Consider the following 57,163-nt stretch of genomic DNA (forward strand, 5'->3'; position numbering starts at 1 on the left):
GCTTGCCGGCGATGGCGGCAGGCGGGGCACCACAAAACCCGACGGACTCACTCTCCACGTGAAGCCTGTCGCCCCCGACACAGGTATACTGCCGCCTTTCGCGGCTCGCTGACCGGGCCCGACTCTTTTGCATCACCCGGAGCTTTCATGACTTCCCCGACACAACCGCCGGTTGCCGACGCTTTGAGCGACGACCAGGCAGACCTGCCAGACAGCGTCGACTCCAGCGCAGACAGCGAAACCAAAGCCGCGATCCCGGCGTTCAAGTTCCCGTTCAAACCGGGTGAACTGGCCGCCGCGAAAACCGCCAGCCAGCCCTGGTACAAGAACGGCGCCAAGAACGGCCACACCAAGACCCCCGGCGCAGCGCCTCCTGGCACCCGTCGTTCGATGGGCAAACGCTGACTGCTCAGTGTTTTTTGTCCGGTAACCATTCTTGCTGAAACCGAGACAGTTCCTACGAGGATGAGCGACTCATCCTCTGGGAAAGTCAGTAGCCACTCGTGAAGTATTCATTTCCCTGAATGCTTGATGAAGGTTACCGAATGCCTCTGGTAAAAATCCTGTCTGTGTTGTCGCTGGCGGTCCTGGCCACCGGCTGTGTTTCGACGGCAGTCGAGCCGCAGATCCGTTTCGGCGTAGAAGCGCTGGTTCCGCCCTTCGAGAGCCGTAACGACAAGGGTGAGCTGGTCGGTTTGAACATCGAACTGGGCAATGCGCTGTGTGCCGAGCTCAAGGCTCGCTGTGTCTGGGTCGATCAGGATTACGCCACTAACATCCTTGCGCTGGAAGCCGGGAAGTTCGATGTCATCATGCCGATGACCGCTACCTCCGCGCGTCGTGAGCGGATCGACTTCACCGAAAACCTGTATCCCCTGAATAGCCGCCTGGTGGCTCGCACAGGCTCGAATCTGCAACCGGATGCGCAATCGCTCAAGGGTAAGCGTATCGGCGTCCTGGCCGGCACCAGCCGTGAGGCATTCGCGAAAGCGCGTTGGGCGCCCGAGGGCGTCACGGTGCGCAGTTTCAGTTTCAACAACCAGTTGATCGAAAGCCTGCTGGCGGGTGACATCGATGCCACGCTGCAAGACTCGATCGAAATCAACGAGGCCTTATTGAGCCAACCCCGAGGGCAGGCTTTCGCCTTTGCGGGAGACGCGCTCGACGATCCGATGCTGGGCACTGGCGTGGCCATGGCCCTGCGCAAGACCGACACAGCGTTGCGCGATAATCTGAATGCGGCCCTGGAGCGAATCAAGCAAAACGGTCTATACCAGCAGATCATTCAGCGCTACTTGCCGGCAGCAGCGCCCGATTCGCCACGCTACTTCCCCGCCGAGGGAGGCCTGCCGTTCTCTGAAGCGGTGCAAATCGACCAGACCCTCTACTTGTCCGGCGTGCTCGGGGCGGGGGCCGATGGCAAGCTGGTCAAGGGCGGAATCGTCCCGCAGATGACCCAGACCATGGAGAACCTGCGCAGCGCACTGCAACGTAGCGGATCGTCCTTGGCGCATGTCGCCAAATGCACGGTCATTCTTGCCGACATCAAGGATTTTGCAGCCATGAACGGGGTGTACCGCAGCTATTTCCCGCAGAACCGGATGCCCGCCCGTACCACCTTCGCCGCCCGTAAACTGGTGTTGGACGCGCGGGTGGAAGTCGAGTGCGTTGCGCGCGCCACTACCTGATATCACTCCGATATGGCCATCATCCCGGCTTGATCAGCCGTGGGTGATGGCTAAGTGCTCATATCCTGAGCCAGATCAACGTTTGTGGAATCAGTGCGCTTAGAGTCAGCAGCCCTGCCGACTCTTTCCATCCAACGAGCGCGCTTTCCATGAAGATCAACCTCCCGGTGACCGGCCGTAATGTCGACGTTGCGGCTGATGCGAATATCCTCTCGACCACTGATCTGACCAGCGCGATCACCTACGCCAACGACGACTTCATCAACATCTGCGGTTACAGCCGTGAGGAGTTGCTGGGCTCGACGCACAACTTGCTGCGCCACCCGGACATGCCGGCGGCGGCTTTCGCGCATATGTGGCAGACCCTTAAAAGCGGCCGCTCATGGATGGGGCTGGTGAAAAATCGCTGCAAGAATGGCGATCACTATTGGGTAAGCGCGTATGCCACGCCGGTGACGCAGAACGGTAAAGCCGTGGAGTATCAGTCGGTCCGGACCAAGCCCTCGGCGCGGCAGATCGAAGCCGCGGAAAAAGCCTACACACAGCTTCGCAGTGGTCGTACATCACTGTGGCAGCGGCTGCCCGTGCTCGGTCCGGGTCTCAAGGTGACGGCGCTGTTCAGCGCGACATTGGCCTGTGTGGTGGGCATCGAAGCGTGGCTGAACCCTTCGTCAGCCGTTTTCGGCGTACTGGCGTTTGTCGTGGGCAGTGGTTTGGCAGCGGTCGGAACCGGATTCATGTTGCGTCCGCTGAAAGTGTTGACCGAACGCGCCCGGCAGATTGCCGACAACCCGTTGAGCCAGGCTGTTTACACCGGTCGCCGCGATCAGTTCGGCCAGATCGAGTTTGCCTTCCAGATGCTCGAAGCGCAGATCGGCGCGGTGGTGGGGCGCATCGGCGATGCGTCGCAGCGCTTGGCCGGGCACGCGGCGGAACTGGTCGAACACCTGCAAGGCAGTCATAACAGCACGCTGGCCCAGCAGGCGGAAACCGATCAGGTGGCGGCGGCGATTCACCAGATGTCTGCCAGCGTGGCCGAGGTTGCCGGTCATGCGCAGCAAGCGTCCCAGGCGGCCGACCTGGCCGGCAACGAAACCCGTGAAGGTCATCAATTGGTGAGTGAAAGTCGCCATGCGGTGCTGCGTCTGGCCGAGGAGCTGGCGCGCGCCACCGAGGTGATTCATCAATTGGAGGGGCACAGCAGCGAGATTACCGGCGTGCTGGATGTGATCCGCAGCATCGCCGAGCAAACCAATCTGCTGGCCCTCAACGCGGCCATCGAAGCGGCGCGTGCCGGGGATGCCGGGCGCGGTTTCGCGGTGGTGGCCGATGAAGTTCGTGGCCTGGCCCAGCGTACCCAGCAATCGACCAACGAGATTCAGCGCATGATCAGCACCCTGCAAAACGGCACGCGGGACGCGGTGGTGGTGATGCAGCAAAGCAGCGAACAGGTGGACAACAGCGTCGAACAGGCCCGACGCGCCGCTGATTCGCTGGACGCGATCAGTCGGCGGGTCAATCAGATCACGCAAATGAGCCTGCAAATCGCTTCGGCGGTGGAAGAGCAGAGCAGCGTCAGCGAAGACATCAACCGCAACATCATCAGCATTCGCTCAGCCTGCGAGGTCACGGTCAGTGAGGGGCAGCAAAGCCAGGCGAATTCAACCGATGTGGCGGGGCTGGCGGGGGACTTGCGGTTGTTGGCGCAAGAGTTTTGGCGAGCCCGCCGTTAAGCCGCGCGCAACGAAATGAAGGCATAGTTGAGCGGCGTCTCGGTGGCCACGTGCGCACCCGCCGCCAGCACTTGCCCGGCGATGTCGTCACCCGATACGTGGAACTGCCACTCACTGTCCGATCCTGTCAGCGGCTGTTGCGCCACCTGATCGATGACCGTGGCGAACGCACTCATGTCCGGTAGATACGCGGTGAATCCATCGCCCTTCAGGGCCGTGGTCCGAATCCCCAGTGAGGCGCAAATCGCATCTTTGGTGCGGATATCGTCGCGATCCGCCTGACGGGAACGCTGGATGAGTTCTGCGAGCTCGTGATCGACCAATTCACCGCCAATGATCAGATCCGGGCCTTTTTCCCACGATTCGGGCGGGCATTCCTTGATCGCAGGGTTGAGGGGGATGTGCGGATTGATTTCCATCGGATAGATGCGGCACACCAGCGGCCGGCGTTCGTAGATGCGGCAGAGGTTGTCTTCGTCAAGATTCCGGCAGGGACCGACGTTGTACGCCGCAAACGTGATGGCCACGTAGGCTTCGCAGGCGCCGCTTTGAACCACCACCGAACGGCGCTCGGCATGTTCGCGTTGCTGCACCGGCAGGCCAAGGCCGTTACCGAGGAAGCCTTCCACCAGCACGATCACCTGACCGCCGTCGGCCGCCCACATCCGGGCTTCGGCCAGGGTCAGGGGGACGTGATGGTCATTGCAGCATTTGCCGCAACCTACGCAGGAAAACGTTGTATTCATCAAAGGATCAGTCGCTTGTCAGGGCCCGAACTGGCGACAGAATGCCACCGCAGAAGTCAGCGTCGAAGCAAGTTATGCGCCATTCACCGGGATTTGGCGGGTAGGCGGATGGAGTCCCATTCGGTCACGTAGGCGGTGTTGCTTTTTTTGTTGTAGAGGCACAGCTCGGTGCCTTGCTGGCCTTTCATGTGTTTTTGCGGGTAGCGGCCTTGCAGGAGTACGGCGGTGTAGTCGACACGGTCATCGAACTGTGCGGCTTTGCCGACGGGGAAGGTGTCCGTCAGGCCGCTGGCCTTGATGCAACTGGCGAGCATGGCTTTGTCGAAAGCGGCCCAGGCGTCTGGGCTGGAGGCGTGGGTTTGGGTGGCGAGGGCGGTGAGGCAGAGGAAGGTGAGGGTGGTGGCTTTCATGGGGCAGGCATCCTTGGTCGGTTGGTTGGCCTAGGTTTGGAGTATGCCTGATGGTTTTAGGTTGAATGTGTCGGCCCCATCGCGAGCAGGCTCACTCCTACATGGGATCACCGTACCTGTAGGAGCGAGGCTTGCCCGCGAAGGCGGTGTATCAGGCAGGAACCGGCTCCCGGCGGACCACAATCATCCCGGCACTTTCATACAGCCGCTGCGCCCGAAGGTTGTCTTCCAATACCTTCAAATCCACAAAACCTTCACGACGCTGCTGAAATACGTTGAATGCACTCAACAACAACGCCCGGCCCAAACCCTGACGCTGAGCTCGCGGGTGCACGACCAGATTCTTGATGTAGGCGCTGGTCCAGCACTGGCATACACCCACGATACCGTCGGCATCCTGCGCAATGAAGCACAGGGAGGGATCGTATTCAGGGTCCGTCTCAAACCGCTGTTGCCAGATATCCAATGCCGGCACGCGACCGCCACCGTCCAGATAACCCAGCTCCATCAAACGATGAACGGCTTCTGCCAGTTCTGGACGATATTCGTGCAGGACAATGCCCTGAGGCCAGGTGATTGCGGGCACAACCTCCGCCAGGTTGCGCCGCATCAGAAAACAAAAAGCCTCGGCCAACTCAGTGACCTTGTTCGGCGACCGCCTTGGCCGCTTCGATCAGGCACTTGGTCAGGTCCGGCGAAGAGAACTTGGTCAGCACCGCGTTGGCGCCGGCCAGACGCGCTTTCTCGCTGTTCATCGCGCTGTCCAGCGAGGTGTGCAGCAGCACATACAGGTGCGCAAAATCCGGGGTTTCGCGCAGGGTGCGGGTGAAGGCGTAGCCGTCCATCTCTGACATTTCGATGTCTGAAACAATCAGGTTGATCTGCTGGGCGGTGCCTTGCAGGTCCAGCAGGCAATCGATGGCTTCCTTGGCACTGCGCGCGGTATGGCATTGCAGGCCGAGGTTGCGCAGGGTGTGCACCGATTGCTGCAGGGCCACCTGGCTGTCATCGACCACCAGAATGCGCGCGTTGCCGAGCACTTCCGCGTCTTCCATGCTCAGTTCGGTCGGGGCCGTTTCGATCTGCGCCGGGGCGATGCCGTGGATGACCTTTTCGATGTCCAGCACCTGCACCAGCGTGCCGTCGACCGAGGTCACACCAGTGATGTACGAGCGCACACCGCCGGAGCCGAAGGGCGGCGGACGGATGTCGGTGGTCAGGCAGTGGACGATCTTGCTCACCGCCTGAACATGCAGGCCCTGCTTGGAGCGGCTGACGTCGGTGACAATCAGGCAGCCGCCGTTTGGGTCTTCCAGCGGCCGCTCGCCGATCGCACGGCTCAGGTCGATCACCGACAACGACGCGCCGCGCAGGGTGGCGATGCCTTTGACGTGAGGGTGCGACTCCGGCAGCTTGGTCAGCGGTGGGCAGGGGATGATTTCACTGACCTTGAGCAGGTTGATCGCCATCAACTTGCCGCTGCGCAAGGTAAACAGCAGAAGCGAAAGTGAATCTGCGCGGGCTTTGGTGGAGGACATAAAAACCTTCTGTGGAAAAAGGTGATGGGCGAATGGAAGTCGCCAAAAGCTATCGATGCCGGGTTATCGACTTGATGGGGGCAGGCTTTAGGCTAAATACCGATGCAATCGAAATGCTACCCCGAACCTGTAGGAGCCAGCTTGCTGGCGATAGCATTTCCGCGGTCAGTCAGACAAACCGCGGCGATACCATCGCCAGCAAGCTGGCTCCTACAAAAGCGTTCATCTCATGCCCAATCTTTTGGCCATCCGCCCAAGATTCGCCCGATCCAAGCCTAGTTCACGCGCCGCGCTCGCCCAGTTATTGTGGTGCCGATCCAGGCACGCGCTGATCAATTGCCGCTGATAGCTTTCAGTCGCCTCGCGCAAATCCCCTGACACCAACGTCACTGGAGTCGCGGTCGGCGACTCGGGCGTTACCTCAACGCTGCCGCTGGGCAAATCCAGATCCGCCGCACTCAAGCTGAGAATCTTCGGCCGTTCCCTGCAGTTACCCAGCGCTTTCAACGCGCTGCGCCCAATCAAGTGTTCCAGCTCTCGCACGTTACCTGGCCAGTCATACGCCAGCAACGACGCCTGGGCATCGCTGGTCAGTCGCAGGCTGTTGAGGCCCATGCGCGAACGGTTCTGCTCCAGGAAGAAACCGCTGAGCAGCAGCACATCCCGCCCGCGATCCCGCAGGGCCGGCACCAATAGCGGGTAAACGCTCAAACGGTGGTAGAAGTCGGCACGATAACGGCCGCTGCGCACTTCTTCGGCCAGGTCGCGATTGGTCGCGGCGATGAGCCGCACATCGACTTGATGTTCTTTGTCCGACCCCAGCCGCTGCAATTGACCGCTTTGCAGCACGCGCAGCAATTTGGCCTGCACCGTCAGCGACAGTTCGCCGACTTCATCGAGAAACAGCGTGCCGCCATTGGCCAGTTCGAATTTGCCGCGACGGTCGCTGGTTGCCCCGGTGAAGGCGCCGCGCACATGGCCGAACAATTCGCTTTCCACCAGCGTGTCCGGCAGTGCGGCGCAGTTGAGGCTGATGATCGGCTTGTCGGCCCGGGGCGAGGCGGCGTGAATCGCCTGTGCCACCAGTTCCTTGCCGACCCCGGTTTCGCCGGTGATCAACACGGTCAGGTCACTGCCGCCGACCAGGCTGATCTCTTCCACCAAGCGTTTGTGGGCCTTGCTCTGACCGATCATTTCGCGGTTCTGCTGGCCGCTGGCCTGTCGGTACACCTCGGCGCGCTGATGCTCGTCTTCGACACGATTGGCCAGCCGTTCGATGCGCTCGGCGGCATTGACCGTGGCGGCGGCAAGGCTGGCGAAGGCTTGCAGGGCGTCCAGTTCGATCGGTTCCAAGCGTTCCGGGTCGAGGGCGTCGAGGGTCAGCAAACCCCACGGACGTTCGTCGATAAACAGCGGGCAACCCATGCAGTCATGGACTTCAAGGTGATCGTCGAGGCCATCGACCAGTCCGTCATAAGGATCGGGCATGTCGCTGTCGGCGGCGAAGCGGGTCGGGCCGGGGCTGCTGAGCAGGGCTTCGAAGCGAGGGTGTTCGCTGACCTTGAAGCGTCGGCCGAGGGTGTCGGTGCTCAAACCGTCGACGGCCAGCGGCACCAGCCACTCGCCATCGAGGCGCAGCAGCGCGGCGGCGTCGCAGGGAAGCAAGGCGCGCATGGCTTCAAGCAGGCGCCGATAGCGCTCGCCCTCGGGGAGTTCGCGGGACAGGTCCGAGACCAGGGGAAGCAGTGTGGTGAGCAAGGATTTTGCAGTCATAGTGACTCCGTGTAGTCGGTATGACTATAAGTCAGGGGGTGTCGTTATGACTAGAATGTTTTTAACTTATTGATTTATAACGATTAAATAGATGGCACGGAAACTGATATGCATAGGGAAAGCAGTTAGAAAACCAAGTCGTCCAGGAGTCACCTTATGCTTAGCGTTCAAGACCGTGCAATCGTCAAATCCACTGTGCCATTGCTGGAAAGCGGTGGCGAAGCATTGATCACGCATTTCTATCGCATGATGCTCTCCGAATACCCGGAAGTCCGCCCGCTGTTCAACCAGGCGCACCAGGCCACCGGTGATCAACCCCGCGCCCTGGCCAACGGCGTGTTGATGTATGCGCGCCACATCGATCAGCTCGACCAATTGGGCGACCTGGTGGCCAAAATCATCAACAAGCACGTGGCGCTGCAAATCCTCCCGGAACACTACCCGATTGTCGGCACCTGCCTGTTGCGTGCGATTTCCGAAGTGTTGGGTGAAGAGATTGCCACGCCGGAAGTGATGAGCGCCTGGGGCGCGGCGTACGGTCAACTGGCCGAGATCCTGATCGGCGCTGAAACCAGCATCTACGACCAGAAAGAACAGGCCCCGGGCGGCTGGCGCGGTGCGCGGGAGTTCATCGTTGCGGCCAAGGTCGAGGAAAGCGCGGAAATCATTTCGTTCTACTTCGAACCGGCGGACAAAGGTCCGATCCTCGCGGCAGAACCCGGCCAGTACATCGGCATGAAACTGATCCTCGATGGCGAAGAGATTCGTCGTAACTATTCGCTGTCAGCCCTGGCGAACAAAGGCCAGTACCGCATCAGCGTCAAGCGTGAACACGGTGGCCGTGCCTCGAACCATTTGCATGATCAACTGCATGTAGGCGCCAGCATTCAGCTGTTCCCGCCATCGGGCGAATTCACCCTGACCGACAGCGATAAACCGTTGGTGCTGATCAGCGGCGGCGTCGGCATCACCCCGACCCTGGCCATGCTGGAAGCGGCGCTGGAAACCAAGCGGCCGGTGCACTTCATCCACTGCGCACGCAATGGCAGCGTTCATGCTTTCCGTGACTGGATTGATGGTTTGGCTGAGCGTCACCCACAACTCAAGCGTTTCTACTGCTACGACGAAGATGACGGCGTGAGCCCGGCGGCGCACAAGGTCGGGTTGTTGAGTCAGGAACAACTGGGCGAGTGGTTGCCGCAACAACGCGATCTGGATGCGTACTTCCTGGGGCCTAAAGGCTTCATGGCGGCGGTGAAACGTCACCTGAAAGCCTTGGGTGTACCGGAGAAGCAAAGCCGCTACGAGTTCTTCGGCCCGGCTTCGGCGTTGGAATAAACACCAAACCCGTAGGAGCAAGGCTTGCCGGCGAAGGCGTCTTCAAGATCGCCTTCGCCGGCAAGCCGTGCTCCTACAGATTTGGGGACGCATCAGAGTTGTGTGACTGGCGCAGAACCTTGTAGGAGCCGGCTTGCCTGCGATGGCGTCTTCAAGATCGCCATCGCCGGCAAGCCGTGCTCCTACAGATTTGGGGACGCATCAGAGTTGTGTGACTGGCGCAGAACCTTGTAGGAGCTGGCTTGCCGGCGATGGCGTCTTCAAAATCGCCATCGCCAGCAAGCTGGCTCCTACAGGTTTTGGGGGGGCTCAACATCGTGTGGTTTGCGCAGAACCTTGTAGGAGCCGGCTTGCTGCGGGCGGCTTGCCGGCGATGGCGTCTTTGAGATCGCCGTCGCCGGCAAGCCGTGCTCCTACAGGGCGTGTGTCGCTGGCAATCCGGGGTGTTTCAGCCTTTCAATTCCTTCAGGTGCTTGTACACCGTCGCCCGTCCCATGTTCAGCACGTTGGCCACATAGTTCGAGGCGCTTTTGCCTTTGAAGGCGCCTTCGGCGTGCAGGGCCAGCACCAGTTCGCGTTTGTGGTCGCGGGTCAGCAGGTTCAGGCTCAGTTGACGTTCGCGCAGCCAGCCGTGAAGGAAGGTATTGATGCGCTCCTGCCAATCATCGCGGAACAGTGAATCCGGTTGCGGGATCAGCTTGCTCGGCGACAGGAACAGGTCCAACGCGGCCTTGGCATTTTCGAACAGCGAAATATTCAGGTTGATGCACAGCACCGCCAGCGGATGACCGTCGCTGTCGCGCAGCACGCTGCTCAAGCTGCGAATTTTCTGACCATCCCAGTTCAACTTTTCGTACGGCCCGATGTTTCGTTCGCTGATGTCATCGCTGAGCATGTCTTCCAGCGCCGAGTCGTCACCCACTTCCCGTTTCGACAGGTTGTTGGCGATGTAGTCGACTTTCTGCGTGCGCAGATCGTGCAGCACCACCTCGGCGTGGGGGAAGAACAACGTAGCGATGGCATCGGCGATCGCGCGGAAGTTGTCCAGGGCCGGGTCTTTTACAGGTGCGTTCATACAATGGAGCTCCAGGCAGCGTCAGCGCCCTGCAAAAAGGGCGCTGGAAGTTTGCCGTAATCGTGTCGACACGTCACCTGAGGGCGCCGGTCAGCCCAGGCGAGCAGGGGACAGCATCCCGGCGTCCAGGCCAAAACGCTTGAGTTGCTCGGGCAGTGCTTCACCGCGTACCAGCGCGGCGCTGGCCTGGCCCATGGCGGGCGAGGTCTGGATGCCGTAACCGCCTTGCGCCGCAACCCAGAACAGCCCCGGCACCTGCAGATCGAAACCGGACAGCAAATCGCCGTCGGCCACGAAGCTGCGCAGACCGGCCCAGGTGCGGGTCGGGCGGCGGATGGTCAGGGTGGTGGCTTCTTCGATCTGGTAGATGCCCATGGCGATGTCCAGTTCTTCGGGCTGCACGTCGTGTGGTTCAACCGGGTCGGCGTTGGCCGGCGAGCCGAGGAACATGCCGGCGTCCGGCTTCATGTAGAACGACTCGTCGAGGCTGACCAGCATCGGCCAATGGTGGATGTCCGCGCCTTCCGGCCCGGCGAAGATGAATGCTGCACGGCGTTTCGGTTGCAGACCCAGCGGTTTCGCGCCGGCCAGTTCGCCGATCTTGTCGGCCCAGGCGCCGGCAGCGTTGATGATGACCGGGGCGCTGAAGGTCTGGCCGTTGGTTTGAACTTGCCACACACCTTCGCCGTCGCGGGTCAGTCTCAAGACTTCAGTGTCGGTATGCACTTCACTTTTATTGCGTCGGATGCCACGCAGGTAACCCTGGTGCAAGGCGTCGGTGTCGATGTCGCTGGCGGTCGGATCGTAGATCGCGCCGTGGACTTTTTCCCGGCGCAGGATCGGCAAACGCGCGCAGGCCTCGTCGGCGCTGAGCAGTTGCATCTCCGGCACCGTGGCTTTGGCGCTCAGGTATTGGTTGTTCAGTTCGGCCGGGTCGCCGGTGAAGTCCACGGTCATTTCGCCGCGCGGGGTCAGCAGCGGGTGTTCGCAGAAACCGGCAGGCGGGGCGTCGAAGAAATCGCGGCTGGCCTGGGTCAATGCCCGGACTTGCGGTGTGCCGTAAGCGGCGGTGAACAGCGCCGCCGAGCGTCCGGTGGAGTGGTAGGCCGGATGGGATTCGCGTTCGAGCACGATCACTCGGGCGTGCTGCGACAGCCAGAAACCGGTGGAAGCGCCGGCGATCCCGCCGCCGATGATAATGAAGTCTGCCTGGCTCATGAATGTCTCCTGTAAGCCGCAATATAGATCTCCTGTAGGAGCCGGCTTGCTGGCGATGCAGACGCCGCGGTTTGTCTGACAGACCGCGGCGCCTGCATCGCCAGCAAGCCGGCTCCTACAGGTATGTGTTAGTGCTGGAGGTGGTAGATGGCATTGGCCAGTGCGATGTCTTCCAGGCCCAGGCCGATCGAGCGGAAGAACACGTGACGGTCATAGCCGGGGCGCTGGACTTTTCCGCTGATCAAGTCCGGCAGGTCGCCGACGATGGCGCTTGCCTCCCAGCCGTGCTGTTCGCCGGCAATCAGCATTTCACCCGCCGAGCCCGGCGTGGTTGGGCGATAGTCGCAGAACACCTGCATGTCATTGAGGCTCTGTGGCGGCACTTCGTGGGCGCGTGGGGCATTGGTGCTGATGGAAGTGATCAATGCCGGTTTGGTCAGGCTGGAAGGGTCGATCACCGGGCCGGCGGACGACGTGCACAGCATGATCACGTCGGCGTCCTGAACGGCCGCTTCGCGTGTGTCGACAAGGGTCAGCCGTGGGTCGAGGCTTTTGATCTGCGCCACGGCTTCAGGGCTGAGGTCGCTCAGGTTCGGCGAGAAAAGGTGGATGCTTTCCCAGTCACGCAGGCCTTTGACGTAATGCAGGTGCGCCAGCGCGACCTTGCCACTGCCGATGATCGCCAGGCGTTGCGCATTCAACGGAGCCAGGGCGTCGACAGCGACGGCGGTTGTCGCGGCGGTGCGCGCGGTGGTCAGTTCGCCGGCGTCGCACAACAGCAGCGGCTCGCCAGTCTGCATCGACATCAGCAAGGTCCATGCGGTCACCAGCGGGCCTTGTTCGCGGACGATGTAAGGCGAGGTCTTGACCCCGTAAACCCCGTCTTCGGCGAGCACGCCCAGGTAGTTGATGAAATCGCCGGCGCCCTTGGGAAACTCCACCAGTTGTTGCGCCGGTTGTACCGCTTGCCCGGCCGCCAGGTCGCGGAACAGCTTGCGCAGGATCTGCGGAACGTCGACCTGTGCCAGCAGTTCGCGGGCCTGGGGTTGGGTGATCACGTAGGGCGTGCTGGACATGGTCGGCTCCGGGAATGGCAAGTAAACTAATTTGTCCATTATGGACTTTTAGTTGCATCTCGCAAGCGCCGTTTGTAGGAGCGAGCTTGCTCGCGAAGAATTCAAGAGCGCCGCGGGGTATCTGGTTTTACGCGTTATCGTTCGCGACCATCGCGAGCGAGCTCGCTCCTACAGTGTTTTTTTGAGCGAAAAAAAAAGCGCAGTCCGTTGCCGGCTGCGCTTCTTTCTATTGCGACCCGCTGTTACGGACGCTTGCGCTCAACCGCCCGCAATAGATGCGTCGGAGGGGTTTCGCAGCTGATTTTGCGACCCAGCAGCGCCTCGATGGACGGTAGCTGGTAGGAGTCGTCTTCACCGGCAAAACTGATCGACACGCCATCGGCGCCGGCACGGCCGGTACGACCGATACGGTGCACGTAGTCGTCCGGGACTTCCGGCAGGGTGAAGTTGATCACGTGGCTGATGCCGTCGATGTGAATGCCACGACCGGCCACGTCGGTGGCTACCAACACGCGGATCTTGCCTTCGCGGAAGCCTTCCAGGGTCTTGATGCGCTTGTGCTGCGGCACGTCGCCAGACAATTGCGCGGCGTTGACGCCGTCACGCACCAGGCGTTCTTCGATGCGCCGCACTTCATCCTTGCGGTTGGCGAAGACCATCACCCGCTCCCAGCCGTTGTCGTTGACCAGGTTGTAGAGCAGTTTGTATTTGTCGGCACCGGCCACCGCGTAGATGTGCTGCTCGACGTTTTCGCTGGCCACGTTCTGCGCCTCGATCTCGACGATCGACGGGTCGGTGGTCCATTGCTTGGCGAGGTTCATCACATCATCGGTGAAGGTCGCGGAGAACAGCAATGTCTGGCGCTCGTTCTTCGGCGGCGTCTGGCGAATGATCTGACGCACTTGCGGGATGAAGCCCATGTCGAGCATGCGGTCGGCTTCGTCCAGGACCATCACTTCGACCATGTCCAGATGCACGTCGCCGCGCTGGTTGAAGTCGAGCAGGCGGCCCGGGGTGGCGACGAGGATGTCGCAATGACGCGCTTCGAGGTGCTTGAGCTGCTTGTCGAAGTCCATGCCGCCGACAAACGTCATGACGTTGAGGCCGGTGTACTTGGTCAGGTCAGCGGCGTCCTTGGCGATCTGCACCACCAGTTCACGGGTCGGCGCGATGATCAGCGCCCGTGGCTCACCCATGTAGCGCTCTTTCGGCGGTGGGGTTTGCAGCAACTGGGTGATGATCGAAATCAGGAACGCCGCGGTTTTGCCGGTGCCGGTCTGGGCGCGGCCGATGGCGTCTTTGCCCGCGAGGGTGAAGCCCAGCACCTGAGCCTGAATCGGCGTGCAATACGGAAAGCCGAGGTCCTGGATGGCGTGCATCAGTTCCGGGGCAAGTTTGAAATCGTGGAATCGGGTTTTGCCTTCCTGGGGTTCGACGACGAAGTCTTCGAGTTTCCAGGGGATGACCGGCGCTTTTGGCTTGGGTTCACGACGCGGTTTGGCGGGCTTCGGCGCTTCGCTGCGTGGTTGCTCAGCAGCCGCCGCTTCAACAGGCTGGACGGCCGGTGTCGCCACAGGCTCTTGTTTCGGTGCCGCTACGGGGGCGGTCCGGCCAGGCTGATTACCGTCGGTGCGGTGGCTGGGGCTGTGAGACGGAGCGCTGGAGACTGGCGCGAGCTGCTCAGTCTCGCTTTTACCGAACATTTTCTTGAGTGCTTTGAGCACGGTCATCTCATCAATTGGTTAAGGAATATACGGCGGCCAGTGTAATGCAAGAATCGGGCGCGGCGTAGGGGGATGGATCAATGGGCTGTTTTTCAGCTCAGCCGTTAACGCAAGCGCTCGCCGAGCCAGGTGCCGATGTCGCGAATCTCCTCGGGTAACACTTCGTGACCCATTGGGTATTCCTGCCATGTCACGGTGACACCATGCTGCTTTAAATACTCGTAGGCAGTCCGTCCCATCGAGTTTTGCACCACGTCATCGTACTGACCGTGCAACGACAACACCGGAATCCGCTGTTGGCTGGCCGAAAGCTCCAGTCCTTCGCTGAAGGTCGGTGCATAAGTAGAGAGGGCAAGTACGCCACCCAGCGGCCCCTGCCATTTCAGGAACGCGGTGTGGAACACCACGGCGCCGCCCTGGGAAAAACCTGCCAGGAAAATTCGCGAAGCGTCTATTCCGCCGGCTCGCTGTACTTCGATCAATTTGATGATCCGGTCCGACGACGCTTCCAGCTGCTCGCGGTTGATCGCGCGTGCAGGGCTCATGGCCAATATGTCGTACCAGCTCGGCATCTCGTAGCCACCATTGATGGTGACGGCGCAGGTCGGTGCCTGAGGGAGAACGAAGCGAGTGCTCAGCAGGGTTTCCTGTAACGCTTCGGCCACCGGCAGGAAGTCGTAACGGTCGGCGCCCAGCCCGTGCAGCCAGATAACGCAGGCGTCTGCGGGCTTGACGGGTTCAAGAATCAAGGGCTCGGTCATGGCTGCTCCAATTGTGTGCGTGCGCTCTCATTGAGTGCGAGAGATGAGTGCGCGTCTGGTTGATCCGTTAAGAAGATGTCGCAAGGCTACAAGTTTTGCTATTGACCTGTCCCTTAAACGCTTTGGCGAGCGGTCTGGTACGGGCTTTGCTATAGGAAGCCTGTACGAAAAATCCCACGCCTGTCGGTAACACTATCAGGCCATTGTTCGTGGTGGGATAGCAAAAAATCCGGTGATGGATGTTCGCCAGTGGCCGCTACGGGCTTCGCGAACGTGAAAGGGCTACAGCCCGTTCGGCCGATTGGTGAGAAGTGAGTGGTCCATGATTTGGATTTTCTCCTACTAGACTCATAGCGCAGGTCCTACGTCGGTTGACCCCAAAAAAAACCAACACGGGTCGACTACGCCTCATAAGGGTGCGACTGGACTCAAGCTCCGACACAACAAGAGCAAAACTGGAGGTTTGAATGAAGATGTTGAAATCCACCCTGGCTATCGTGTCTGCAGCCGCAGTACTCGGTGTCAGCGGGTTCGCTCAGGCGGGTGCAACCCTGGATGCAGTGCAGAAGAAAGGTTTCGTACAGTGCGGCGTCAGCGATGGCCTGCCTGGTTTCTCGGTTCCGGACGCCAATGGCAAGATCGTCGGTATCGATGCTGACTACTGCCGCGCTGTGGCCGCTGCCGTCTTCGGCGACGCGACCAAGGTCAAGTTCAGTCAGTTGAACGCCAAGGAGCGCTTCACCGCGCTGCAGTCTGGCGAAATCGACATCCTGTCGCGCAACACCACCATGACCAGCTCCCGTGATTCGGGCATGGGTCTGAAATTCCCTGGTTTCATCACTTACTACGACGGCATCGGTTTCCTGGTAAACAGCAAGACTCTGGGCGTGAAAAGCGCCAAAGAGCTCGACGGCGCCACCATCTGCATTCAAGCCGGTACCACCACCGAGCTGAACGTTTCCGACTACTTCCGCGGCAACGGTCTGAAATACACCCCAATCACTTTCGACACCTCCGATGAAAGCGCCAAGTCGCTGGAATCCGGTCGTTGCGACGTGCTGACCTCCGACAAATCCCAGCTCTACGCACAACGCAGCAAGCTGGCGACCCCGAACGACTACACCGTTCTGCCGGAAACCATCTCCAAGGAGCCTCTGGGCCCGGTCGTACGTAATGGCGACGACGAGTGGCTGGCCATCGTGCGCTGGACTGGCTACGCCATGCTCAACGCTGAAGAAGCCGGCATCACTTCGAAAAACGTCGAAGCTGAAGCCAAAGGCACCAAGAACCCGGACGTCGCTCGTCTGCTGGGTACCGACGGTGAATACGGCAAAGACCTGAAAGTGAAGAAAGACTGGGTCGTGCAGATCGTCAAGCAAGTCGGTAACTACGGTGAAGTGTTCGAGAAAAACCTCGGCAAGGACACTCCGCTGGCCATCGACCGCGGGCTGAACGCTCTGTGGAACAACGGCGGCATTCAATACGCACCACCAGTGCGCTGATGGTTCTATCACCCGGTGGGCCAACCGCCGGGTGATGTTCTGTTCCATTACATCCGGGGCACTTCATGCAAAATTCAATCGGCGCACCAAAGCAGAGGCTCAGCCTCAGCGATCCCAAAGTGCGTGCGTGGCTATTTCAGATCATCACCATCGTGGCGGTGGTCTCGATGGGCTGGTACCTGTTCGACAACACGCAGACCAACCTTCAACACCGGGGCATTACCTCCGGTTTCGACTTTCTGGAGCGCAGTGCCGGTTTCGGCATCGCTCAACACTTGATCGACTACACCGAATCGGACAGTTATGCCCGGGTGTTTGTCATCGGCCTGCTCAACACGCTGCTGGTGACTTTCATCGGCGTGATCCTGGCGACAATCCTCGGGTTCATCGTCGGCGTGTCACGGCTGTCGAAGAACTGGATCATCAGCAAGCTGGCGACTGTTTATGTGGAAGTCTTTCGCAACATTCCGCCGCTGCTGCAAATCCTGTTCTGGTACTTCGCGGTGTTCCTGACCATGCCGGGGCCACGCAACAGCCATAACTTCGGCGACACCTTCTTCGTCAGCAGCCGCGGCCTGAACATGCCGGCCGCGTTGATGGCGGACGGTTTCTGGCCGTTTGTGATCAGCATCGTCGTGGCCATTGTCGCGATCGTGCTGATGAGCCGCTGGGCCACCAAACGCTTCGAAGCGACCGGTGTGCCGTTCCACAAGTTCTGGGTTGGCCTGGCGCTGTTCTTTGCGATCCCGGCGCTGTGCGCGTTGATCTTCGGTGCACCAGTGCACTGGGAAATGCCCAAGCTGCAAGGCTTCAACTTTGTCGGTGGCTGGGTGCTGATCCCGGAACTGCTGGCACTGACCCTGGCCCTGACCGTGTACACCGCGGCGTTCATCGCCGAGATCGTGCGTTCGGGCATCAAGTCGGTCAGCCACGGCCAGACCGAAGCGGCGCACTCGCTGGGTCTGCGTAACGGTCCGACCCTGCGCAAAGTGATCATCCCGCAAGCCCTGCGCGTGATCATTCCGCCGCTGACCAGCCAATACCTGAACCTGGCGAAAAACTCTTCGCTGGCGGCCGGTATCGGTTATCCGGAGATGGTCTCGTTGTTTGCCGGTACGGTGCTGAACCAGACCGGGCAGGCGATCGAGGTAATTGCCATCACCATGAGCGTGTACCTGGCGATCAGTATCAGCATTTCCCTGCTGATGAACTGGTACAACAAGCGCATTGCGCTGATCGAGCGGTAAGGAAAAGCGCATGAGTACTCATACTTTCAAGCCTGACATGCCTCCACCGAGCAGCAGCATCGGTGTGGTCGCATGGATGCGCGCAAACATGTTCTCCAGCTGGCTCAACACCCTGCTGACCCTGTTTGCGTTCTATCTGATTTACCTGATTGTCCCGCCGATCCTGGAATGGGCAATCATCGACGCCAACTGGGTCGGCACCACCCGCGCCGACTGCACCAAGGAAGGCGCCTGCTGGGTGTTCATTCAGCAGCGTTTTGGCCAGTTCATGTACGGCTACTACCCGATGGACCTGCGCTGGCGCGTAGACCTGACCGTGTGGCTGGCGGTGATCGGCGTGGCGCCACTGTTCATCTCGCGCTTTCACCGTAAAGCCGTGTATGGCCTGAGCTTCCTGGTGCTGTACCCGATCATTTCCTGGTGCCTGTTGCATGGTGGCGTTTTCGGTCTGACCCAAGTGGCGACCAGCCAATGGGGCGGCCTGATGCTGACCCTGGTGATCGCCACTGTCGGTATTGCCGGTGCGTTGCCGCTGGGCATTGTGCTGGCGCTGGGCCGTCGTTCGAATATGCCGGCGATTCGTGTGGTCTGCGTGACCTTCATCGAATTCTGGCGCGGCGTGCCGTTGATCACGGTGCTGTTCATGTCCTCGGTGATGCTGCCGTTGTTCCTGCCTGAAGGCATGAACTTCGACAAATTGCTGCGGGCGCTGATCGGCGTGATCCTGTTCCAGTCGGCCTATGTGGCTGAAGTGGTGCGCGGCGGTCTGCAAGCGATTCCAAAAGGTCAGTACGAAGCGGCTGCGGCGATGGGCCTCGGTTACTGGCGCAGCATGGGCCTGGTGATTCTGCCGCAAGCCCTGAAGCTGGTAATCCCTGGCATCGTCAACACCTTCATTGCGCTGTTCAAGGACACGAGCCTGGTGATCATCATCGGCCTGTTCGACTTGCTCAACAGCGTCAAACAAGCCGCCGCCGACCCGAAATGGTTGGGCATGGCCACTGAAGGCTATGTGTTCGCGGCCCTGGTGTTCTGGATTTTCTGTTTTGGTATGTCGCGCTATTCCATGCATCTGGAACGCAAGCTCGACACTGGCCACAAGCGTTAGGAGTTCTGTAATGAGCGAAGCAATCAAAAAGCCTGTGAGCCCTGAAGGCATTATTCAGATGCAGGGCGTGAACAAGTGGTACGGCCAGTTCCACGTGTTGAAAGACATCAACCTGAACGTTAAACAGGGCGAGCGTATCGTCCTGTGCGGCCCGTCGGGTTCCGGTAAATCGACGACCATTCGCTGCCTCAACCGTCTGGAAGAACACCAGCAGGGCCGCATCGTGGTCGATGGCGTGGAGTTGACCAACGACCTCAAGCAGATCGAAACGGTCCGTCGTGAAGTCGGCATGGTGTTTCAGCACTTCAACCTGTTCCCGCACCTGACCATCCTGCAGAACTGCACCCTGGCGCCGATGTGGGTGCGCAAGATGCCCAAACGCCAGGCCGAAGAAATCGCCATGCATTACCTGGAACGCGTACGCATTCCGGAGCAGGCGCATAAATTCCCGGGGCAACTGTCCGGCGGTCAGCAACAACGTGTGGCGATTGCCCGCGCGCTGTGCATGAAACCGAAAATCATGCTGTTCGACGAACCGACTTCGGCCCTTGACCCGGAAATGGTGAAAGAGGTGCTGGACACCATGATCGGTCTGGCCGAAGACGGCATGACCATGCTCTGCGTGACCCACGAAATGGGCTTCGCCCGCACCGTGGCCAACCGCGTGATCTTCATGGACAAGGGCGAAATCGTTGAACAGGCCGCGCCGAACGACTTCTTCGACAATCCGCAGAACGAACGCACCAAACTGTTCCTGAGCCAGATCCTGCATTGATCGAAGCCAGTCAGTGAAAAAACCCGGACGCTGTTCCGGGTTTTTTTTTGCCCGAAGAAATACACCTTGATCCCTGTAGGAGCCGGCTTGCTGGCGATGGCGGGGTGTCAGGCGATATCCATGTTGGATGTCAGACCGAATCGCCAGCAAGCCGGCTCCTACAGGGGTTGTGTCGTATGCGAAATGGCGAGCCGGGCGCGGAATTGTAGGAGCCGGCTTGCCGGCGATGGCGGTGGGTCAGGCGATATCCATGTTGGATGTCGGACCGAATCGCCGGCAAGCCGGCTCCTACAGGGGGTGTGTCGTGTGCGAAATGGCGAGCCGAACGCGGAATTGTAGGAGCCGGCTTGCCGGCGATGGCGGTGGGTCAGGCGATATCCATGTTGGATGTCAGACCGTAATCGCCAGCAAGCCGGCTCCTACAGGGTTTGTGTCGTGTGCGAGATGGCGAGCCGGGCGCGGAATTGTAGGAGCCGGCTTGCCGGCGATAGCGGGGGATCAGGCGACATCCAGGTGGGATGTCAGACCGTAATCGCCGGCAAGCCGGCTCCTACAGGTTTGTGTAAACCGTTTGCCCTGTGGGGCGATGCTGACTAACATGTCAAAAAATTCATCCTATGATTGGATGAAAGGGCGAATCCTATGTCAGACATGTCTCCACTCATTAAACGTTCCCTGGTTGATCAGGCTCTGGACCAGTTGCGTCTGCGTATCACCGAAGGCGTCTGGTCTGTCGGTCAGCGCCTGCCCACCGAGCCTGAGCTGTCTGCCGAATTGGGCATCAGCCGCAACACTGTCCGCGAAGCCATGCGCGTGTTGGCGTTTTCCGGTTTGATCGAAATCCGTCAGGGCGACGGCAGCTATCTGCGGGCGGTGATCGATCCGCTGGACACCCTGAAAGCGTTGTCGCGCTGCTCGCTTGAGCAGGCCAGGGAAACCCGGCACATCCTTGAAGTCGAGGCCATCGGCCTTGCCGCGCTACGCAGGACTGACGAAGACCTCGTGGCCTTGCGCGAAGCGCTCAATGTCAGCGGCGATCACTACCACGGCGATCTCGACAGCTACATCGCCTGCGACCTGGTGTTTCACCGTCGTCTGGTAGACGCCGCGCACAACCCCACCCTCAGCGAGTTGTATCGCTATTTCTCCAGCGTCGTCGGCGCACAACTGCGCCAGACCTTGAGTATCACGCCACGCCGCCAGGAAGTGTTCGACCTGCATATCGAACTGCTCGATGCCGTCGAGCAACGCGACCCGGAACGCGCGAAAGCCTTGTCGAGGCAGTTGATCAATGAACCTTGAAACCGAGAACGCCATGTCCAGCAGCCACAGCCCGATCACCGAAGCCAAACGCACGGCGGAGCTCGAAGAGCTGCTGATCGACGCCGAGGCCGATGACGAACAGGTCCAGCAAAGTCAGCCAATCCTGCGCCGCCCGTGGCTGTTGTTGCTGGGGCTGATTCTGGTCGCGCTGAACTTGCGTCCGGCGCTGTCGAGCATGGCGCCGATGCTCAGCGACGTGTCGAAAAGCCTGGGCTTGTCGGCGGCGCAGGCCGGTTTGCTGACGACGTTGCCAGTGCTGTGCCTCGGTCTTTTTGCGCCGTTGGCACCGATTCTGGCGCGACGTTTCGGCGCAGAACGCGTGGTGTTGGGCATCCTTCTGACATTGGCCGGCGGGATCATTCTGCGCAGTTCGTTCGGTGACATCGGCCTGTTTGGCGGCAGCGTGCTGGCCGGTGCGAGCATCGGCGTGATCGGCGTTCTGCTGCCAGGCATCGTCAAACGCGACTTCGCCAAACACGCCGGGACCATGACCGGCGTCTACACCATGGCCTTGTGCCTGGGGGCGGCGATGGCGGCGGGCGCAACCGTGCCGTTGAGCGAGCATTTCGACAAAAGCTGGGCATTGGGGCTTGGCTTCTGGGTGATTCCGGCACTGGTGGCGGCGATGTTCTGGTTGCCGCAAGTCGGTCAGAAACACGGCGCACACAACGTGGCTTACCGGGTACGCGGTCTGTTGCGTGACCCGTTGGCCTGGCAAGTGACCTTGTACATGGGCCTGCAATCGTCCTTGGCGTACATCGTGTTCGGCTGGTTGCCATCGATCCTGATCGGTCGTGGCCTGACGCCAACCCAGGCCGGGCTGGTGCTGTCGGGGTCGGTGATCGTTCAACTTGCCAGTTCGCTGGCCGCACCTTGGCTGGCGACGCGCGGCAAGGATCAGCGCCTGGCGATCGTCATTGTCATGGCGCTGACCCTCGGCGGCCTGTTCGGTTGCCTTTATGCACCCATCGAAGGCCTGTGGGGCTGGGCGATCCTGCTCGGCCTGGGGCAGGGCGGAACGTTCAGCCTGGCGTTGACGCTGATCGTCTTGCGCTCGCGGGATTCGCACGTGGCGGCCAACCTGTCGAGCATGGCCCAGGGCTTCGGTTACACCCTGGCGTCGATGGGGCCGTTCGCGGTCGGCATCGTGCATGACTGGACCGGCGGCTGGAATGCCGTGGGCTGGATCTTCGCGGTGATCGGCCTCGGCGCCATCCTTGCCGGCCTCGGTGCCGGGCGTTCGTTGTACGTGCAGGTGGTCAGCGAAAAGGTCTGACTACAGGTAAACAACGTCCAGCGTTGCCGAACCGTCGAGCAGCACCTCCGCGCTGAGGTCCAGCTCGGAGGTGGGTGCGATGACCGTTTCTACCGTCACCCGGCTGGTCAGCGTGCGGATGGCAATCGGGCCGGCGCTGCTCCCGGCAATGTCAGTGAATCCGAGATAACTTCGGGCGCCAATCGGAATGACCTGGCTGTTCGACGAACTCCAGGCCTTGCCGGCCGTGGTGGAATCGGTTCGATAGACCTGCGTCAGGTCGTCCACTACGGTGCTGGCCGGATCGAAGTTCAGTGAATACAAGCCGATTTTATTGTGGCTGTGGTCGTGGTTCAGGCCGTAGTAAATCTCACTGTTGACGATTGCCGAGCCGTCGCGGTTGTCGCGCATCAGCAAGGCAAATCGCGCGGGCGCATTGCACTGAATAGTGAGGTCAAGCGTCTGGTCGCGCAGTCGAGTGCGTTTGTCGACGCTGAGGTCCTGCCGGGAGATTTTTCCGTAGTCGACGAGGCCGTTGTTGGACAGTATCGGTGTGCAGGCGAGCGGGGTGAGGGTGCCTTTGACGGTCAGGTCAACCGCCGATGCAGCAAAAGCGGTGGGGGTGGTGCTGATCAGTAAAGTTGCCGAGAAGGCTGCGAGATAGTTGTTCATTCATGAAGGTCCTTTTCCTGGGTTGCCGTGTACCGGTGCCGCATCACCGTTGCCGATAATGCGGCGCCCTGATTTACAGGTAGTTCATCTCAAGCGTTGCAGAACCATCGATCAGCACTTCGTTGGTCAGATCAAGTCCGTCGGCCCGCGCAATCGAAGTAGCGATTCCCAGTTCCAGGGTCAGGTCCTGAATAGGTATCGGCGAGCCTGGATTACCGATGGCCGCCACCGACATGTATTGTCCGGGCCACATGAAAATTTGGGACCGCCAGTCGTTCTTCCCATCCACGGATTTAATTGTCTGTACGGCTTCGCCATCGGCGACGGCATTTATCATCGTCAGTAAATAACCTCCCAGTTTTTGGGTTTCATTGATCTTGCCCACGCCGAAAAACACGCTGGGTGCCTGCGAAGCCGAGCCGGCTCGATTGTCCTTGGCGAACAGGGCAAATGGCGTGGGGCCGTCGCATTTCACGCCCAGCATCAGTGTTTTTTCTTCGAGGGGGGTGGACGTGTTCTGTTTCAAATCTTTGGCTGGAATCTTTCCATAATCGACGATGCCGTCGCTGGACAGGCTCGGGGTGCAAGCGTTCGGGGTGATGAGGCCAGTGACCGTCAGGTCCGTCGACGAGGCGGCGAAGGTGAGCGGCGAAGTCAGGACGATGATCGCCATCGTCAGTGCGTGTGGAATTTTTTTCATGGGACAGGTTTCGCTGTGTCTGGTGAGCGGAATCAGTCCTTGCCCGAGGCATGACCTCGGGCAAGGTGCATGGCTTACAGGTACTTCATTTCAAATGTTGCTGAACCGTCGACAGTGACTTCATCGGTCAGAGTCAGGCTGTCCGCCCGGGCGATATAGGTCTTGATTTCCAACTCCATCGTGAGGTCTTTGACGCTAAGGGGGCGGTACTCTCCGACCGATGTCAGCTCACCGGGGCCTATATGGTTCGTGGGAAACCAACTCACTCCGTTTGCCGAGTAGATTGCTTGCACAGTGTTCCCGTCTGCTAATGCGCTTTTGATAACTGCCTGGAACATGCCCAGTTTTTCAGATGCGTTGGTTTCCCCCAGACCGAACGCGTTATCGGCCAGCGAGGTCACAGCTCTGTTATCAATAGCATTCAGCGCGAACGTATTCGCTGCGTTACAAGCTACGGTGAGCTGCATTGGCTGAGTGTTTACCAAAGTGTTTGAAGTCATTTTGAGATCTTTCGCCGAGATTTTGCCGATGTCGACGATCCCTCCCCCGGAAAGCGTCGGGGTGCATGCGTTCGGGGTGATGAGGCCAGTCACCGTCAAATCAGTGCTCGAAGCCGCCAGCGCATAAGGCGCAACGCCAATCAACGCGGTGGCGGAGAGTGCTGCAAAGTACTTTTTAAACATTTCTTGCTCACTTCTATGGTTATTGCCCTGACTGCCCCAAGGCGCTCAACTGCGCCCTGGATCCAGCAGGATCGGGTTGGGTGTTACAGGTAAATAATCTCGATCGTCCCCGCGCCATCGAGCTCGATGGCGGTGCTCAAATCCAGGCTGTTGGTGGGGGCGATGACGGCGTCCACGGTCACCGTGGTGCTGAGGTTCTGGATCAGTACCGGGCCGGCGTTGCTGCCGGCGTTGTCGGTGAACGCCAGGTAACGGGTCTGGCCGATGGGGATCGGGTTGGCGCTGCCGGTGCTCCAGGCAGAGCCCGCAGTGGAGGAGTCGATTCGATAGAGGCGGGCAAAGCCGTCGGCATTGGCGTTTGCCGGGTCGACGCTCAGTGAATAGCGGCCAATCCTGTTGCTGCGACTGTCCTTGCCCAGGCCGTAGTCAATCTCGCTGTTGAGCGTCGCCGAGCCTGAGCGGTTGTCATGCATGATCAGTGCGAAGGAGGCCGGCGCGTCGCAGCCGACCATCAGCGTCAACGACCTGGGCGGCAGGCGCGTGTCCTTGTCCGCGTTGAGGTCTTTTTTCGACAGGGTGCCGAAGTCGACCACGCCGCCGTTGGACAGCACTGGCTCGCAGGCCGCCGGGGCGAAGCGGGCGCGCAAGGTCGCCTCGCGGGTGCGTCCGGCGCCGATGGCGTCGAATACCCCGAAGGCTTCCCAGGTCACCGCGTCACGCACCTGCATGCCTTGTTCTTGAACCCAGGCAGTCAACTCAAGTTGCGCCGAGAAAATGCGCCCCTGCATCGGCACGCCGGCCTGCATCGGCACGACCCCGTGTTCCGGTCGCCAGATCAGGTTCGATGCTGTTTCGGTCGGTGGCTGACCGGCCCCGGCAATCAACCCGATCTCCACCGACTGGCCGTCGAGCACGGCGTCGCGAATGCGTACCTGATAGCTGCCGCGTTCGGCAAAGTGAAAGCGTTCGGCGGTCGCGGCCATCGCCCGGTAGAACAGGCTCATGTCGATGGGCTGTGCACAGCTCACGGTCAGGCTGAGCGGGCGCTCGCCGAGGTGTCGTTCCGCTGCCGCATCGGGGCGTATCGCCCGGTTCATCAGCCCGTAATCGAGCACCGGCTGGCTCAGGCTGAACTGACAGTCATCGGTGGACGCCGAGGCCAGTGGCGTGTGTCCGCTCAGTGCCAGGGGCGCGAGGGTCAGCAGCAAATAGCGTGACAGGTTCATGAAGTCATCCTCAGAGGGCTCGGCACTTGGCGGGGGCGGTTTCGTAGTACGCGTTGGTGTCCGCGTCGGCGGGCAGTTCGAAGCGCAGTTCGCAACGCTCCAGCCCCGGCACGCTGATCCACAGCGCGCGGCGGTCGAGGACGTTGGGCAAAAACACCAGGCCGCCGTCCTGCACCAGGGTCACGAATTCACCGTCCTCGGTGTTCACGGCGGCCCCGCGTGGCAGGGGCGTGCCATTGGCGGTGGTGGCCTTGAGCAAGGCTCGACGGGTCATCGTGATGCCGAATTCAACGTTGTCGACGGCGCCGCGACCGGCCGAAATCACCGCCAGCCCGTTGTGAATGTCGGCGTTGCGCGGCAGGGTTTTGGTGTCGACTTCCACCGGGCTGCGGCCGTACGCCGCCACTTGCGGGATCACCGCCTGACCTTGCCAGTCGGTCCACACCGGACCACTGGGCGTCGACACTTTGATCGAACCCATGTCGCCCACGGACAGCAGCGCAAAGGTGTCGCTCACCGGGTACGGCGACAGCGTCAAACCACCGCCGTGCAACACCGCGCCGCCACGGGCGCTGGCCTGATAGCTGGAGCGTTCATCGTCGGCGCGGGTGTAGTTGAGATCGAGTTGGGCGTAGCGCGGCAGCAGTGAAACGCCGGCCGTGGATTGCACCTGTTTGTCGCGGGTGTCGTGTTCGACGCCGACCCGGTAACCCAGTTGATCGTTGACCCGTTCACTCAAGCCGACGCCGCTGCGGTATTCGCTGGCGGAACTGCGCACCCAAGTGCGCGCCCGGCGGTTCTCGCCCAGCGGAATGCTGAGGTTCAGGTAGACGCTGTCATCGTTACGGCTGGCGCCGCTGACCTGCCATTCGGCAGTCGCCGAGACCGACACGCCAGCGATGCTGGTGCCCCAGGAGGCGAGGGCGCGGCTGCTGCTTTGGCCGTCGAACGAACTGGAGCGGCTGAAGCCGCTGCTGAAGGCGCCGAGCCATGGGTGCGACCACGACAGGGCTGCGCTCTGCTGATCGCGGTAACGGGAGTTGCTGTTGTCGGACGTGTTGTCGAACACCGCTTCTTCCAGTTCCCGGTAGCCGAGGGTTCGGTAAGAGCTGCCGGCATTGAGCGCCCACTGCTCGTTCAACCGGTGCGAGACGCTCAGGTCAGCCTGAAGTCCCTGGCTGGCTTGCTTGCCGCTGGCGTGCGCGCCGGTCAGCGTGGCTTGCACCTGGGTGGCGGGCGAGGGCAGCAGGCCGACGCTGGCGCCTGCCGCGCGATAGTCGGCGGCGCCGGTCAGGCCGGCGCTGAGCAACACTTGCGGGGTGAGCGCGCCGCTCCAGCCGCCGCTGATCACCCAGGGATCGCCCGCTTGCGCATCACCGACACTGCGCACCTGACCGGCCCCCAGCGAGTAACCGGGCGCTGGCAAACTGACCCCCAGCATCGCGGCCTGCACGGTAAAACTGCGCTCGCTGCCATCGGTCTCCTTGATCGTGACTTCCACGTCGGAACGCGTGTTGAGCCGTCGTACGTTGGTGAGCGCGAACGGGCCGGCGGGCACCACCGTGGAATGGATCAGCGAACCGTTCTGGCGAACCTCGATCTGCGCCTGACTGTTGGCGATCCCTTCAATGACCGCGCTTTGCCCTTCGACCTGCAGCGCTTGCTCGTTCAGCACTTGCACGCCGGTGATCTGCGCACCGGCGAGCACAGGGTTGTAGAGGTTGATCTGACCCGCCTGCAGCACCGCTTCCTGGCTGGCGAAAGTGCGCTGGGCATAGGCTGCAATGTGCGTGGTGTGGGAGATGTCGTCCTGCCAGGTCTGTACCTGACGGCTGCGCACGATCCAGTCACCAGCATTGAAACCGAGTTCGGTGTTGGCCGAGGCGTAGCGGCTCGAACTGTCCCCTGAACGGCTGTGCATACCGGTGACGTCGTAGTTGATCAAACCGGCAATACCGCCGGTTTGATAACCGGAAAAATCCCGGGCCGTGGGGCGTATCGCGTCGGTGGGCACGATCAACGACAGGGCAAGGTTCGCGGGGTCCGGTTCGATGACGGCCTGCGGCGCGGAGCCAAGAAAATCGTGGCACTGACCCTCGTCCAGCGTAAGCGCGGGCACCGTAAGGTTCGCCGCATCGAGCAGTGCGCGATCGAAGCACAATGCCCCATCGCGATTGAACGTGACGTCGACCCGGCCATGGCGCTGACCGTTGACCGTCAGCGTGACTGGGTGCCGGCCGGCCGTGAACTGCGGCGCCTGCATCAGCAACGTCGCCAGCGCCGGATCGATGCCGCGCTGCAGCAACGTGTCCTTGTCGAACGACGCCTCACCGTGGGCGTCGAGCACCATCAGCGCGTTGCTCAGCAGCAACGCCACTGTGGTTCGCCGCCGCCATGGATGAGGGCGAGCGGCGCCCCGAATAACGGGCACGGCTTCGCCATCACGGTAAATCGATACTGTGTTCATCGGGTTCACTTGGGTTATTGCGGCATGCGGTTACAGGCACGCCTGTGGCAACGGCCAGACGACCGTCGCCTTGAAACATGGGCGCTCATCGTTCTTTGATGACGCCGTCAGGGCGGTTCAGGACTGGATGGGCGCCTCGTAATGCGGCACCGCAAAACCGTAGACCGTTGCCGGTTGAAACCGCACCTGCGTGGCGCTGCCTTCGGGCACCTTGATGCTGATGTGCTCACCGGGCAGCACGTAGGTTTTCGGCAACATCGCGTTGCCCGCCGCCGGCAACAATTGCACTTCCTGGCCCAGGCGGACCACATAAGGCGTGTCGTTGCGCACGGTCAGTTGATCGTCCTTCAGCGACCATTGCAGGTCGGTCCACGGCGTGCGATTGGGCGCCAGGCCTTTGGGGTGCAGGATCACCGGCAGATTCTGGCGCACCGTCACGCCGACCCGTGCCTGCCCGGCTTCGGCGGGGGCTTTGCCCTGGGGGATGCCTTCAAAGATCACCCTTTTCAAACGCTGGGTGAGCAGGGGCTTTTCCGTTTGCAGAATGAAGCGCACCAATTGGGTTTTGCCCGCTTCGACGCGCGCCAGCGGCGGCGTCACGAACACCAGCGATTCGCTGTCCTCGGCAATGTCCTCGAGGGTGACGTGCATCAACGCCAGGTTGGCATCGGTGTTGGTCACGGACACGGACGCTTCGCCGTCGGCCTCGTTGACGATGACCACGGAAGTGTTCGGCACCATGCCGTCGGCCTGAGCCTGTGCGCTCAGCAGCAGGGCAAATGCGCCGAGGCTGGAATGGAACAGATGACGGGTGACTCTGAAAAGCATCGTCATGACGTGTCTCGTTGAATATTCGAAAAAATGGAGCCGGGAACACCGGCCTATCAATAGTTCAGTTGCACGGTGACATGCCCGTCGATAGGGATTTCGTCGGTCAGCGTCAGGTCGTTCGCGCGAACGATGGTGGTAAACGTCGTGAGCCGCGCACGCAGATCCTTGATGGCGATCGGTGTGCTCAAGTCGGTCAACGCCGCGAACGCGGTCTGGCCGGCGTGCCCCAGGTAGGAAGACACTCGCCAGGTGGCACCGTCGTTGAGGGAGATGATGGTTCTCACCGCCGCCCCATCGGCCACCGCATCGAACAGGCCGAACGCGACACTGCCCAGGTTCTGGTCATCGTTGATGACGCCCAGCCCGTGACTATTGGGGTGAATGGCGGAAGAGCCTTCGCGGTTGTCGATTGTCGTCAGGGTAAATGGCGTGGCGCCATCGCAGTTCACCTCCAGGTACAGCGTGCCGTTTTCCAGGGCTGTGGGCTGGTCCGGTTTCAGGTCTTTTACTGTCAATTTGCCGTGGTCGACGATGCCGCCACCGGACAGGCTGGGTGTGCAGGCGCTGGGGGTGATCAGGCCGGTGACGCTCAGGTCGGCGCTGCTGGCGGCGAAGGCCATGGGGGCGCAGGCGATCAACAGAGGCGTCAATAGAGCGAGGGAGCATCTTTCCATGATGGGTCGTCCTTTGAGTGAGCGGGCAACGCCGAGGGCCGGGCGTTGCCTGTTGATGAGCGTGGTTTATAAGTAAATGACTTCGAGCGTCGCAGCGCCGTCGAGCCGCACTTCGTCGGTGAGGGTCAAGCTGTCTGCCCGGGCGATGATTGCGCCCACTTCCATATCCACAGTCAGATTCTTGATTGGGGTCGGTAACAAGGTCCCCGTAGAGCGATCGCCAAATGCAGCCCATGTTCCGGGAACGTGTCCTGCGACGACAGATGGGGACCACGTAGTGCCCTGATCCGCGGAAATGAGCACGTCTATTGAGCCGTTTTCCGAAACCGCACTGCTAAATCCAAGGTCGAACCCACCGAGCTTCTGGTTGGTGTTGATCAGGCCGAGGCCATACAAGTGCGAACGAAACGCGGTGTTCTCGCGATTGTCTTTCAGGTGCAACGCATACGTTTGCGCGGCATCGCAATCGACGTTCAGTTTCAACGAGGGGCGGCCTAGAAAGGTCCAATTGGTTTGGTGGAGATCCGTGGCTGACGTTTTTCCGAAATCCACGACACCGCCATTGGCCAGGCTCGGTGTGCAGGCCGTCGGAGTGATTCTGCCCGTTACGGTCAGGTCAGTACTGGACGCCGCGAACGCCGACGAGGCGCCGGTCAGCAGCAAAGCAGCAGTCAGAAGGGATAAACGCTTGTTCATGTGTTGGCTCTTCCTTGATGAAAGATTGTTGGGAGTTGCCCTGTTATGGACAGGGCGCAATCTAACGATCGAAGTAGCCAGGCGGAATGCAACTAATACGAAAACGAACAGCCCGGTGTATGAAAGCGTGTTGCGGGCTACAAATCGCCCTCCTGCATCACGTTGTCTGTAGTCCTTCTGTGTGGCCGATGTAGCTTGCAAACGTAGGGCGGTTCTTTTTGTTTTATAGGAGAAAGAACACCCCCCCGATTACATTGGGCGAAGTGGTTTTACGGTCGGGAACGGGCGTTGTGGTGGGAACAGTACGGCGCTATTTTTCGCGCATTCCAGCCACCAAACAGGATAAATCCGACAATGCGCGTAATCATTGCTGACGACCATCCGGTCGTTCGTATCGGCTTGCGGATGCTCGTCGATCTGAACCGGACATGTGTGGTGGTGGGGGAGGCCGATGGTCCTGACAGCCTGTTGAGCCTGCTGTACACGACGCCTTGTGATCTGTTGATCACCGACTTTTGCATGCCGGGCAACATGCAGGCCGACGGGCTGAAGATGCTGAACCGGGTGCGACGTGGCTACCCGACGATGCCGATCATTCTGGTCACGATGTTTGCCAACGTCACCACCCTGAGGGCGGCGTTCGCACAAGGCGTGGTGGCAATCATCGCCAAAGGCGCGTCGGCGAAGGAGTTGCCGATGGCGATAAAATCCGTGTCTGAAGGGCGCCGGTACATCAGCGAGTCGTTGCGCACAGCGCTGCTTCAGGCCGACGCCAGGGCCCGGTCGAGTTGCGCTGCACTGTCGGCAAAAGAGCACGAGGTTGTGAGAATGCTCGCCAGCGGAATGACCGTCAGTGAAATCGCCGGCTACTTCAAACGCAGCGTTTCGACCATCAGCAAACAGAAAAACATGGCCATGCAGCGACTGGGCATTTCCACGGATGTGGACCTGTTTGCGTATGCCCGTGAGAGTGGCATGGTGCATTAGGCTTCGGCACACCTGGGGGTATTCCCGCCACGAATGCCGGTAGTGTTCCGTTCATTAGTTGACTATCGTGCAGGCAATTCTACGAAACCCATTTTCAAACCAGGGAGCTTGCCCATGAGTGATGCCCACAACGCCTTGATCACCCGATTCTATGAGGCCTTCCAGCGCCTGGATGCCGAGGCCATGAGCGCCTGCTACACCGACGACGTGGTGTTCAGTGATCCGGCATTTGGCGAATTGCGCGGGCGCGACGCGGGCGACATGTGGCGCATGCTCACCACCCGTGCCAAGGATTTTTCCCTGACTTTCGACAACGTGCGCAGCGATGATCGCAGCGGCGGCGCGCATTGGGTGGCGACGTACCTGTTTAGCCAGACCGGCAATACCGTGGTCAACGACATTCAGGCGCGTTTTGTGTTTCGCGACGGCAAGATCTGCGAGCATCACGACCGTTTTGATCTGTGGACCTGGTCGCGTCAGGCGCTGGGGTTCAAGGGGTTGCTGCTGGGCTGGACGCCGCTGGTGAGAAACGCCGTTCGCGCTCAGGCCTTGAAGGGGCTGAAGGCTTTTCAGGCCAGTCGCTGATAAGATCGCGGCTTGTTTTCTTTCAAGCCCTGACCGTCACGTGAACACGCCGAGCGAACCCGCCGCCATTGCCGCCGAACCGACGCTGCCCGCCAGCAAACCCTGGTTCGTCTACCTCGTTCGTGCGGCCAACGGTTCGCTCTACTGCGGGATCAGCGACGATCCCGTCCGCCGCTTCGCCACTCACCAGAGCGGCAAAGGCGCGCGGTTCTTCCTTTCCAGCCCGGCGGTGGCCTTGGTCTACACCGAAGTCTGCCGCGACAAAAGCGAAGCGCTGCGCCAGGAACGGCTGATCAAAAAACTCAAGAAAAGCGCCAAGGAATGTCTGGTGGCGACCTTTGCTGCGGGCTTATCAATCTGATTGATCAGTTCCCATCAGGCAGATCTGTAGGCTGCTCGTGGATTGCGCGCTAAGCTGCAGATTCCTGATCCGTGCGGCGGAACCGAGCATGTCCGAGTTGATTCTTCATCATTACCCGACGTCCCCCTTCGCCGAAAAGGCCCGCCTGCTGCTGGGCTTCAAGGGTCTGTCCTGGCGCTCGGTGAAGATCTCGCCGGTGATGCCAAAACCCGATCTGACGGCTTTGACCGGTGGCTATCGCAAGACGCCGGTGTTGCAGATTGGTGCGGATATTTATTGCGACACGTCGCTGATCGCCCGTCGACTGGAGCAGGAAAAAGCCTTGCCTGCGTTCTTCCCGGAAGGCCAGGAAATGATCGCCGCGACGTTCGCTGCCTGGGCGGATTCGGTGGTGTTCCAGCATGCCGTAAGCCTGGTGTTTCAGCCTGCGTCGGTCGCGGTGCGTTTTGGCCATTTGCCGCCGGAAGCAATCAAGGCGTTCCTCGCCGATCGCGCCAGTTTTTTCAGCGGTGGCAGTGCGACAAAGTTGTCGGCCGAACAGGCGCGGCATCAATGGCCGACGATCATGTCACGCCTGGAGCAACAGCTGCAGCGCGAGCAGGGCGACTTTCTGTTTGGTGAACCGTCGATTGCCGACTTCGCCCTGGCTCATTCGCTGTGGTTCCTGAAAGCGACACCGGTGACTGCGCCGCTGGTTGATGCGTACCCGGCGGTTGCCGCGTGGCATGCACGGGTCTTGGGTTTCGGGCATGGTGCGTTCAGCGAGATGACATCCGAGGAGGCGCTGGCGGTGGCGCGTAATGCTACGCCTGCCGCGTTGCCGGATGAGCAGTTCGAAGAGCCAAACGGGTTTGAGGCGGGTCAGCAGGTGGCTATCACGGCGACCGACTACGGTGTTGATCCGGTGGCCGGGGAGTTGCTGTTTGCCGGGCGTGAGGAATTGATCGTGCGTCGTGAGGATGAGCGTGGCGGATTGGTGAATGTGCACTTTCCGCGGTTTGGGTTTCGTATCGAGCGCACTAACAGCTAACGACGTACACCGACCTGTAGGAGCCGGCTTGCTGGCGATAGCGGTGTATCAGTCAACATATTCATCGACTGACCCACCGCTATCGCCAGCAAGCCGGCTCCTACAAGGGATTGTGTCGTGTTCAGGAGTTACTTCAGGGCTGCGAGGATGGTATCCGGGTCATACCCGCGAATCAGCGTTCCGTTGACGTCGATGATCGGAATCCCGCCGCCACCCAACGCTTCATAAGCCTTGCGCGCCACGGCGTCTTTCTCGATGTCGAATTCCTTGTACGGAATGCCTTTCTGATCAAGAAAGCGCCGGGTCAGTTTGCAGTAACCGCACCACTCAGTGGCGTAGAGCACGACGTTAGCCTTGGCCTGAGTCTGTTCCGACACCATCTGCGAGGGGTTGAACACTCGCTCGATCTTGCCCCAGTTCTGATAAACCACGACCACCAGCAGGATCAGCAGGAATTTCTTCAGCACGCTGCCAAGCATCAGTTGCGTCGCTTGAGCTGGTCAGTCAGCTGAGTCGGCAGGCCTTTGATGATCAGCGTGCCGGCTTCTTCGTCGTACTCGATCTTCGAGCCCAGCAGGTGCGCTTCGAAGCTGATAGACAGACCCTCGGCGCGACCGGTGAAGCGGCGGAATTGGTTCAGGGTGCGTTTATCCGCCGGGATCTCTGGCGAAAGCCCGTAGTCCTTGTTGCGAATGTGATCGTAGAAAGCTTTCGGACGCTCTTCGTCGATCAGTTCCGAGAGTTCTTCCAGGCCCATGGGTTCGCCCATTTTTGCCTGGCTGCTGGCGTAATCCACCAGGGTCTTGGTTTTTTCGCGGGCGGACTCTTCCGGCAAATCTTCGCTTTCCACGAAGTCGCTGAACGCCTTGAGCAGCGTGCGTGTTTCGCCCGGGCCGTCGACGCCTTCCTGGCAGCCGATGAAGTCGCGGAAATACTCCGAAACCTTTTTGCCGTTCTTGCCTTTGATGAACGAAATGTACTGCTTGGACTGTTTGTTGTTCTGCCACTCGGAGACGTTGATTCGCGCCGCCAGGTGCAACTGGCCCAGATCGAGGTGGCGGGACGGGGTCACGTCCAGCTGATCGGTCACGGCAACGCCTTCACTGTGGTGCAACAGCGCGATCGCCAGGTAATCGGTCATGCCCTGCTGGTAATGCGCAAACAGCACGTGGCCGCCCACCGAGAGGTTCGACTCTTCCATCAGCTTCTGCAGGTGTTCCACCGCCACGCGGCTGAACGCCGTGAAGTCCTTGCCGCCGTCGAGGTATTCCTTCAGCCAGCCGCTGAACGGGTGCGCCCCGGATTCGGCATGGAAGAAACCCCAGGCCTTGCCTTGTTTGGCGTTGTAGCTCTCGTTGAGGTCGGCAAGCATGTTCTCGATGGCGCTCGACTCGGCCAGTTCAGAGTCGCGAGCGTGGAGAACTGCGGGCGTGCCGTCGGGTTTTTTGTCGATCAGGTGGACGATGCAATGACGGATCGGCATGGGCTTCTCGGCTGTTTGATACGGCTTGTTGGAGAGAGCAGGGCAGGCTCCCGAAAAAGTGCCAAGTGTACCGCAACCACTGGTTTTGGCGCGGTGCGAAGGGCAATTCGTAGCCGACCGACGGCCCTTATGCAGTTTTTTCCTGTTTTAGAGCAATAAAGCTGACCAAATGGGTAGCAAGAAGCGGATATTTCCCCGTCTCTGTGCTAGTTTTGCCCGGTCTTACGCGAAGTCACTGCGTTAAGCGTGCATTCAGCATTTGTCAGGTCGAACCAAACCCTGATTTCGGTATCTATAACCCCGATCCCGTGGTTATTGGCCGAGGGTGCCAGATCCAGAAGATCGGGCTCGATGGCTGACACTGCACTCTGCAATCCATATGAATTTGATAGGGAAGGAACACTACATGGCTCTTACTAAAGACCAACTGATCGCCGACATCGCTGAAGCTATCGACGCGCCAAAAACCACCGCGCGTAACGCTCTGGACCAACTGGGCCAAATCGTTGCCGATCAGCTGGAAAACGGCGGCGAAATCACTCTGCCAGGTATCGGCAAGCTGAAAGTGACTGAGCGTCCTGCCCGTACCGGCCGTAACCCTTCGACTGGCGCTGCCATCGAAATCGCTGCCAAGAAAGTTATCAAGCTGGTTGTGGCCAAAGGCCTGACCGACGCTGTTAACAAGTAAGACGCAGTAAAAAAAACCGTGCTCCGGAGTGATCCGGGCACGGTTTTTTTGTGCCTGCGATTTGGTGCTGGGCTCGCAAACACCGCAAAACCCATTGTAGGAGTGAGCCTGCTCGCGATTGCGGTGTATCAGTCAATTTTTTTGTGACTGACATACCGCAATCGCGAGCAGGCTCACTCCTACAGTTGATCTATGGCGGTCAGGTACTCAGCTTTTTTTAACCCAACGCTCGCGCCGCCAGACCTGCTGCTCGGATTTGGTCTGGAAGGTCCACGCAACGAAGCGGCTTTGCTTCTGGCCCTGGGACATTTCCACGACCTGGCTTTCCAGAACCCCGGCCTTTTTCAGCGCCGTCTCAATCGCTGGCAGGTTCGAGGCTTTCGAGACCAGGGTGCTGAACCACAGCACTTTGTGCTGAAAGTGCGCGCTCTCGGCAATCAGCTGTGTCACAAAACGGGCTTCGCCACCTTCGCACCACAATTCGGCCGACTGACCGCCGAAGTTCAGCACCGGCAGTTTGCGTTTCGGGTCGGCGCGGCCCAAGGCGCGCCATTTGCGCTCACTGCCTTTGGTCGCTTCGTCCATCGAAGCGTGGAACGGCGGGTTGCACATGGTCAGGTCGAAGCGTTCGCCGGGTTCGAGCAAGCCCAGCAGAATGTGCTTGGGATTAGCCTGCTGGCGCAACTGGATGGCCTTGTTCAGACCATTGGACTGGACGATGGCTTTGGCGGCGGCCACGGCCGTCGGGTCGATTTCCGAACCGAGGAAGTGCCAGCGGTAGTCGCTGTAGCCGATCAGCGGGTAGACGCAGTTGGCGCCCATGCCGATGTCGAGCACCTTGACCGGCGCGCCTCGCGGGATTTCGCCGTCATTGACGCTGGCCAGCAGGTCGGCCAGGAAGTGCACGTAATCAGCACGGCCCGGCACCGGCGGGCAGAGGTAATCGGCCGGAATGTCCCAATGGGCGATGCCATAGAACGATTTCAGCAGCGCCCGGTTGAACACCCGCACCGCGTCCGGGCTGGCGAAGTCGATGCTTTCCTTGCCGTACGGGTTGATGATCACGAACTTCGCCAGTTCCGGCGTGGTTTTGATCAGCGCCGGGAAGTCGTAACGACCCTGATGGCGGTTGCGCGGGTGCAGGCTGGCCTTTTCGCGCGGTTCCACGGCTTTGGCCGGGGTGGCGGGGTCAGGCTTCTTGCGCGCAGGGCGGGGTGTGCGGGGGGCGGTCATGGGCGTTGTCGATTCGGGTATGGCTGAAAGTGGCGGGTATTGTCCCACATCCCGGCCTTGTGAACCCAATTGCAAAAAACCCCGCCAATCCCTTGTAGGAGCGAGCCTGCTCGCGATGGTGTGTCAGCCACAGTTATGTCGACTGACACACCATCGCGAGCAGGCTCGCTCCTACAGGGGGATTTTTGGTGTTTGGGAGAATGTGGCTGACAAAAAAAGGGAGGCCACTTGGGCCTCCCTTTTTCATTGCGATCTGCCGTTACAGGCTGGCAATCCGCGCATGCTGCTCGGCCAGCTTGCCCAAAGCCTGTTCGGCTTCAGCCAGTTTGGCGCGTTCCTTCTCGATGACTTCGGCCGGAGCCTTGTCGACGAAACCGGCGTTGGACAGCTTGCCGCCCACGCGCTGGACTTCGCCCTGCAGACGCAGGATTTCCTTGTCCAGACGCGCCAGTTCGGCGTCCTTGTCGATCAGGCCGGCCATTGGCACCAACACTTCCATCTCACCCACCAGCGCGGTGGCGGACAGCGGTGCTTCTTCGCCGGCAGCCAACACGGTGATCGATTCGAGACGCGCCAGTTTTTTCAACAGGGCTTCGTTCTCGGTGAGACGACGCTGGTCTTCGGCGCTGACGTTTTTCAGGAAAATGTTCAGCGGCTTGCCCGGGCCGATGTTCATCTCGCCACGGATGTTGCGCGTGCCGAGCATCAGTTCCTTGAGCCACTCGATGTCGTTCTCGGCCGCCGGATCGATGCGCTCTTCATTGGCCACTGGCCAAGGTTGCAGCATGATCGTCTTGCCTTCGATACCGGCCAGCGGCGCGATGCGCTGCCAGATTTCTTCGGTGATGAACGGCATGAACGGGTGCGCCAGGCGCAACGCGACTTCCAGTACGCGCACCAGCGTGCGACGGGTGCCGCGCTGACGCTCGACCGGTGCGTTTTCGTCCCACAGCACAGGCTTGGACAGTTCCAGGTACCAGTCGCAATACTGGTTCCAGATGAACTCGTACAAGGCTTGTGCCGCCAGGTCGAAGCGGAACTGGTCGAGTTGACGGGTCACTTCGGCTTCGGTGCGTTGCAGCTGCGAGATGATCCAGCGATCCGCCAGCGACAGTTCGTAGGCTTCGCCGTTCTGGCCGCAGTCTTCGCCCTTGTCCAGCACGTAGCGCGCGGCGTTCCAGATCTTGTTGCAGAAGTTGCGATAGCCTTCGACGCGGCCCATGTCGAACTTGATGTCGCGACCGGTGGACGCCAGCGAGCAGAAGGTGAAGCGCAGGGCGTCGGTGCCGTAGCTGGCGATGCCGTCGGCGAATTCGTCGCGAGTCTGCTTCTCGATCTTCTTCGCCAGTTTCGGCTGCATCATGCCGGAGGTGCGTTTCTGCACCAGGTCTTCCAGCTCGATACCGTCGATGATGTCCAGCGGGTCCAGGACGTTGCCCTTGGACTTGGACATTTTCTGGCCCTGGCCGTCTCGCACCAGACCGTGAACGTAAACGGTCTTGAACGGAACCTGCGGCGTGCCGTCTTCGTTTTTCACCAGGTGCATGGTGAGCATGATCATCCGGGCAACCCAGAAGAAAATGATGTCGAAACCGGTCACCAACACGTCGGTGGAGTGGAATTTCTTCAGGAATTCGGTCTGCTCAGGCCAGCCGAGCGTCGAGAATGTCCACAGGCCCGAACTGAACCAGGTGTCGAGAACGTCGTTGTCCTGTTGCAGCGCAACGTCCGGACCGAGGTTGTGCTTGGCACGCACTTCGGCTTCGTCGCGACCGACGTAGACTTTGCCCGACTCGTCGTACCAGGCCGGAATCCGGTGGCCCCACCACAGTTGACGGCTGATGCACCAATCCTGGATGTCGCGCATCCACGAGAAGTACATGTTTTCGTACTGTTTAGGCACGAACTGGATACGGCCGTCTTCAACAGCGGCAATCGCCGGTTCAGCCAAAGGCTTGGTGGATACGTACCACTGGTCGGTCAGCCACGGCTCAATGATGGTGCCGGAGCGGTCGCCTTTCGGCACTTTCAGTGCGTGATCGTTGACGCTGACCAGCAGGTCGGCAGAGTCAAACGCAGCAACGATTTGTTTGCGCGCTTCGAAGCGGTCGAGGCCGACGTATTCAGCCGGGATCTTGCCGTCGATGCTTTCGTTCAGCGTGCCGTCGAGGTTGAACACCTGGCAGGCCGGCAGTACGGCAGCGTTCTTGTCGAAGATGTTCAGCAGCGGCAGGTTGTGGCGCTTGCCGACTTCGTAGTCGTTGAAATCGTGGGCCGGGGTGATTTTCACGCAACCGGTGCCGAATTCAGGGTCGCAGTAATCGTCGGCGATGATCGGGATGCGGCGGCCGACCAGCGGCAGCTCGACAAATTTGCCGATCAGGGCTTTGTAGCGTTCATCGTTCGGGTTAACCGCGACGGCGGCGTCGCCGAGCATGGTTTCCGGGCGAGTGGTCGCGACGATCAGGTAATCATTGCCTTCAGCGGTCTTGGCGCCGTCGGCCAGCGGGTATTTCAGGTTCCACAGGAAACCTTTCTCGTCGTGGTTTTCCACTTCGAGGTCGGAAATCGCCGTGTGCAACTTGGTGTCCCAGTTGACCAGACGCTTGCCGCGATAGATCAGGCCGTCTTCGTGCAGGCGCACGAACGCTTCTTTCACCGCTTCCGAGAGCCCGTCGTCCATGGTGAAGCGCTCGCGGCCCCAGTCCACGGACGAGCCGAGACGGCGGATCTGACGGCTGATGTTGCCGCCGGACTGATCCTTCCATTCCCAGACTTTCTCGAGGAATTTTTCACGGCCCAGGTCGTGGCGATTCTGGCCTTGGGCTTCGAGTTGGCGTTCCACCAGCATTTGCGTGGCGATACCAGCGTGGTCGGTGCCCGGCTGCCACAGGGTGTTGCGACCCTGCATGCGGCGGAAACGGATCAGGGCGTCCATGATCGCGTTGTTGAAGCCGTGACCCATATGCAGGCTGCCGGTGACGTTCGGCGGCGGGATCATGATGGTGTAGGACTCGCCCGCGCCTTGCGGGGCGAAGTAATTCTCAGACTCCCAGGTGTTGTACCAGGAAGTTTCAATGGCGTGCGGCTGGTAGGTCTTATCCATGCGCGGCGGGACCCTATTGGCATTAATTCAGGAAAAGCCGACGAGTATAGCGGGGCATGGGGCGCAGGGCGAGCGGGGGCGGACAGGGCGCAGTATCAAAAAACGCACATACCCCCCCCCTGTAGGAGCGAGGCTTGCCCGCGAAGGCGGTGTGTCAGTCAGTATTGATGTATCTGACATATCGCCTTCGCGGGCAAGCCTCGCTCCTACTGGGGGGTTGTGTTGGGTTCAGTCGTTGTACTGGCTTAGCAACCGCTCAAGGCGCGCGCTGAGGCGGCGTTTGATTTCGGTTTCGATGTGCGGGGCGAAGTCGTCGATCACGTCTTGCATGATCAGTTGCGCGGCGGCGCGCAGTTCGCTGTCCAGGTGCAGCAGGTCGTCTGGACCTTTGGCCGCGGGTGCCGGTTGTGCGGCAGCGGCGACTGGCGTCGGTGCGACGGTGGGCTGACTGGCGCTGACCGTGTCGAACAACATCGGAATCTGTTCCTGCTCTCCATCGTCGACCGTGTCGGTCAGCAGCGGTGGTTGCAGGTTGTCATCGCCGAGCAATTGGCGGATCGACTCAAGGTCGTCCAGCAGGTGCGCGGACTTTTGCAGCGGTTTTGGAGTGTCCATCGGAATGCTCAGAGTCGCTGTAAACGGTGATCTTGCAGAGGATAGCCCTGTTCGCGGTAGAAACGGAAACTCTCCCGCGCAGCCGTGCGTATCGCCGGATCCTCCACCACCACTTCCGCCACCCGGGCGAATTTGTTGGCAAAGGCCGGGACTTTCAGGTCGAGATTGACCAGCAAATCCTGATGTTGACCGCAGTCATCGCCAAGACCCAGCACAATCAAACCGTCCGGCTCGCTTTCGGCGGGGCCGTGGGGCACGAAGCTTTCGCCCTTGAAGGCCCACAGGCGCGCATCGAGATCGTCACGCTGGGCGGCATCGCTGCAATGCAGGTAGATGCGATGACCCATGCGCCAGGCTTTATCGGTGAGCTTGCAGGCGAAATCCAGCCGTGCCGAAGGATCGGCGCTGGGCAGGATATAGAAGTCGACTTTGGTCATTGCAGGTTCCTGGAATCAACTTCCGCGGAATCTGTAGGAGCGAGCTTGCTCGCGAAGGTCGTCAACGATGACGCAGGAAACCAGGTTAATCGCGTCGATCTTGAGTTTTTCGCGAGCAAGCTCGCTCCTACAGTGGTCAGTGGGGCGATGTTCAGGCTTTGGCGCGGTCCAGCAGGTACTGGGTCAGCAATGGAACCGGACGGCCAGTGGCGCCCTTGTCCTTGCCGCCGCTGGTCCAGGCAGTGCCGGCGATGTCCAGGTGCGCCCAGTTCAGGTTCTTGGTGAAGCGCGACAGGAAGCAGGCAGCGGTGATGGTGCCGGCTTTCGGCCCGCCAATGTTGGCGATGTCGGCGAACGGGCTGTCCAGCTGCTCTTGATACTCGTCGAACAGCGGCAGTTGCCAGGCGCGGTCGTCAGCCGATTGGCCGGCGCTCAGCAGTTGGCCGATCAGTTCGTCGTTGTTGCCCAGCAGGCCGGAGGTGTGCGCACCCAATGCAACGACGCAAGCGCCGGTCAGGGTTGCGATGTCGATCACGGCTTGTGGCTTGAAGCGCTCGGAGTAGGTCAGGGCGTCGCACAGCACCAGACGGCCTTCGGCGTCGGTGTTGAGGATTTCCACAGTCTGGCCGCTCATGGTGGTGACGATGTCGCCCGGACGCGAAGCGTTGCCGCTCGGCATGTTCTCGGCGCAGGCGAGGATGCACACCAGATTGATCGGCAGTTTCAACTCGAGCACGGCACGCAGGGTGCCGAAGACACTGGCGGCGCCGCCCATGTCGTACTTCATTTCATCCATGCCGGCGCCCGGCTTCAGGCTGATGCCGCCGGTGTCGAAGGTGATGCCTTTGCCGACCAGGGCGTACGGCTTCTCGGATTTCTTGCCGCCGTTGTATTGCATGACGATCAGGCGCGGCGGCTGGGCGCTGCCCTGGCCGACGGCGTAGAACGAGCCCATGCCCAGTTCCTTGATTTTCTTCTCATCAAGGACTTCGACTTTCAGGCTTTTGAATTCTTTACCGAGGTTTTTCGCTTGCTCGCCGAGGAACGTCGGGTGGCAGATGTTCGGCGGCAGGTTGCCCAGGTTGCGGGTGAACGCCATGCCGTTGGCGATCGCGGTGGCGTGGGCCACGGCGCGCTCGACTTCAGCCTGGGCCGCCTTGATGGTCACCAGGGTGACTTTCTTCAGGGCGCGAGGCTCGGCTTTCTGGCTCTTGAACTGATCAAAAGTGTATTCGCCGTCCACCAGGGTTTCGGCCAGCAGACGGGTTTTGCCATAGCTGTCGCGACCCTTGACGATCACTTCGTCCAGCGCCAGCACGGCATCGCTACCGCCCAGGCCTTTAAGGGTGTTGAGGATGCCGGCGATGATTTTACGGAACGGGCGGTCACCCAGTTCTTCGTCCTTGCCCACGCCGACCAGCAGCACGCGCTCGGCTTTCAGGTTCGGCAGGCTGTGCAGCAACAGGCTCTGACCGACTTTGCCGGCCAGGTCGCCACGCTTGAGCACAGCGCTGATCGCGCCACCGCTCAGTTCGTCGAGTTGTTTGGCAACGGCGCCGAGCTTGCGGCCTTCGCCGACGGCGACTACCAGGGTGGAGGTTTTCAACGTTTCTGGGTTAACGCTTTTTACAACCAGTTCCATGTCCGGGTCCCTGAATGATGGGTCAACACGCAAGTGCTCGACGACAGACGTTCGAGCCTGCTTATTTATAGAGTGAAAGACGCAAGTCACGGCTTGCGACAAAGGCCGCAGTTTGAACCTCGCTACCAGCGCCTGACAACCCTCGGTTGTACGATCTTCAGTGTTTACGTGATCACTGTAGGAGCAGCCGGTCGACGCTCGAATGCTCGCGAAAAACCTGAGACCGCCGCGGGGTGTCAGGTTTCCCGCGTTATCGTTGACGACCATCGCGAGCAGGCTCGCTCCTACAATGGTCGGCGAGCATCTGTGGGCGCGAGCCTGCTCGCGAAGAACGAGAGAGCACCGCGGGTTATCCCGCATCGCGCGCTATCGTTGAGGCCAGTGCTGTCGCGGCGCATTGCGCAGTGACAGGCGCGTCCAATCACAGGATAATGCGCCAACTTTTTTCGGCGGCTCTGTCTTGCGGGCTGCCTGATACGTTTGCTTGTTTGGCCGCCTTAGCCTGACAACCCTGGAGTGTCTGGTTTGATCGTCTTCCGTTACCTATCCCGCGAAGTCCTGTTGACCTTGAGCGCCGTCAGTGCCGTGCTGCTGGTCATCATCATGAGCGGACGCTTCATCAAATACCTCGCCCAGGCGGCGGCTGGCCTTCTGGATCCGGGCTCGTTGTTCCTGATCATGGGCTTTCGCCTGCCAGGCTTTCTGCAACTGATCCTGCCGCTGGGCCTGTTCCTCGGGATCCTGCTGGCCTACGGTCGCCTGTACCTTGAAAGTGAAATGACCGTGCTCTCCGCCACGGGCATGAGCCAGCAGCGCCTGTTCACCATGACCCTGTTTCCGGCCACCCTGGTGGCACTGGTGGTGGCATGGTTGAGCCTGAGCCTGGCGCCACAAGGGGCCAATCAGTTTCAGTTGCTGCTGAACAAACAGGACGCGCTGACCGAGTTCGATACCCTCGAGCCGGGCCGCTTCCAGGCCTTGCGTGACGGCACCCGGGTGACCTACACCGAAACCCTGTCGGATGACCGCATCCACCTCGGCGGCGTGTTCATTTCGCAAAAAAACGTCTCGTCGGACAAGAAAGATCGCGGGATTTCCGTGCTGGTGGCCGAGAAGGGCCGTCAGGAAATCCGCCCCGACGGCAACCGCTACCTGATTCTCGACAACGGTTATCGTTATGACGGTAATCCGGGGCAGGCCGACTATCGTGCGATCAAGTACGAAGAGTACGGCGTGTTGCTGCCTAAACCGGACGTCAGCGACGAAGTCACCGACCGTGATGCAATGCCCACCAGTTCGTTGCTCGGCAGTGATGACCTGCGTTCGCGCACCGAGTTGCAATGGCGCCTGTCCTTGCCCTTGCTGGTCTTCATTGTGACCCTGATGGCGGTGCCGCTGTCGCGGGTCAATCCGCGCCAGGGCCGTTTCCTCAAGCTGCTGCCGGCGATTCTTCTTTATATGGCTTACCTGAGCATCCTGATTGCCGCTCGCGGCGCCCTCGAAAAGGGCAAGATCCCGCCCGCGCTGGGCTTGTGGTGGGTTCACGCAATCTTCCTGACCATCGGCCTTGGCTTGCTCTATTGGGAACCCTGGCAGTTGAAGCGGGCGAGTCGCCGCAGCGCGCTGGAGGTGGCCCGTGGTTAAGCTCGATCGCTACATCGGTAGCAGCGTCTTTATCGCGATCCTGGCGGTACTGGGGATTATTCTCGGTCTGGCCACGCTGTTCGCTTTCATCGACGAGATGGGTGAAGTCAGCGATACCTACACCCTGGTCGATGTCCTGAGTTACGTCCTGCTGACCGCGCCGCGCCGTCTTTACGACATGTTGCCGATGGCAGCACTGATCGGCTGTCTGATCGGCCTCGGCAGTCTGGCCAGCCACAGCGAGCTGACCATCATGCGCGCGGCGGGCGTGTCGATCGGCCGGATCGTCTGGGCCGTCATGAAGCCGATGCTGATCCTGATGGTGGTGGGCGTGTTGATTGGCGAGTACATCGCGCCGGCGACCGAAAGCACCGCGCAGGCCAACCGCTCGCTGGCTCAAGGCAGTGGTGATGCGCAAAGCGCCAAGCATGGCCTGTGGCACCGTCAGGGCGAGGAGTTCATCCACGTCAACTCGGTACAACCCAACGGCGTGCTGTACGGCGTGACCCGTTATCGCTTCGACGATCAGCGGCACATATTGTCCTCGAGCTTCGCCAAGCGCGCGAAGTTCGATCAGGATCACTGGCAGTTGAGCGATGTCACGACCACGCTGTTCCATGACAAAAGCACCGAAGTGGTCACGGCCCCGGTCGAGCGTTGGAACGTGGCGCTGAGCCCGCAATTGCTGAGCACCGTGGTGATGTCGCCGGATTCGCTGTCGATCACCGGCCTGTGGAGTTACATCCACTACCTGGCGGATCAGGGGTTGAACAATGGCCGTTACTGGCTGGCATTTTGGGTCAAGGTGTTGCAGCCGCTGGTCACTGCCGCCCTGGTACTGATGGCGATCTCCTTTATCTTCGGTCCGCTGCGCTCGGTTACCCTCGGTCAGCGGGTATTCACCGGCGTGCTGGTGGGCTTCACCTTCCGCATCGTCCAGGACCTGCTGGGGCCTTCGAGCCTGGTGTTCGGGTTCTCGCCGCTGTTTGCGGTGCTGGTGCCGGCGGGTGTGTGCGCCCTGGCGGGTGTCTACCTCCTGCGCCGAGCCGGTTGATCGCTATGTAAATGTAGGAGCCGGCTTGCCGGCGATAGCGCATCACCGCGGTCATCCAGACCTACCGCGACGCCCATATCGCCAGCAAGCCGGCTCCTACAAAAACCACCAAAAACGCCCCTGTCGCAAGACCGGGGCGTTTTTTGTAGGTGCCGTCTGACCTGCGAACGTGACGCTTGCGCCGTGGATCAGGTACAATTCCCGGCTATTTTTCGGCGGGCCATGCCTGCAGCCTTTTTGAGTGTTGATCCGTGAGTGATTTGAGTCATATCCGCAATTTCTCCATCATCGCCCACATTGACCATGGCAAGTCGACGCTGGCCGATCGCTTCATCCAGATGTGCGGCGGCCTTGCCGAGCGCGAAATGGAAGCCCAGGTGCTGGACTCCATGGACCTGGAACGTGAACGCGGGATCACCATCAAGGCCCACAGCGTCACCCTCTATTACACCGCTCGCGATGGCATCAAGTACCAGCTGAACTTCATTGACACCCCGGGCCACGTTGACTTCACCTACGAAGTCAGCCGGTCGCTGGCGGCCTGTGAAGGTGCCTTGCTGGTGGTCGATGCCGGTCAGGGCGTTGAAGCGCAGTCGGTTGCCAACTGCTACACGGCGATCGAGCAGGGCCTGGAAGTCATGCCGGTCCTGAACAAAATCGACCTGCCACAGGCCGATCCGGACCGCGTCAAGGAAGAAATCGAAAAAATCATCGGCATCGATGCCACCGACGCGGTCACTTGCAGTGCCAAGACCGGTCTGGGCGTCGATGAAGTGCTGGAGCGCCTGGTCACCACCATTCCGGCGCCTACCGGCAACTACGACGATCCGCTGCAAGCGTTGATCATCGACTCCTGGTTCGACAACTACCTGGGCGTTGTGTCCCTGGTGCGTGTGCGCCACGGTCGTGTGAAGAAAGGCGACAAGATCCTGGTCAAGTCCACCGGCAAGATCCACCTGGTGGACAGCGTCGGTGTATTCAACCCGAAACACACCCCTACCGCCGACCTGAAGGCCGGTGAAGTGGGCTTCATCATCGCGAGCATCAAGGACATTCACGGTGCGCCAGTGGGCGACACCCTGACCTTGAGCTCCACCCCCGACGTTGACGTGCTGCCAGGTTTCAAACGCATTCAACCGCAGGTGTACGCCGGTCTGTTCCCGGTCAGCTCCGACGACTTCGAAGATTTCCGTGAAGCCCTGCAAAAGCTCACGCTCAACGACTCGTCGCTGCAGTACACCCCGGAAAGCTCCGACGCCCTGGGCTTCGGCTTCCGTTGCGGTTTCCTCGGCATGCTGCACATGGAAATCATCCAGGAGCGCCTGGAGCGCGAGTACGACCTGGACCTGATCACCACGGCGCCGACGGTAATTTTCGAGCTGTTGCTGAAAACCGGTGAAACGATCTACGTCGATAACCCGTCGAAGCTTCCGGACCTGTCCACGATCGAAGACATGCGCGAGCCGATCGTGCGGGCCAACATTCTTGTGCCGCAAGAACACCTGGGCAACGTTATTACCCTGTGCATCGAGAAGCGTGGCGTGCAGCACGACATGCTGTTCCTCGGTACTCAGGTTCAGGTGACCTACGATTTGCCGATGAACGAAGTGGTCCTGGACTTCTTCGACCGTCTGAAATCCACCAGCCGTGGCTATGCTTCGCTGGATTACCATTTCGATCGTTATCAATCGGCTAATCTGGTGAAACTGGATGTGTTGATCAACGGTGACAAGGTCGACGCCCTGGCGCTGATCGTGCACCGTGACAATGCGAACTACAAAGGTCGCCAGTTGACCGAGAAGATGAAAGAACTGATTCCACGGCAGATGTTCGACGTGGCAATCCAGGCCGCCATTGGCGGTCAGATTGTGGCGCGGACAACCGTCAAGGCACTCAGAAAGAACGTATTGGCCAAATGCTACGGTGGTGACGTCAGCCGTAAGAAAAAGCTGCTGGAAAAGCAAAAGGCCGGTAAGAAACGCATGAAGCAAGTCGGCAACGTGGAAATTCCACAAGAAGCCTTCCTTGCAGTGCTCAGGTTGGATAGTTAGGTCCTATGTCACTAAATTTCCCGCTGTTGCTGGTCATCGCCGTGTTCGTCTGCGGCCTGTTGGCGTTGCTTGATCTGGTTTTCCTGGCGCCGCGTCGGCGTGCCGCCATCGCCTCCTATCAGGGCAGCGTCAGCCAGCCGGATGTGGTGGTGGTCGAGAAGCTGAACAAAGAGCCGCTACTGGTCGAATACGGCAAGTCGTTCTTCCCGGTGTTGTTCATCGTGCTGGTCCTGCGTTCGTTCCTGGTGGAGCCGTTCCAGATTCCTTCCGGCTCGATGAAACCGACGCTGGATGTCGGCGACTTCATTCTGGTGAGCAAGTTTTCCTACGGGATCCGCCTGCCGGTGATCGACAAGAAAGTCATCGATGTCGGTGATCCGCAGCGCGGCGATGTGATGGTGTTCCGTTACCCGAGTGATCCGAACGTCAACTACATCAAGCGTGTGGTCGGCCTGCCGGGTGACCAGGTTCGCTACACCGCCGACAAGCGCCTGTTCGTCAACGGCGAGTCGATTGCCGAGCAACTGGTCGGCTCCGAGCCGGGCACGCTGGGCAGCGCCGAGCTCTACAAGGAAAAACTCGGCGCCGCCGAGCACTTGATCCGCAAGGAAATGAGCCGTTATCGCGCATCGCCTGACCATACGTGGACCGTGCCTGCCGGGCACTACTTCATGATGGGCGACAACCGCGACAACTCGAACGACAGTCGTTACTGGGATGATCCGACTATTCCCAAGGATCTGCTGGGCATGGTTCCCGACAAGAATATCGTCGGCAAGGCCTTCGCAGTCTGGATGAGCTGGCCGGAACCCAAACTCAGTCACCTGCCGAATTTCTCGCGGGTTGGCCTGATCAAGTAATCACACACGGCGCTGTTGAACACAGCGCCGAATGCATTTCTGGAACTGCCACAATCGGCGCCAGACGCATGAAAACAATGATATTCAGGACGTAATTTTTGAACACAGCGTTAATTGTCCCAAGCCTGCGCCGCACCACGGCGATGGCGGTGGAATCCAGCCACGAACTCAGCGTGGGTAAACCGTGAGCGTCTCCTTAAGCCGTCTAGAGCGTCAGCTCGGCTACACCTTCAAGGATCAGGAACTGATGGTCCTGGCCCTGACTCACCGCAGCTTTGCCGGGCGCAACAACGAACGCCTGGAATTCCTCGGTGATGCCATCCTCAACTTCGTCGCTGGCGAGGCGCTGTTCGATCGCTTCCCGCTGGCCCGCGAAGGCCAGTTGTCGCGTTTGCGCGCACGTCTGGTGAAAGGTGAGACTCTGGCTGTACTGGCCCGCGGTTTCGATCTGGGCGATTACTTGCGTCTGGGTTCCGGCGAGTTGAAAAGCGGCGGTTTCCGTCGCGAGTCGATTCTGGCCGATGCCCTGGAAGCGCTGATCGGTGCGATCTACCTGGACGCCGGCATGGACGTGGCGCGCGAACGCGTGCTGGCCTGGCTGGCCGGCGAGTTCGAAGGCCTGACACTGGTCGACACCAACAAAGATCCAAAAACCCGCCTGCAGGAATTCCTGCAGTCCCGTGGTTGTGAGCTGCCGCGTTACGAAGTGGTGGATATCCAGGGTGAGCCGCATTGCCGGACGTTCTTCGTCGAATGCGAAATCACCTTACTGAATGAAAAAAGCCGAGGTCAGGGTGTGAGTCGTCGTATTGCCGAACAGGTAGCGGCCGCCGCAGCACTGATAGCCCTGGGTGTGGAGAATGGCAATGACTGATTCAACCGCAACACGCTGTGGCTATGTTGCCATCGTCGGCCGTCCCAACGTGGGCAAGTCCACGCTGCTGAACCACATCCTCGGCCAGAAGCTGGCGATCACTTCGCGCAAGCCTCAGACCACCCGCCACAACATGCTGGGCATCAAGACCGAAGGCGCCGTCCAGGCGATCTACGTCGACACCCCGGGCATGCACAAGGGCGGCGAAAAGGCCTTGAACCGCTACATGAACAAGACCGCTTCGGCGGCGTTGAAAGACGTCGACGTGGTGATCTTCGTGGTGGATCGCACCAAGTGGACCGACGAAGACCAGATGGTGCTTGAGCGTGTCCAGTACGTGACCGGCCCGCTGATCGTGGCGCTGAACAAGACCGATCGCATCGAAGACAAAGCCGAGCTGATGCCGCACCTGACCTGGCTGCAGGAACAGCTTCCGAACGCGCAGATCATGCCGATCTCGGCCCAGCACGGGCATAACCTCGACACGCTGGAGCGAGTGATCGCCGAGCACCTGCCGGAAAACGATCACTTCTTCCCGGAAGACCAGATCACCGACCGCAGCAGCCGCTTCCTCGCCGCTGAGCTGGTGCGTGAGAAAATCATGCGTCAGCTGGGCGCCGAGCTGCCATACCAGATCACCGTGGAAATCGAAGAGTTCAAGCAGCAGGGGAAAACCCTGCACATTCATGCGTTGATCCTCGTCGAACGTGACGGCCAGAAGAAAATCATCATTGGCGACAAGGGCGAGCGCATCAAGCGCATCGGCACCGAGGCGCGCAAGGACATGGAGCTGCTGTTCGACTCCAAGATCATGCTCAACCTCTGGGTCAAAGTGAAAGGCGGCTGGTCCGACGATGAGCGCGCATTGCGTTCGCTGGGTTACGGCGACCTGTAAACCTGAGCCCAGGTGATAAAACTGTGGGAGCGAGCCAGCTCGCGATAGCGGTCTGTCAGTCAACAATATTGTTGAATGTCAGTCCCTCATCGCGAGCAGGGTCGCTCCCACAGTGGTTTTGGGGTGTTAGTAAAATCGCGATCCGTCATTGAGAGCTCCATGTCCCAGCCCATCGGCCAACCCGCCTACGTCCTCCACTCCCGCGCCTACCGCGAAAACAGCGCACTGGTGGATTTCCTTACGCCGCAAGGTCGGCTGCGGGCGGTGTTGCGCAGTGCGCGGGGCAAGGCCGGGACGTTGGCGCGGCCGTTCGTGCCGCTGGAAGTCGAGTTCCGGGGGCGGGGCGAACTGAAGAATGTCGGGCGCATGGAAAGTGCCGGTACGTCGACATGGCTCATCGGTGAGGCGCTGTTCAGCGGGCTTTACCTCAATGAGCTACTGATTCGCCTGCTGCCATCAGAAGATCCCCATCCCGCTGTCTTCGATCACTACGCCGCGACTTTGCTTGCGCTGGCCGAAGGCCGCCCGCTGGAGCCTCTGCTGCGTTCCTTCGAATGGCGATTGCTCGACGATCTCGGTTACGGCTTCGCGCTGAACACCGACATCCACGGCGAACCCGTCGCGCCGGACGGTCTGTATCGGCTACAGGTGGATGCCGGCCTGGAGCGGGTCTACCTGCTGCAACCCGGTCTGTTCAACGGCACCGAGTTGCTGGCCATGGCCGACGCCGACTGGTCGGCTCCCGGCGCGTTGTCCGCCGCCAAGCGTTTGATGCGCCAGGCATTGGCCGTTCACCTGGGCGGTCGTCCCCTGGTTTCCCGAGAGTTGTTTCGAAAGCCGTAGGGTCTTGATCTTCGCTCCCACCAAGGATCAACAGACCTTGTTGCCCCGTGTATGCTGTGCGCCGAATCTTTAAATTCAGGAGCGCTTCCGTGACCACCAGCAATCGCATTCTTCTTGGCGTGAACATCGACCACGTTGCCACCCTGCGCCAGGCCCGGGGCACTCGCTATCCCGATCCGGTCAAGGCCGCACTGGACGCGGAAGAGGCGGGCGCTGACGGCATCACCGTGCACCTTCGCGAAGACCGTCGGCATATCCAGGAACGTGACGTGCTGGTGCTCAAGGATGTGCTGCAAACCCGCATGAACTTCGAAATGGGCGTCACCGAAGAAATGATGGTGTTCGCCGAGCGCATCCGCCCGGCGCACATTTGCCTGGTGCCGGAAACCCGCCAGGAACTGACCACCGAAGGCGGTCTGGACGTAGCGGGGCAGGAAGCGCGGATCAAGGCAGCAGTGGATCGCCTGGCGAAGATCGGTTGCGAAGTGTCACTGTTCATCGATGCGGACGAGCGGCAGATCGAAGCGTCCCGTCGTGTCGGGGCTCCGGCGATTGAGTTGCACACCGGTCGTTATGCCGATGCCGAGACACCAACGGACGTGGCTGAAGAGCTCAAGCGCGTGGCCGATGGCGTGGCATTTGGTCTGGCGCAGGGTTTGATCGTCAACGCCGGTCACGGTTTGCACTATCACAACGTCGAAGCGGTCGCGGCGATCAAGGGCATCAACGAACTGAACATCGGCCATGCGCTGGTGGCGCATGCGTTGTTTGTCGGGTTCAAGTCGGCTGTTGCCGAGATGAAGGCATTGATCCTGGCCGCCGCCAAAGCCTAAGCCGAACACAAAATCAAAATGTGGGAGCGGGCTTGCTCGCGAAGGCGGTGTGTCAGTTAACGTTGATGTCGACTGATATACCGCCTTCGCGAGCAAGCCCGCTCCCACATTTGATTTTAGCTGCCAGGATTAAAGCTGCGGGGTTTCCTGGCTCGGCTTGGTCTTGTCGACCCCCGGCACATGCAGATTGCCTTCGGCCACCTGATTGCCTTCCAGCTGAGGCTGCGTCACCCAGGTCAGGATGTCGTAGTAGCGACGGATGTTCGCCACGAAATGCACCGGCTCGCCGCCGCGGGCGTAGCCGTAACGGGTTTTGCTGTACCACTTCTTCTCGGACAGGCGCGGCAGGATCTTCTTCACGTCCAGCCACTTGTCCGGGTTCAGCCCTTCCTTGGCCGCCAGTTTGCGCGCGTCATCCAGGTGACCGCTGCCGACGTTGTAGGCCGCCAGCGCAAACCAGGTACGGTCCGGCTCCTGGATCGACTCATCCAGCTGTTCCTTCATGTAGGCCAGGTACTTGGCGCCGCCCATGATGCTCTGCTTCGGATCGAGGCGATTGGACACGCCCATGGCTTGCGCGGTGTTCTGGGTCAGCATCATCAGCCCACGCACGCCGGTCTTCGACGTGACGGCCGCTTGCCACAGGGATTCCTGATAACCGACCGCGGCCAGCAGGCGCCAGTCGACCTTCTCTTTCTTGGCGTAGGTCTTGAAGTGTTGCTCGTACTTGGGCAGTCGTTGCTGCAGATGCTGGGCGAAGGTGGTGGCGCCCATATAACCGAGTACGTCGACGTGCCCGTAATAGCGGTCCTTCAGGCGTTGCAGCGTGCCGTTCTTCTTCACCTTGTCGAGGTAGGCGTTGATCTCGTTGAGCAGGCTGTTGTCGTCGCCGGCGGCGACGGCCCAGCTCTGGTCGCTGGCGTCACCGAGGTCGAAGGCGACCCGAATGTTGGTGAAGTAGACCTGGTTCATCGCCACTTCGTTGGAGTCGACCAGGGTCAGGTCAATCTGGCCTTCATCGACCATGCGCAGCAGGTCGACGACTTCAACCGCGTCGGACTCTTCGTATTCAATGCCGGGAAACTTCTGTTTCAACTCCGCCAGTTGCCCGGCGTGGGTGCTGCCCTTGAGCACCATGATCTTCTTGCCCACCAGATCCTTTGCATCGGTCGGCCGCGACTGGCCGTTGCGATAGATGATCTGCGGGGTGACTTCCAGATAAGAGTGGGAAAACCGCACCTGCTGTTTGCGCGCTTCGCTGCTGACCAGGCCGGCCGCAGCGATCACCGGACCGTTGGGCTTGCCCACCTGGCTGTACAGGTCGTCAAGGTTGTCGGCGGTTTCGATCTTGAGTTCGACCCCCAGATCGTCGGCGAAGCGTTTCACCAGCTCGTATTCGAAGCCGGTTTCACCGTTGCGATCCTGAAAGTAGGTAGCGGGGCTGTTTCGGGTAACCACCCGCAGCACGCCATCCTCCTTTACGCGCTCCAGCGTGTTGGGTTTATCAACACAGCCACTGAGCATCAGGAAGAGTCCGGTTGCGATCAGCCATTTGGCGTACCGCGGACGCAAAGCCGTTGGGGAAAACATCTGCGCAGTATACGCAAAGGACCACGAGCGCCATATCTCGACAGCGAAGGCCTTGTCTGCTAGAGAGCGAAAAACCGCTCTGGAGCCCGCAGGAATGGGCTCGAATGGCTTTTTGTGACACAAAAAATAACACCTGGCCGGCCGCTGTTTCGGCCCCGGATACCCGGCCCGACGTCCGGGTGACGCCGCCCGTACCGTTTCGGGTGATGTCGCGGGCGGTTTAGGCTAGAATGCACGGCCTCAAAGCACACCCCTTCCCGAGGCTGTCCCGAAGATGTTGATCCTGCGCGGCGCTCCTGCCCTTTCTGCCTTTCGCCACAGCAAACTCCTTGAGCAACTGAGCCAGAAGGTTTCGGCTGTCAGCGGCTTGTATGCTGAATTCGCTCACTTCGCCGAAGTTACCGGCGTCCTGACCGGCGACGAACAGCAGGTGCTCGCGCGCCTTCTGAAGTACGGTCCAAGCGTACCGGTTCAAGAACCGACCGGTCGCCTGTTCCTGGTGTTGCCGCGTTTCGGCACCATCTCGCCGTGGTCCAGCAAGGCCAGCGACATCGCTCGCAATTGCGGCCTGAGCAAGATCCAGCGCCTGGAGCGCGGTATCGCGTTCTACGTCGCCGGCCAGTTCAGCGACGCCGAAGCGCAGCTGATCTCCGATGTTCTGCATGACCGCATGACCCAGATCGTCCTCGCCAACCTTGAACAGGCCGCCGGCCTGTTCAGCCACGCCGAACCGAAACCGCTGACCGCGATCGACGTGTTGGGTGGCGGCCGCGCCGCGCTGGAAAAAGCCAACACCGAGCTGGGCCTGGCCCTGGCCGAAGACGAGATCGACTACCTGGTCAACGCCTTCGTTGGTTTGAAGCGCAACCCGCACGACATCGAACTGATGATGTTCGCCCAGGCGAACTCCGAGCACTGCCGTCACAAGATCTTCAACGCCAGTTGGGACATCGACGGTCAGAGCCAGGAGAAAAGCCTGTTCGGCATGATCAAGAACACTTACCAGATGCACAGCGAAGGCGTTCTGTCCGCTTATAAGGACAACGCTTCGGTGATCGTCGGTAATGTCGCCGGCCGTTTCTTCCCGGACCCTGAAACCCGCCAGTACGGCGCGGTACAGGAGCCGGTGCACATTTTGATGAAAGTCGAAACGCACAACCACCCGACCGCGATTGCCCCGTTCCCGGGTGCGTCCACCGGTTCCGGTGGCGAGATCCGCGACGAAGGCGCTACCGGTCGTGGCGCCAAGCCAAAGGCCGGCCTGACCGGTTTCACCGTGTCGAACCTGCAGATCCCTGGCTTCGAACAGCCGTGGGAAGTGCCGTACGGCAAGCCTGAGCGCATCGTCACCGCGCTGGACATCATGATCGAAGGCCCACTGGGTGGCGCCGCGTTCAACAACGAATTCGGTCGTCCGGCCCTGACCGGTTACTTCCGTACCTTCGAACAGTCGATCACCACCCCGCGTGGCGACGAAGTTCGTGGTTACCACAAGCCGATCATGCTGGCCGGCGGCATGGGTAACATCCGTGCCGAACACGTACAGAAAGGCGAGATCACCGTCGGCTCCAAGCTGATCGTGCTCGGCGGCCCGGCGATGCTGATCGGTCTGGGCGGCGGCGCTGCTTCCTCCATGGCCACCGGCACCAGCTCGGCTGACCTGGACTTCGCTTCGGTTCAGCGCGAAAACCCTGAGATGGAACGTCGCTGCCAGGAAGTCATCGACCGTTGCTGGCAACTGGGTGACAAGAACCCGATCAGCTTCATCCACGACGTGGGTGCGGGCGGTCTGTCCAACGCCTTCCCGGAACTGGTCAACGACGGCAACCGTGGTGGCCGCTTCGAACTGCGCAACATTCCAAATGACGAGCCGGGCATGGCCCCGCACGAAATCTGGAGTAACGAATCCCAGGAACGCTATGTTCTGGCCGTCGGCCCTGCTGACTTCGAACGCTTCCAGGCGATCTGCGAGCGCGAGCGTTGCCCGTTCGCCGTGGTCGGCGAAGCCACTGCCGAGCCGCAACTGACGGTCACCGACAGCCACTTCGGCAACAGCCCGGTGGACATGCCACTGGAAGTGCTGCTGGGCAAAGCCCCGCGCATGCACCGTTCGGCCGTTCGTGAAAACGAGCTGGGCGACGATTTCGATCCGTCGACCCTTGAGATTGCAGACTGCGTCGAGCGCGTTCTGCATCACCCGGCCGTGGCGAGCAAAAGCTTCCTGATCACCATCGGCGACCGCACCATCACCGGCCTCGTGGCCCGTGACCAGATGGTCGGCCCATGGCAGGTTCCGGTGGCCGACGTTGCCGTCACCGCCACCAGCTTCGACGTCTACACCGGTGAAGCCATGGCCATGGGCGAGCGCACTCCGCTGGCTCTGCTGGACGCTCCGGCGTCGGGCCGCATGGCCATCGGCGAAACCCTGACCAACATCGCCGCTTCGCGCATCAACAAGATCTCCGACATCAAGCTGTCGGCGAACTGGATGTCCGCTGCCGGTCACCCGGGTGAAGACGCGCGTCTGTACGACACCGTGAAAGCGGTCGGCATGGAACTGTGCCCTGAGCTGGGCATCACCATTCCGGTGGGCAAGGACTCCATGTCCATGGCCACGCGCTGGAACGACAACGGCGAAGACAAGACCGTCACCTCGCCAATGTCCCTGATCGTGACCGGTTTCGCGCCAGTGGCTGACATCCGTCAGACCCTGACCCCGGAACTGCGCATGGACAAGGGCACCACCGACCTGATCCTGATCGATCTGGGCCGTGGCCAGAACCGCATGGGCGCCTCGATCCTGGCCCAGGTTCACGGCAAGCTCGGCTCGCAAGCGCCGGACGTCGATGATGCCGAAGACCTGAAAGCCTTCTTCGCGGTGATCCAGGGCCTCAACGCCGACGGTCACCTGCTGGCCTACCACGACCGTTCCGACGGTGGTCTGCTGACCAGCGCCGTGGAAATGGCCTTTGCCGGTCACTGCGGCCTGAGCCTGAACCTCGACGGTCTGGCGGAAACCTCCGCCGACATCGCAGCGATCCTGTTCAACGAAGAACTGGGCGCCGTGATCCAGGTTCGCCAGGACGCGACCCCGGACATCCTCGCGCAGTTCAGCGCTGCCGGTCTGGGCGAGTGCGTGTCGGTGATCGGTCAGCCAATCAACAATGGCGAGATCAGCATCACCTTCAACGGCGAAACCGTGTTCGAAGGCCAGCGTCGTCTGCTGCAGCGTACATGGGCTGAAACCAGCTACCAGATCCAGCGTCTGCGTGATAACGCCGACTGCGCCGAGCAAGAGTTCGACGTGCTGCTGGAAGAAGACAACCCGGGCCTGAGCGTCAAGCTGAGCTACGACGTCAACCAGGACGTCGCCGCGCCTTACATCAAGAAAAACATCCGTCCACAGGTTGCCGTGCTGCGTGAGCAGGGCGTCAACGGTCAGGTGGAAATGGCGGCCGCGTTCGACCGCGCCGGTTTCAACGCAATCGACGTGCACATGAGCGACATTCTGGCCGGCCGTGTCGACCTGAACGACTTCAAGGGCATGGTCGCTTGCGGCGGCTTCTCCTACGGCGACGTACTGGGTGCCGGTGAAGGCTGGGCCAAGTCCGCGCTGTTCAACAGCCGCGCCCGCGATGCGTTCCAGGGTTTCTTCGAACGTAGCGACAGCTTCACCCTTGGCGTGTGCAACGGTTGCCAGATGATGTCCAACCTGCACGAGCTGATCCCGGGCAGCGAGTTCTGGCCGCACTTCGTGCGTAACCGTTCCGAGCAGTTCGAAGCCCGTGTGGCAATGGTTCAGGTCCAGGAGTCGAACTCGATCTTCCTGCAAGGCATGGCCGGTTCGCGCATGCCGATCGCCATCGCACACGGCGAAGGTCATGCCGAGTTCTCCAGTGAAGAAGCGTTGCTGGAAGCCGATCTGTCGGGTTGCGTGGCGATGCGTTTCGTCGACAACCATGGCAAGGTCACCGAGAAGTACCCGGCCAACCCGAACGGCTCGCCGCGCGGGATCACCGGTTTGACCAGCCGCGACGGTCGCGTGACGATCATGATGCCGCACCCGGAACGTGTGTTCCGCGCTGTGCAGAACTCGTGGCGTTCGGAAGACTG

At 60.5% G+C, this 57,163-nt stretch carries 50 protein-coding genes and 1 pseudogene (1 of these 51 cut by a window edge); 25 read left to right on the forward strand and 26 right to left on the reverse strand.

From position 1 onward, the window contains the following. The first annotated feature begins 147 nt into the window (after positions 1-147). The 4 genes and pseudogenes from PMI32_RS21610 (at position 148) to PMI32_RS21600 (ending at position 3,421) form a co-directional block, all read left to right on the forward strand. Positions 148-405: a hypothetical protein gene (locus tag PMI32_RS21610; RefSeq protein ID WP_008026610.1), complete on the forward strand. Its 258-nt coding sequence runs from the start codon at positions 148-150 to the stop codon at positions 403-405. Between the two features lie 140 nt (positions 406-545). Next, positions 546-1,688, forward strand: coding sequence for a transporter substrate-binding domain-containing protein (locus PMI32_RS21605; protein ID WP_008026612.1), 1,143 nt, complete (start codon positions 546-548; stop codon positions 1,686-1,688). A 149-nt stretch (positions 1,689-1,837) separates the two neighbouring features. After that, a pseudogene (locus tag PMI32_RS31050) lies at positions 1,838-2,119 on the forward strand (PAS domain-containing protein); the annotation flags it as partial. A 258-nt stretch (positions 2,120-2,377) separates the two neighbouring features. Beyond that, entirely contained in the window at positions 2,378-3,421 is a 1,044-nt protein-coding gene (locus tag PMI32_RS21600) for a methyl-accepting chemotaxis protein (RefSeq protein WP_411740534.1), read from the forward strand. On the opposite strand, the gene PMI32_RS21595 is transcribed toward PMI32_RS21600, so the two are convergent. The 5 genes from PMI32_RS21595 to norR all read right to left on the reverse strand — a co-directional run bounded on the left by PMI32_RS21595 (position 3,418) and on the right by norR (position 7,888). Further along, positions 3,418-4,167 carry a YkgJ family cysteine cluster protein gene (locus tag PMI32_RS21595; RefSeq protein ID WP_008026615.1) on the reverse strand — a complete coding sequence of 250 codons (750 nt, stop codon included), beginning with the start codon at positions 4,165-4,167 and terminating at the stop codon, positions 3,418-3,420. The genes PMI32_RS21600 and PMI32_RS21595 overlap by 4 nt on opposite strands. A gap of 83 nt (positions 4,168-4,250) precedes the next feature. After that, a complete protein-coding gene (locus PMI32_RS21590; protein ID WP_008026617.1) occupies positions 4,251-4,577 on the reverse strand; it encodes a hypothetical protein in 327 nt (108 codons plus the stop codon). 151 nt (positions 4,578-4,728) lie between these two features. Further along, positions 4,729-5,187 carry a GNAT family N-acetyltransferase gene (locus PMI32_RS21585; protein ID WP_008026620.1) on the reverse strand — a complete coding sequence of 153 codons (459 nt, stop codon included), beginning with the start codon at positions 5,185-5,187 and terminating at the stop codon, positions 4,729-4,731. A gap of 25 nt (positions 5,188-5,212) precedes the next feature. Next, the gene (locus tag PMI32_RS21580; protein ID WP_008026621.1) at positions 5,213-6,115 is read right to left on the reverse strand and encodes a chemotaxis protein CheV; all 903 of its coding nucleotides are present in this window, start codon (positions 6,113-6,115) and stop codon (positions 5,213-5,215) included. Positions 6,116-6,337: 222 nt separating this feature from the next. Further along, complete coding sequence (gene norR / locus PMI32_RS21575) at positions 6,338-7,888, reverse strand: nitric oxide reductase transcriptional regulator NorR (protein ID WP_008026623.1); 1,551 nt, start codon at positions 7,886-7,888, stop codon at positions 6,338-6,340. A gap of 156 nt (positions 7,889-8,044) precedes the next feature. Here norR and hmpA point away from each other — a divergent pair, with 156 nt between their 5' ends. Next, positions 8,045-9,226 (forward strand): NO-inducible flavohemoprotein, encoded by a 1,182-nt coding sequence (gene hmpA, locus PMI32_RS21570; RefSeq protein WP_008026624.1) that lies wholly within the window; start codon positions 8,045-8,047, stop codon positions 9,224-9,226. A 448-nt stretch (positions 9,227-9,674) separates the two neighbouring features. Here hmpA and PMI32_RS21565 read toward each other — a convergent pair whose 3' ends face one another. From PMI32_RS21565 to PMI32_RS21545, 5 genes are all read right to left on the reverse strand, one after another. Then, positions 9,675-10,301: a helix-turn-helix transcriptional regulator gene (locus PMI32_RS21565; RefSeq protein ID WP_008026625.1), complete on the reverse strand. Its 627-nt coding sequence runs from the start codon at positions 10,299-10,301 to the stop codon at positions 9,675-9,677. Between the two features lie 90 nt (positions 10,302-10,391). Continuing rightward, the gene (locus tag PMI32_RS21560) at positions 10,392-11,519 is read right to left on the reverse strand and encodes an NAD(P)/FAD-dependent oxidoreductase (protein ID WP_008026626.1); all 1,128 of its coding nucleotides are present in this window, start codon (positions 11,517-11,519) and stop codon (positions 10,392-10,394) included. Between the two features lie 128 nt (positions 11,520-11,647). Then, on the reverse strand, positions 11,648-12,595 hold the full coding sequence (locus PMI32_RS21555) for an ornithine cyclodeaminase family protein (protein WP_008026627.1): 948 nt from the start codon (positions 12,593-12,595) through the stop codon (positions 11,648-11,650). A 242-nt stretch (positions 12,596-12,837) separates the two neighbouring features. After that, the gene (gene rhlB, locus PMI32_RS21550; protein ID WP_008026628.1) at positions 12,838-14,325 is read right to left on the reverse strand and encodes an ATP-dependent RNA helicase RhlB; all 1,488 of its coding nucleotides are present in this window, start codon (positions 14,323-14,325) and stop codon (positions 12,838-12,840) included. Between the two features lie 98 nt (positions 14,326-14,423). Continuing rightward, positions 14,424-15,080 (reverse strand): alpha/beta hydrolase, encoded by a 657-nt coding sequence (locus PMI32_RS21545; RefSeq protein WP_008026629.1) that lies wholly within the window; start codon positions 15,078-15,080, stop codon positions 14,424-14,426. 467 nt (positions 15,081-15,547) lie between these two features. On the opposite strand from PMI32_RS21545, the gene PMI32_RS21540 reads away from it, so the two are divergent. From PMI32_RS21540 to PMI32_RS21515, 6 genes are all read left to right on the forward strand, one after another. Continuing rightward, positions 15,548-16,582, forward strand: coding sequence for an amino acid ABC transporter substrate-binding protein (locus PMI32_RS21540; protein WP_008026630.1), 1,035 nt, complete (start codon positions 15,548-15,550; stop codon positions 16,580-16,582). Between the two features lie 65 nt (positions 16,583-16,647). Further along, positions 16,648-17,829 carry an amino acid ABC transporter permease gene (locus PMI32_RS21535; RefSeq protein WP_008026631.1) on the forward strand — a complete coding sequence of 394 codons (1,182 nt, stop codon included), beginning with the start codon at positions 16,648-16,650 and terminating at the stop codon, positions 17,827-17,829. A gap of 10 nt (positions 17,830-17,839) precedes the next feature. After that, positions 17,840-18,937, forward strand: a complete 1,098-nt coding sequence (locus PMI32_RS21530; protein ID WP_008026632.1) for an amino acid ABC transporter permease — start codon at positions 17,840-17,842, stop codon at positions 18,935-18,937. A 10-nt stretch (positions 18,938-18,947) separates the two neighbouring features. Further along, positions 18,948-19,712 carry an amino acid ABC transporter ATP-binding protein gene (locus PMI32_RS21525; RefSeq protein WP_008026633.1) on the forward strand — a complete coding sequence of 255 codons (765 nt, stop codon included), beginning with the start codon at positions 18,948-18,950 and terminating at the stop codon, positions 19,710-19,712. 642 nt (positions 19,713-20,354) lie between these two features. After that, the gene (locus PMI32_RS21520) at positions 20,355-21,014 is read left to right on the forward strand and encodes a FadR/GntR family transcriptional regulator (protein ID WP_008026635.1); all 660 of its coding nucleotides are present in this window, start codon (positions 20,355-20,357) and stop codon (positions 21,012-21,014) included. Further along, the gene (locus PMI32_RS21515) at positions 21,004-22,311 is read left to right on the forward strand and encodes a CynX/NimT family MFS transporter (RefSeq protein WP_008026637.1); all 1,308 of its coding nucleotides are present in this window, start codon (positions 21,004-21,006) and stop codon (positions 22,309-22,311) included. Before PMI32_RS21520 ends, PMI32_RS21515 begins: the two co-directional genes overlap by 11 nt. Here PMI32_RS21515 and PMI32_RS21510 read toward each other — a convergent pair whose 3' ends face one another. From PMI32_RS21510 to PMI32_RS21475, 8 genes are all read right to left on the reverse strand, one after another. Further along, positions 22,312-22,962 (reverse strand): DUF1120 domain-containing protein, encoded by a 651-nt coding sequence (locus tag PMI32_RS21510; protein WP_008026639.1) that lies wholly within the window; start codon positions 22,960-22,962, stop codon positions 22,312-22,314. It abuts the gene before it with no gap. A gap of 73 nt (positions 22,963-23,035) precedes the next feature. Then, complete coding sequence (locus tag PMI32_RS21505; protein ID WP_008026641.1) at positions 23,036-23,662, reverse strand: DUF1120 domain-containing protein; 627 nt, start codon at positions 23,660-23,662, stop codon at positions 23,036-23,038. 74 nt (positions 23,663-23,736) lie between these two features. After that, positions 23,737-24,345: a DUF1120 domain-containing protein gene (locus PMI32_RS21500; RefSeq protein WP_008026644.1), complete on the reverse strand. Its 609-nt coding sequence runs from the start codon at positions 24,343-24,345 to the stop codon at positions 23,737-23,739. An 83-nt stretch (positions 24,346-24,428) separates the two neighbouring features. After that, positions 24,429-25,571 (reverse strand): DUF1120 domain-containing protein, encoded by a 1,143-nt coding sequence (locus PMI32_RS21495; protein WP_008026647.1) that lies wholly within the window; start codon positions 25,569-25,571, stop codon positions 24,429-24,431. 10 nt (positions 25,572-25,581) lie between these two features. Continuing rightward, on the reverse strand, positions 25,582-28,038 hold the full coding sequence (locus tag PMI32_RS21490) for a fimbria/pilus outer membrane usher protein (RefSeq protein WP_008026648.1): 2,457 nt from the start codon (positions 28,036-28,038) through the stop codon (positions 25,582-25,584). A 117-nt stretch (positions 28,039-28,155) separates the two neighbouring features. Next, the gene (locus tag PMI32_RS21485; RefSeq protein WP_008026652.1) at positions 28,156-28,872 is read right to left on the reverse strand and encodes a fimbria/pilus chaperone family protein; all 717 of its coding nucleotides are present in this window, start codon (positions 28,870-28,872) and stop codon (positions 28,156-28,158) included. A gap of 50 nt (positions 28,873-28,922) precedes the next feature. Then, a complete protein-coding gene (locus PMI32_RS21480; RefSeq protein WP_008026655.1) occupies positions 28,923-29,543 on the reverse strand; it encodes a DUF1120 domain-containing protein in 621 nt (206 codons plus the stop codon). Positions 29,544-29,609: 66 nt separating this feature from the next. Beyond that, positions 29,610-30,239 carry a DUF1120 domain-containing protein gene (locus PMI32_RS21475; RefSeq protein WP_008026657.1) on the reverse strand — a complete coding sequence of 210 codons (630 nt, stop codon included), beginning with the start codon at positions 30,237-30,239 and terminating at the stop codon, positions 29,610-29,612. A gap of 354 nt (positions 30,240-30,593) precedes the next feature. On the opposite strand from PMI32_RS21475, the gene PMI32_RS21470 reads away from it, so the two are divergent. From PMI32_RS21470 to PMI32_RS21455, 4 genes are all read left to right on the forward strand, one after another. Then, on the forward strand, positions 30,594-31,226 hold the full coding sequence (locus PMI32_RS21470; protein ID WP_008026660.1) for a response regulator: 633 nt from the start codon (positions 30,594-30,596) through the stop codon (positions 31,224-31,226). A 114-nt stretch (positions 31,227-31,340) separates the two neighbouring features. Next, a complete protein-coding gene (locus PMI32_RS21465) occupies positions 31,341-31,811 on the forward strand; it encodes a nuclear transport factor 2 family protein (protein ID WP_008026662.1) in 471 nt (156 codons plus the stop codon). 40 nt (positions 31,812-31,851) lie between these two features. After that, positions 31,852-32,172, forward strand: a complete 321-nt coding sequence (locus PMI32_RS21460; protein WP_008026664.1) for a GIY-YIG nuclease family protein — start codon at positions 31,852-31,854, stop codon at positions 32,170-32,172. 88 nt (positions 32,173-32,260) lie between these two features. Beyond that, positions 32,261-33,202 carry a glutathione S-transferase family protein gene (locus tag PMI32_RS21455; protein ID WP_008026667.1) on the forward strand — a complete coding sequence of 314 codons (942 nt, stop codon included), beginning with the start codon at positions 32,261-32,263 and terminating at the stop codon, positions 33,200-33,202. 128 nt (positions 33,203-33,330) lie between these two features. Here PMI32_RS21455 and PMI32_RS21450 read toward each other — a convergent pair whose 3' ends face one another. Continuing rightward, positions 33,331-33,681, reverse strand: coding sequence for a glutaredoxin family protein (locus tag PMI32_RS21450; RefSeq protein ID WP_008026668.1), 351 nt, complete (start codon positions 33,679-33,681; stop codon positions 33,331-33,333). Next, positions 33,681-34,685, reverse strand: a complete 1,005-nt coding sequence (yejK, locus tag PMI32_RS21445) for a nucleoid-associated protein YejK (protein WP_008026670.1) — start codon at positions 34,683-34,685, stop codon at positions 33,681-33,683. Before yejK ends, PMI32_RS21450 begins: the two co-directional genes overlap by 1 nt. Before the next feature lie 406 nt (positions 34,686-35,091). Here yejK and PMI32_RS21440 point away from each other — a divergent pair, with 406 nt between their 5' ends. Continuing rightward, entirely contained in the window at positions 35,092-35,373 is a 282-nt protein-coding gene (locus PMI32_RS21440) for an HU family DNA-binding protein (protein ID WP_007905514.1), read from the forward strand. A 207-nt stretch (positions 35,374-35,580) separates the two neighbouring features. On the opposite strand, the gene rlmF is transcribed toward PMI32_RS21440, so the two are convergent. The 5 genes from rlmF to PMI32_RS21415 form a co-directional block, all read right to left on the reverse strand. Next, the gene (gene rlmF, locus PMI32_RS21435) at positions 35,581-36,606 is read right to left on the reverse strand and encodes a 23S rRNA (adenine(1618)-N(6))-methyltransferase RlmF (RefSeq protein ID WP_008026672.1); all 1,026 of its coding nucleotides are present in this window, start codon (positions 36,604-36,606) and stop codon (positions 35,581-35,583) included. Between the two features lie 259 nt (positions 36,607-36,865). After that, positions 36,866-39,712: a valine--tRNA ligase gene (locus PMI32_RS21430; protein ID WP_008026674.1), complete on the reverse strand. Its 2,847-nt coding sequence runs from the start codon at positions 39,710-39,712 to the stop codon at positions 36,866-36,868. 228 nt (positions 39,713-39,940) lie between these two features. After that, complete coding sequence (locus PMI32_RS21425) at positions 39,941-40,327, reverse strand: hypothetical protein (RefSeq protein ID WP_008026675.1); 387 nt, start codon at positions 40,325-40,327, stop codon at positions 39,941-39,943. 8 nt (positions 40,328-40,335) lie between these two features. Next, positions 40,336-40,764 (reverse strand): DNA polymerase III subunit chi, encoded by a 429-nt coding sequence (locus PMI32_RS21420; RefSeq protein ID WP_008026678.1) that lies wholly within the window; start codon positions 40,762-40,764, stop codon positions 40,336-40,338. Positions 40,765-40,915: 151 nt separating this feature from the next. Continuing rightward, entirely contained in the window at positions 40,916-42,406 is a 1,491-nt protein-coding gene (locus PMI32_RS21415) for a leucyl aminopeptidase (protein ID WP_008026682.1), read from the reverse strand. Positions 42,407-42,931: 525 nt separating this feature from the next. On the opposite strand from PMI32_RS21415, the gene lptF reads away from it, so the two are divergent. From lptF to pdxJ, 8 genes are all read left to right on the forward strand, one after another. Beyond that, positions 42,932-44,050 carry an LPS export ABC transporter permease LptF gene (gene lptF / locus PMI32_RS21410; RefSeq protein ID WP_008026684.1) on the forward strand — a complete coding sequence of 373 codons (1,119 nt, stop codon included), beginning with the start codon at positions 42,932-42,934 and terminating at the stop codon, positions 44,048-44,050. Further along, entirely contained in the window at positions 44,043-45,104 is a 1,062-nt protein-coding gene (lptG, locus tag PMI32_RS21405) for an LPS export ABC transporter permease LptG (protein ID WP_008026686.1), read from the forward strand. The genes lptF and lptG overlap by 8 nt, the downstream gene beginning before the upstream one ends. Before the next feature lie 251 nt (positions 45,105-45,355). Further along, complete coding sequence (lepA, locus tag PMI32_RS21400; protein WP_008026688.1) at positions 45,356-47,155, forward strand: translation elongation factor 4; 1,800 nt, start codon at positions 45,356-45,358, stop codon at positions 47,153-47,155. 5 nt (positions 47,156-47,160) lie between these two features. Continuing rightward, the gene (gene lepB, locus PMI32_RS21395) at positions 47,161-48,015 is read left to right on the forward strand and encodes a signal peptidase I (RefSeq protein ID WP_008026689.1); all 855 of its coding nucleotides are present in this window, start codon (positions 47,161-47,163) and stop codon (positions 48,013-48,015) included. 184 nt (positions 48,016-48,199) lie between these two features. Then, the gene (gene rnc, locus PMI32_RS21390; protein ID WP_032828632.1) at positions 48,200-48,889 is read left to right on the forward strand and encodes a ribonuclease III; all 690 of its coding nucleotides are present in this window, start codon (positions 48,200-48,202) and stop codon (positions 48,887-48,889) included. After that, on the forward strand, positions 48,882-49,784 hold the full coding sequence (gene era, locus PMI32_RS21385; RefSeq protein WP_008026691.1) for a GTPase Era: 903 nt from the start codon (positions 48,882-48,884) through the stop codon (positions 49,782-49,784). The genes rnc and era overlap by 8 nt, the downstream gene beginning before the upstream one ends. A 159-nt stretch (positions 49,785-49,943) precedes the next feature. Then, complete coding sequence (gene recO, locus PMI32_RS21380) at positions 49,944-50,627, forward strand: DNA repair protein RecO (protein ID WP_008026692.1); 684 nt, start codon at positions 49,944-49,946, stop codon at positions 50,625-50,627. A gap of 89 nt (positions 50,628-50,716) precedes the next feature. Further along, positions 50,717-51,460 carry a pyridoxine 5'-phosphate synthase gene (gene pdxJ, locus PMI32_RS21375; RefSeq protein ID WP_008026693.1) on the forward strand — a complete coding sequence of 248 codons (744 nt, stop codon included), beginning with the start codon at positions 50,717-50,719 and terminating at the stop codon, positions 51,458-51,460. Between the two features lie 129 nt (positions 51,461-51,589). Here the strand turns inward: pdxJ and mltF are convergent, their stop codons facing one another. Continuing rightward, positions 51,590-53,050: a membrane-bound lytic murein transglycosylase MltF gene (gene mltF / locus PMI32_RS21370; protein ID WP_032828633.1), complete on the reverse strand. Its 1,461-nt coding sequence runs from the start codon at positions 53,048-53,050 to the stop codon at positions 51,590-51,592. 274 nt (positions 53,051-53,324) lie between these two features. Here mltF and purL point away from each other — a divergent pair, with 274 nt between their 5' ends. Further along, positions 53,325-57,163, forward strand: the 5' portion of a protein-coding gene (gene purL, locus PMI32_RS21365; protein WP_008026695.1) for a phosphoribosylformylglycinamidine synthase. It continues 58 nt past the right edge of the window; the window shows 3,839 of its 3,897 coding nt (coding positions 1-3,839); its start codon is at positions 53,325-53,327; its stop codon lies off the right edge, out of view.

The organism is Pseudomonas sp. GM60, assembly GCF_000282415.1.
Classification (GTDB): Bacteria; Pseudomonadota; Gammaproteobacteria; order Pseudomonadales; family Pseudomonadaceae; genus Aquipseudomonas; species Aquipseudomonas migulae.

What these genes read in the sequence shown, in the direction of transcription:
- PMI32_RS21525 (WP_008026633.1), top strand. Translation starts at nt 18,948, where the DNA reads ATGAGCGAAGCAATCAAAAAGCCTGTGAGCCCTGAAGGCATTATTCAG.
- PMI32_RS21485 (WP_008026652.1), bottom strand. Translation starts at nt 28,872, where the DNA reads ATGACGATGCTTTTCAGAGTCACCCGTCATCTGTTCCATTCCAGCCTC.
- PMI32_RS21505 (WP_008026641.1), bottom strand. Translation starts at nt 23,662, where the DNA reads ATGAAAAAAATTCCACACGCACTGACGATGGCGATCATCGTCCTGACT.
- PMI32_RS21440 (WP_007905514.1), top strand. Translation starts at nt 35,092, where the DNA reads ATGGCTCTTACTAAAGACCAACTGATCGCCGACATCGCTGAAGCTATC.
- rhlB (WP_008026628.1), bottom strand. Translation starts at nt 14,325, where the DNA reads ATGACCGTGCTCAAAGCACTCAAGAAAATGTTCGGTAAAAGCGAGACT.
- PMI32_RS21475 (WP_008026657.1), bottom strand. Translation starts at nt 30,239, where the DNA reads ATGAACAAGCGTTTATCCCTTCTGACTGCTGCTTTGCTGCTGACCGGC.
- PMI32_RS21530 (WP_008026632.1), top strand. Translation starts at nt 17,840, where the DNA reads ATGAGTACTCATACTTTCAAGCCTGACATGCCTCCACCGAGCAGCAGC.
- PMI32_RS21480 (WP_008026655.1), bottom strand. Translation starts at nt 29,543, where the DNA reads ATGGAAAGATGCTCCCTCGCTCTATTGACGCCTCTGTTGATCGCCTGC.
- PMI32_RS21595 (WP_008026615.1), bottom strand. Translation starts at nt 4,167, where the DNA reads ATGAATACAACGTTTTCCTGCGTAGGTTGCGGCAAATGCTGCAATGAC.
- norR (WP_008026623.1), bottom strand. Translation starts at nt 7,888, where the DNA reads ATGACTGCAAAATCCTTGCTCACCACACTGCTTCCCCTGGTCTCGGAC.
- PMI32_RS21545 (WP_008026629.1), bottom strand. Translation starts at nt 15,080, where the DNA reads ATGACCGAGCCCTTGATTCTTGAACCCGTCAAGCCCGCAGACGCCTGC.
- PMI32_RS21470 (WP_008026660.1), top strand. Translation starts at nt 30,594, where the DNA reads ATGCGCGTAATCATTGCTGACGACCATCCGGTCGTTCGTATCGGCTTG.
- PMI32_RS21425 (WP_008026675.1), bottom strand. Translation starts at nt 40,327, where the DNA reads ATGGACACTCCAAAACCGCTGCAAAAGTCCGCGCACCTGCTGGACGAC.
- PMI32_RS21415 (WP_008026682.1), bottom strand. Translation starts at nt 42,406, where the DNA reads ATGGAACTGGTTGTAAAAAGCGTTAACCCAGAAACGTTGAAAACCTCC.
- PMI32_RS21590 (WP_008026617.1), bottom strand. Translation starts at nt 4,577, where the DNA reads ATGAAAGCCACCACCCTCACCTTCCTCTGCCTCACCGCCCTCGCCACC.
- PMI32_RS21455 (WP_008026667.1), top strand. Translation starts at nt 32,261, where the DNA reads ATGTCCGAGTTGATTCTTCATCATTACCCGACGTCCCCCTTCGCCGAA.
- hmpA (WP_008026624.1), top strand. Translation starts at nt 8,045, where the DNA reads ATGCTTAGCGTTCAAGACCGTGCAATCGTCAAATCCACTGTGCCATTG.
- era (WP_008026691.1), top strand. Translation starts at nt 48,882, where the DNA reads ATGACTGATTCAACCGCAACACGCTGTGGCTATGTTGCCATCGTCGGC.
- PMI32_RS21560 (WP_008026626.1), bottom strand. Translation starts at nt 11,519, where the DNA reads ATGAGCCAGGCAGACTTCATTATCATCGGCGGCGGGATCGCCGGCGCT.
- PMI32_RS21610 (WP_008026610.1), top strand. Translation starts at nt 148, where the DNA reads ATGACTTCCCCGACACAACCGCCGGTTGCCGACGCTTTGAGCGACGAC.
- PMI32_RS21580 (WP_008026621.1), bottom strand. Translation starts at nt 6,115, where the DNA reads ATGTCCTCCACCAAAGCCCGCGCAGATTCACTTTCGCTTCTGCTGTTT.
- lepB (WP_008026689.1), top strand. Translation starts at nt 47,161, where the DNA reads ATGTCACTAAATTTCCCGCTGTTGCTGGTCATCGCCGTGTTCGTCTGC.
- PMI32_RS21490 (WP_008026648.1), bottom strand. Translation starts at nt 28,038, where the DNA reads ATGAACACAGTATCGATTTACCGTGATGGCGAAGCCGTGCCCGTTATT.
- PMI32_RS21450 (WP_008026668.1), bottom strand. Translation starts at nt 33,681, where the DNA reads ATGCTTGGCAGCGTGCTGAAGAAATTCCTGCTGATCCTGCTGGTGGTC.
- PMI32_RS21495 (WP_008026647.1), bottom strand. Translation starts at nt 25,571, where the DNA reads ATGAACCTGTCACGCTATTTGCTGCTGACCCTCGCGCCCCTGGCACTG.
- rlmF (WP_008026672.1), bottom strand. Translation starts at nt 36,606, where the DNA reads ATGACCGCCCCCCGCACACCCCGCCCTGCGCGCAAGAAGCCTGACCCC.
- PMI32_RS21500 (WP_008026644.1), bottom strand. Translation starts at nt 24,345, where the DNA reads ATGTTTAAAAAGTACTTTGCAGCACTCTCCGCCACCGCGTTGATTGGC.
- PMI32_RS21565 (WP_008026625.1), bottom strand. Translation starts at nt 10,301, where the DNA reads ATGAACGCACCTGTAAAAGACCCGGCCCTGGACAACTTCCGCGCGATC.
- mltF (WP_032828633.1), bottom strand. Translation starts at nt 53,050, where the DNA reads ATGTTTTCCCCAACGGCTTTGCGTCCGCGGTACGCCAAATGGCTGATC.
- PMI32_RS21535 (WP_008026631.1), top strand. Translation starts at nt 16,648, where the DNA reads ATGCAAAATTCAATCGGCGCACCAAAGCAGAGGCTCAGCCTCAGCGAT.
- PMI32_RS21605 (WP_008026612.1), top strand. Translation starts at nt 546, where the DNA reads ATGCCTCTGGTAAAAATCCTGTCTGTGTTGTCGCTGGCGGTCCTGGCC.
- PMI32_RS21540 (WP_008026630.1), top strand. Translation starts at nt 15,548, where the DNA reads ATGAAGATGTTGAAATCCACCCTGGCTATCGTGTCTGCAGCCGCAGTA.
- PMI32_RS21515 (WP_008026637.1), top strand. Translation starts at nt 21,004, where the DNA reads ATGAACCTTGAAACCGAGAACGCCATGTCCAGCAGCCACAGCCCGATC.
- PMI32_RS21510 (WP_008026639.1), bottom strand. Translation starts at nt 22,962, where the DNA reads ATGAACAACTATCTCGCAGCCTTCTCGGCAACTTTACTGATCAGCACC.
- PMI32_RS21555 (WP_008026627.1), bottom strand. Translation starts at nt 12,595, where the DNA reads ATGTCCAGCACGCCCTACGTGATCACCCAACCCCAGGCCCGCGAACTG.
- recO (WP_008026692.1), top strand. Translation starts at nt 49,944, where the DNA reads ATGTCCCAGCCCATCGGCCAACCCGCCTACGTCCTCCACTCCCGCGCC.
- PMI32_RS21420 (WP_008026678.1), bottom strand. Translation starts at nt 40,764, where the DNA reads ATGACCAAAGTCGACTTCTATATCCTGCCCAGCGCCGATCCTTCGGCA.
- PMI32_RS21520 (WP_008026635.1), top strand. Translation starts at nt 20,355, where the DNA reads ATGTCAGACATGTCTCCACTCATTAAACGTTCCCTGGTTGATCAGGCT.
- PMI32_RS21465 (WP_008026662.1), top strand. Translation starts at nt 31,341, where the DNA reads ATGAGTGATGCCCACAACGCCTTGATCACCCGATTCTATGAGGCCTTC.
- yejK (WP_008026670.1), bottom strand. Translation starts at nt 34,685, where the DNA reads ATGCCGATCCGTCATTGCATCGTCCACCTGATCGACAAAAAACCCGAC.
- PMI32_RS21585 (WP_008026620.1), bottom strand. Translation starts at nt 5,187, where the DNA reads ATGCGGCGCAACCTGGCGGAGGTTGTGCCCGCAATCACCTGGCCTCAG.
- PMI32_RS21430 (WP_008026674.1), bottom strand. Translation starts at nt 39,712, where the DNA reads ATGGATAAGACCTACCAGCCGCACGCCATTGAAACTTCCTGGTACAAC.